The organism is Mesorhizobium sp. WSM1497 (assembly GCF_001672455.2).
Classification (GTDB): Bacteria; Pseudomonadota; Alphaproteobacteria; order Rhizobiales; family Rhizobiaceae; genus Mesorhizobium; species Mesorhizobium ciceri.
Genome location: NZ_CP021070.1, coordinates 4764698 through 4820214, shown reverse-complemented (window position 1 = coordinate 4820214; position 55517 = coordinate 4764698). Strand labels below are relative to the sequence as shown.

General features: G+C 62.3%; 59 protein-coding genes, 2 tRNA genes and 1 pseudogene (2 of these 62 running past the window's edge). 35 read left to right on the top strand and 27 right to left on the bottom strand.

All coding sequences use genetic code 11. The annotated features are described in order from the left end of the window. The 5 genes from A9K65_RS23585 to A9K65_RS36530 form a co-directional block, all read left to right on the top strand. Positions 1–674, top strand: partial view of a formylmethanofuran dehydrogenase subunit A gene (locus tag A9K65_RS23585; protein ID WP_064995350.1) — the final stretch only. Its footprint begins 958 nt before the window's first position; 674 of the gene's 1632 nt are visible here — the last part of the coding sequence; its start codon lies beyond the left edge, outside the window; its stop codon occupies positions 672–674. Continuing rightward, a complete protein-coding gene (gene fhcD / locus A9K65_RS23580; RefSeq protein WP_063172014.1) occupies positions 662–1570 on the top strand; it encodes a formylmethanofuran--tetrahydromethanopterin N-formyltransferase in 909 nt (302 codons plus the stop codon). The genes A9K65_RS23585 and fhcD overlap by 13 nt, the downstream gene beginning before the upstream one ends. Then, positions 1567–2376, top strand: a complete 810-nt coding sequence (locus A9K65_RS23575) for a formylmethanofuran dehydrogenase subunit C (protein ID WP_064995349.1) — start codon at positions 1567–1569, stop codon at positions 2374–2376. The genes fhcD and A9K65_RS23575 overlap by 4 nt, the downstream gene beginning before the upstream one ends. Before the next feature lie 100 nt (positions 2377–2476). Then, on the top strand, positions 2477–3307 hold the full coding sequence (fghA, locus tag A9K65_RS23570; RefSeq protein WP_064995348.1) for an S-formylglutathione hydrolase: 831 nt from the start codon (positions 2477–2479) through the stop codon (positions 3305–3307). 172 nt (positions 3308–3479) lie between these two features. Next, positions 3480–3605: a hypothetical protein gene (locus tag A9K65_RS36530; protein WP_263498927.1), complete on the top strand. Its 126-nt coding sequence runs from the start codon at positions 3480–3482 to the stop codon at positions 3603–3605. 44 nt (positions 3606–3649) lie between these two features. Here A9K65_RS36530 and A9K65_RS23560 read toward each other — a convergent pair whose 3' ends face one another. The 8 genes from A9K65_RS23560 to A9K65_RS23525 all read right to left on the bottom strand — a co-directional run bounded on the left by A9K65_RS23560 (position 3650) and on the right by A9K65_RS23525 (position 11924). Then, a complete protein-coding gene (locus tag A9K65_RS23560; protein WP_024504399.1) occupies positions 3650–3856 on the bottom strand; it encodes a type II toxin-antitoxin system HicB family antitoxin in 207 nt (68 codons plus the stop codon). A 4-nt stretch (positions 3857–3860) separates the two neighbouring features. Further along, a complete protein-coding gene (locus A9K65_RS23555) occupies positions 3861–4064 on the bottom strand; it encodes a type II toxin-antitoxin system HicA family toxin (RefSeq protein ID WP_064995347.1) in 204 nt (67 codons plus the stop codon). 6 nt (positions 4065–4070) lie between these two features. After that, positions 4071–7853 (bottom strand): vitamin B12-dependent ribonucleotide reductase, encoded by a 3783-nt coding sequence (locus A9K65_RS23550; RefSeq protein ID WP_064995346.1) that lies wholly within the window; start codon positions 7851–7853, stop codon positions 4071–4073. A 631-nt stretch (positions 7854–8484) separates the two neighbouring features. Further along, positions 8485–8796, bottom strand: a complete 312-nt coding sequence (locus A9K65_RS23545; protein WP_013532019.1) for a PilZ domain-containing protein — start codon at positions 8794–8796, stop codon at positions 8485–8487. 135 nt (positions 8797–8931) lie between these two features. Next, positions 8932–9420 (bottom strand): NUDIX hydrolase, encoded by a 489-nt coding sequence (locus tag A9K65_RS23540; RefSeq protein WP_013532018.1) that lies wholly within the window; start codon positions 9418–9420, stop codon positions 8932–8934. A 213-nt stretch (positions 9421–9633) separates the two neighbouring features. Further along, the gene (gpt, locus tag A9K65_RS23535) at positions 9634–10134 is read right to left on the bottom strand and encodes a xanthine phosphoribosyltransferase (RefSeq protein WP_013532017.1); all 501 of its coding nucleotides are present in this window, start codon (positions 10132–10134) and stop codon (positions 9634–9636) included. 131 nt (positions 10135–10265) lie between these two features. Continuing rightward, complete coding sequence (locus tag A9K65_RS23530; RefSeq protein ID WP_064995345.1) at positions 10266–11099, bottom strand: universal stress protein; 834 nt, start codon at positions 11097–11099, stop codon at positions 10266–10268. An 81-nt stretch (positions 11100–11180) separates the two neighbouring features. Continuing rightward, positions 11181–11924, bottom strand: coding sequence for a competence/damage-inducible protein A (locus A9K65_RS23525; protein ID WP_064995344.1), 744 nt, complete (start codon positions 11922–11924; stop codon positions 11181–11183). A 122-nt stretch (positions 11925–12046) separates the two neighbouring features. Here A9K65_RS23525 and A9K65_RS23520 point away from each other — a divergent pair, with 122 nt between their 5' ends. Both A9K65_RS23520 and A9K65_RS23515 read left to right on the top strand, forming a co-directional pair. Next, positions 12047–12271, top strand: a complete 225-nt coding sequence (locus tag A9K65_RS23520; protein WP_157678554.1) for a hypothetical protein — start codon at positions 12047–12049, stop codon at positions 12269–12271. Between the two features lie 53 nt (positions 12272–12324). Further along, positions 12325–12606, top strand: a complete 282-nt coding sequence (locus A9K65_RS23515; protein WP_084016230.1) for a hypothetical protein — start codon at positions 12325–12327, stop codon at positions 12604–12606. A 159-nt stretch (positions 12607–12765) separates the two neighbouring features. Here the strand turns inward: A9K65_RS23515 and A9K65_RS23510 are convergent, their stop codons facing one another. From A9K65_RS23510 to A9K65_RS23500, 3 genes are all read right to left on the bottom strand, one after another. Continuing rightward, the gene (locus tag A9K65_RS23510; protein WP_013532013.1) at positions 12766–13005 is read right to left on the bottom strand and encodes a DUF2188 domain-containing protein; all 240 of its coding nucleotides are present in this window, start codon (positions 13003–13005) and stop codon (positions 12766–12768) included. A gap of 30 nt (positions 13006–13035) precedes the next feature. Continuing rightward, a complete protein-coding gene (locus A9K65_RS23505; protein WP_013532012.1) occupies positions 13036–13314 on the bottom strand; it encodes a DUF982 domain-containing protein in 279 nt (92 codons plus the stop codon). A gap of 112 nt (positions 13315–13426) precedes the next feature. Further along, positions 13427–14530: an NADH:flavin oxidoreductase/NADH oxidase gene (locus tag A9K65_RS23500; RefSeq protein ID WP_027162595.1), complete on the bottom strand. Its 1104-nt coding sequence runs from the start codon at positions 14528–14530 to the stop codon at positions 13427–13429. A 225-nt stretch (positions 14531–14755) separates the two neighbouring features. Between A9K65_RS23500 and A9K65_RS23490 the strand changes: the two genes are divergently transcribed. Beyond that, positions 14756–15334 carry an NUDIX domain-containing protein gene (locus A9K65_RS23490; RefSeq protein ID WP_013532010.1) on the top strand — a complete coding sequence of 193 codons (579 nt, stop codon included), beginning with the start codon at positions 14756–14758 and terminating at the stop codon, positions 15332–15334. A 60-nt stretch (positions 15335–15394) separates the two neighbouring features. On the opposite strand, the gene A9K65_RS23485 is transcribed toward A9K65_RS23490, so the two are convergent. Beyond that, positions 15395–15479 (bottom strand) — tRNA-Leu (locus A9K65_RS23485). 375 nt (positions 15480–15854) lie between these two features. Between A9K65_RS23485 and tig the strand changes: the two genes are divergently transcribed. Both tig and A9K65_RS23475 read left to right on the top strand, forming a co-directional pair. Continuing rightward, positions 15855–17321, top strand: a complete 1467-nt coding sequence (tig, locus tag A9K65_RS23480; RefSeq protein ID WP_027162594.1) for a trigger factor — start codon at positions 15855–15857, stop codon at positions 17319–17321. Between the two features lie 160 nt (positions 17322–17481). Further along, a complete protein-coding gene (locus tag A9K65_RS23475) occupies positions 17482–18006 on the top strand; it encodes a hypothetical protein (RefSeq protein ID WP_013532008.1) in 525 nt (174 codons plus the stop codon). Between the two features lie 119 nt (positions 18007–18125). Here A9K65_RS23475 and A9K65_RS23470 read toward each other — a convergent pair whose 3' ends face one another. Beyond that, positions 18126–18902: a glutamine amidotransferase gene (locus A9K65_RS23470; RefSeq protein WP_013532007.1), complete on the bottom strand. Its 777-nt coding sequence runs from the start codon at positions 18900–18902 to the stop codon at positions 18126–18128. Positions 18903–19012: 110 nt separating this feature from the next. Continuing rightward, a complete protein-coding gene (gene radC, locus A9K65_RS23465; RefSeq protein ID WP_027162593.1) occupies positions 19013–19774 on the bottom strand; it encodes a DNA repair protein RadC in 762 nt (253 codons plus the stop codon). 249 nt (positions 19775–20023) lie between these two features. Between radC and A9K65_RS23460 the strand changes: the two genes are divergently transcribed. The 3 genes from A9K65_RS23460 to A9K65_RS23450 are packed head-to-tail and all read left to right on the top strand — an operon-like array spanning position 20024 to position 23007. Next, the gene (locus A9K65_RS23460; RefSeq protein WP_013532005.1) at positions 20024–20881 is read left to right on the top strand and encodes a MipA/OmpV family protein; all 858 of its coding nucleotides are present in this window, start codon (positions 20024–20026) and stop codon (positions 20879–20881) included. A gap of 42 nt (positions 20882–20923) precedes the next feature. After that, positions 20924–21685, top strand: coding sequence for a response regulator transcription factor (locus tag A9K65_RS23455; protein ID WP_063167867.1), 762 nt, complete (start codon positions 20924–20926; stop codon positions 21683–21685). Then, entirely contained in the window at positions 21682–23007 is a 1326-nt protein-coding gene (locus A9K65_RS23450) for a HAMP domain-containing sensor histidine kinase (RefSeq protein ID WP_064995342.1), read from the top strand. Before A9K65_RS23455 ends, A9K65_RS23450 begins: the two co-directional genes overlap by 4 nt. A 27-nt stretch (positions 23008–23034) precedes the next feature. Here the strand turns inward: A9K65_RS23450 and map are convergent, their stop codons facing one another. Further along, positions 23035–23862 carry a type I methionyl aminopeptidase gene (gene map / locus A9K65_RS23445; protein WP_013532002.1) on the bottom strand — a complete coding sequence of 276 codons (828 nt, stop codon included), beginning with the start codon at positions 23860–23862 and terminating at the stop codon, positions 23035–23037. A 241-nt stretch (positions 23863–24103) separates the two neighbouring features. Between map and A9K65_RS23440 the strand changes: the two genes are divergently transcribed. From A9K65_RS23440 to A9K65_RS23420, 5 genes are all read left to right on the top strand, one after another. Then, a complete protein-coding gene (locus A9K65_RS23440; RefSeq protein ID WP_013532001.1) occupies positions 24104–24400 on the top strand; it encodes a DUF982 domain-containing protein in 297 nt (98 codons plus the stop codon). A 217-nt stretch (positions 24401–24617) separates the two neighbouring features. Then, positions 24618–24881, top strand: coding sequence for a DUF6074 family protein (locus A9K65_RS23435; RefSeq protein ID WP_024505702.1), 264 nt, complete (start codon positions 24618–24620; stop codon positions 24879–24881). Positions 24882–25202: 321 nt separating this feature from the next. Then, complete coding sequence (locus tag A9K65_RS23430; protein ID WP_064995341.1) at positions 25203–26429, top strand: pilus assembly protein TadG-related protein; 1227 nt, start codon at positions 25203–25205, stop codon at positions 26427–26429. A gap of 19 nt (positions 26430–26448) precedes the next feature. Next, on the top strand, positions 26449–26874 hold the full coding sequence (locus tag A9K65_RS23425) for a TadE/TadG family type IV pilus assembly protein (protein ID WP_064995340.1): 426 nt from the start codon (positions 26449–26451) through the stop codon (positions 26872–26874). Then, on the top strand, positions 26864–27271 hold the full coding sequence (locus A9K65_RS23420) for a TadE/TadG family type IV pilus assembly protein (RefSeq protein WP_013531997.1): 408 nt from the start codon (positions 26864–26866) through the stop codon (positions 27269–27271). The genes A9K65_RS23425 and A9K65_RS23420 overlap by 11 nt, the downstream gene beginning before the upstream one ends. Before the next feature lie 809 nt (positions 27272–28080). On the opposite strand, the gene A9K65_RS23410 is transcribed toward A9K65_RS23420, so the two are convergent. The 3 genes from A9K65_RS23410 to phaC all read right to left on the bottom strand — a co-directional run bounded on the left by A9K65_RS23410 (position 28081) and on the right by phaC (position 31758). Next, positions 28081–28155 (bottom strand) — tRNA-Glu (locus tag A9K65_RS23410). 301 nt (positions 28156–28456) lie between these two features. Then, positions 28457–29707 (bottom strand): YcbK family protein, encoded by a 1251-nt coding sequence (locus A9K65_RS23405; RefSeq protein WP_024505706.1) that lies wholly within the window; start codon positions 29705–29707, stop codon positions 28457–28459. A gap of 215 nt (positions 29708–29922) precedes the next feature. After that, on the bottom strand, positions 29923–31758 hold the full coding sequence (phaC, locus tag A9K65_RS23400; protein ID WP_013531993.1) for a class I poly(R)-hydroxyalkanoic acid synthase: 1836 nt from the start codon (positions 31756–31758) through the stop codon (positions 29923–29925). Between the two features lie 97 nt (positions 31759–31855). Here phaC and A9K65_RS23395 point away from each other — a divergent pair, with 97 nt between their 5' ends. From A9K65_RS23395 to recJ, 8 genes are all read left to right on the top strand, one after another. Beyond that, a complete protein-coding gene (locus tag A9K65_RS23395; RefSeq protein ID WP_027162587.1) occupies positions 31856–32248 on the top strand; it encodes a hypothetical protein in 393 nt (130 codons plus the stop codon). Positions 32249–32292: 44 nt separating this feature from the next. Continuing rightward, on the top strand, positions 32293–33510 hold the full coding sequence (locus A9K65_RS23390) for an LL-diaminopimelate aminotransferase (RefSeq protein WP_013531991.1): 1218 nt from the start codon (positions 32293–32295) through the stop codon (positions 33508–33510). Positions 33511–33557: 47 nt separating this feature from the next. Continuing rightward, positions 33558–34871, top strand: a complete 1314-nt coding sequence (locus tag A9K65_RS23385; protein WP_013531990.1) for a homoserine dehydrogenase — start codon at positions 33558–33560, stop codon at positions 34869–34871. Positions 34872–35004: 133 nt separating this feature from the next. Next, a complete protein-coding gene (locus tag A9K65_RS23380) occupies positions 35005–35361 on the top strand; it encodes a hypothetical protein (RefSeq protein ID WP_064995483.1) in 357 nt (118 codons plus the stop codon). A gap of 71 nt (positions 35362–35432) precedes the next feature. Continuing rightward, complete coding sequence (locus A9K65_RS23375) at positions 35433–35600, top strand: Thivi_2564 family membrane protein (RefSeq protein WP_013531988.1); 168 nt, start codon at positions 35433–35435, stop codon at positions 35598–35600. A 204-nt stretch (positions 35601–35804) separates the two neighbouring features. After that, the gene (gene glpX / locus A9K65_RS23370; protein ID WP_013531987.1) at positions 35805–36788 is read left to right on the top strand and encodes a class II fructose-bisphosphatase; all 984 of its coding nucleotides are present in this window, start codon (positions 35805–35807) and stop codon (positions 36786–36788) included. Between the two features lie 73 nt (positions 36789–36861). Continuing rightward, positions 36862–37095: a DUF6434 domain-containing protein gene (locus A9K65_RS23365; RefSeq protein ID WP_063167872.1), complete on the top strand. Its 234-nt coding sequence runs from the start codon at positions 36862–36864 to the stop codon at positions 37093–37095. 178 nt (positions 37096–37273) lie between these two features. Further along, complete coding sequence (gene recJ, locus A9K65_RS23360) at positions 37274–39058, top strand: single-stranded-DNA-specific exonuclease RecJ (RefSeq protein WP_064995482.1); 1785 nt, start codon at positions 37274–37276, stop codon at positions 39056–39058. Between the two features lie 7 nt (positions 39059–39065). On the opposite strand, the gene A9K65_RS23355 is transcribed toward recJ, so the two are convergent. The 3 genes from A9K65_RS23355 to folE all read right to left on the bottom strand — a co-directional run bounded on the left by A9K65_RS23355 (position 39066) and on the right by folE (position 41254). Beyond that, a complete protein-coding gene (locus tag A9K65_RS23355; RefSeq protein WP_174299064.1) occupies positions 39066–40040 on the bottom strand; it encodes a patatin family protein in 975 nt (324 codons plus the stop codon). 81 nt (positions 40041–40121) lie between these two features. Further along, positions 40122–40583, bottom strand: a complete 462-nt coding sequence (gene hisI / locus A9K65_RS23350; protein ID WP_013531983.1) for a phosphoribosyl-AMP cyclohydrolase — start codon at positions 40581–40583, stop codon at positions 40122–40124. A 35-nt stretch (positions 40584–40618) separates the two neighbouring features. Continuing rightward, a complete protein-coding gene (folE, locus tag A9K65_RS23345) occupies positions 40619–41254 on the bottom strand; it encodes a GTP cyclohydrolase I FolE (RefSeq protein WP_013531982.1) in 636 nt (211 codons plus the stop codon). 240 nt (positions 41255–41494) lie between these two features. Here folE and A9K65_RS23340 point away from each other — a divergent pair, with 240 nt between their 5' ends. After that, positions 41495–41941, top strand: a complete 447-nt coding sequence (locus tag A9K65_RS23340) for an iron-sulfur cluster assembly scaffold protein (protein ID WP_063167874.1) — start codon at positions 41495–41497, stop codon at positions 41939–41941. Positions 41942–42044: 103 nt separating this feature from the next. Here A9K65_RS23340 and A9K65_RS23335 read toward each other — a convergent pair whose 3' ends face one another. Continuing rightward, the gene (locus A9K65_RS23335) at positions 42045–42962 is read right to left on the bottom strand and encodes a LysR substrate-binding domain-containing protein (protein ID WP_064995339.1); all 918 of its coding nucleotides are present in this window, start codon (positions 42960–42962) and stop codon (positions 42045–42047) included. A 332-nt stretch (positions 42963–43294) separates the two neighbouring features. Between A9K65_RS23335 and yidD the strand changes: the two genes are divergently transcribed. From yidD to A9K65_RS23310, 4 genes are all read left to right on the top strand, one after another. Continuing rightward, positions 43295–43672, top strand: a complete 378-nt coding sequence (yidD, locus tag A9K65_RS23325; RefSeq protein WP_198327654.1) for a membrane protein insertion efficiency factor YidD — start codon at positions 43295–43297, stop codon at positions 43670–43672. A 135-nt stretch (positions 43673–43807) separates the two neighbouring features. After that, positions 43808–44635: a class D beta-lactamase gene (gene blaOXA, locus A9K65_RS23320; RefSeq protein ID WP_064995338.1), complete on the top strand. Its 828-nt coding sequence runs from the start codon at positions 43808–43810 to the stop codon at positions 44633–44635. Between the two features lie 176 nt (positions 44636–44811). After that, complete coding sequence (thrS, locus tag A9K65_RS23315) at positions 44812–46788, top strand: threonine--tRNA ligase (RefSeq protein WP_063172025.1); 1977 nt, start codon at positions 44812–44814, stop codon at positions 46786–46788. 84 nt (positions 46789–46872) lie between these two features. Further along, positions 46873–47811, top strand: coding sequence for a GNAT family N-acetyltransferase (locus tag A9K65_RS23310; RefSeq protein WP_064995337.1), 939 nt, complete (start codon positions 46873–46875; stop codon positions 47809–47811). 15 nt (positions 47812–47826) lie between these two features. Here A9K65_RS23310 and A9K65_RS23305 read toward each other — a convergent pair whose 3' ends face one another. Next, positions 47827–48789 carry a hypothetical protein gene (locus A9K65_RS23305; protein WP_064995336.1) on the bottom strand — a complete coding sequence of 321 codons (963 nt, stop codon included), beginning with the start codon at positions 48787–48789 and terminating at the stop codon, positions 47827–47829. A 157-nt stretch (positions 48790–48946) separates the two neighbouring features. Here A9K65_RS23305 and A9K65_RS23300 point away from each other — a divergent pair, with 157 nt between their 5' ends. Then, positions 48947–49531, top strand: coding sequence for a nitroreductase (locus tag A9K65_RS23300; protein WP_024505355.1), 585 nt, complete (start codon positions 48947–48949; stop codon positions 49529–49531). Continuing rightward, on the top strand, positions 49532–50140 hold the full coding sequence (locus A9K65_RS23295) for a flavin reductase family protein (protein ID WP_064995335.1): 609 nt from the start codon (positions 49532–49534) through the stop codon (positions 50138–50140). 18 nt (positions 50141–50158) lie between these two features. Here A9K65_RS23295 and A9K65_RS23290 read toward each other — a convergent pair whose 3' ends face one another. Continuing rightward, entirely contained in the window at positions 50159–50875 is a 717-nt protein-coding gene (locus A9K65_RS23290; RefSeq protein ID WP_024505353.1) for a TetR/AcrR family transcriptional regulator, read from the bottom strand. A 396-nt stretch (positions 50876–51271) separates the two neighbouring features. On the opposite strand from A9K65_RS23290, the pseudogene A9K65_RS23285 reads away from it, so the two are divergent. Continuing rightward, positions 51272–51942: pseudogene (locus A9K65_RS23285) on the top strand (isoprenylcysteine carboxylmethyltransferase family protein). Between the two features lie 7 nt (positions 51943–51949). Here A9K65_RS23285 and A9K65_RS23280 read toward each other — a convergent pair. Together A9K65_RS23280 and A9K65_RS23275 are read right to left on the bottom strand one after the other, a co-directional pair. Further along, the gene (locus A9K65_RS23280; RefSeq protein ID WP_064995334.1) at positions 51950–52831 is read right to left on the bottom strand and encodes a CoA ester lyase; all 882 of its coding nucleotides are present in this window, start codon (positions 52829–52831) and stop codon (positions 51950–51952) included. A 2-nt stretch (positions 52832–52833) separates the two neighbouring features. Further along, a complete protein-coding gene (locus tag A9K65_RS23275; RefSeq protein ID WP_064995333.1) occupies positions 52834–53286 on the bottom strand; it encodes a MaoC family dehydratase in 453 nt (150 codons plus the stop codon). A gap of 151 nt (positions 53287–53437) precedes the next feature. Here A9K65_RS23275 and A9K65_RS23270 point away from each other — a divergent pair, with 151 nt between their 5' ends. Beyond that, a complete protein-coding gene (locus A9K65_RS23270) occupies positions 53438–54562 on the top strand; it encodes a DUF2336 domain-containing protein (protein ID WP_064995332.1) in 1125 nt (374 codons plus the stop codon). On the opposite strand, the gene A9K65_RS23265 is transcribed toward A9K65_RS23270, so the two are convergent. Then, a protein-coding gene (locus A9K65_RS23265) for an FUSC family protein (protein ID WP_064995331.1) crosses the window boundary here: on the bottom strand, positions 54559–55517 show its end. 1108 nt of this gene lie beyond the right edge of the window; 959 of the gene's 2067 nt are visible here — the last part of the coding sequence; the start codon falls outside the window, past its right edge — the gene reads right to left on this strand; the stop codon is at positions 54559–54561. The genes A9K65_RS23270 and A9K65_RS23265 overlap by 4 nt on opposite strands.

The following is a 55517-nucleotide window of genomic DNA, read 5'->3' as shown; positions in this document are numbered from 1 at the left end:
CACACCCGAAAAAGACCGTCATTCATGACGGTGACGGCAATGGCGGCGGCATCGTGCCCTACAGCTATGGCAAGGACTTCTACGGCACGATGCAGTGGGCGATCGGGCTCGAGCTTTTTCTCCTGATCGACGATCCCTGGCGTGTGTTCTTCACCACCGATCATCCCAACGGTGCACCTTTTACCGCCTATCCGGCGCTGTTCGAACTGCTGATGAGCCGGGAAGCGCGCACCGAAATGGCCGCCGGACTTTCCCTACCCGCCCTGGCGCTCTCTACCCTGGCCGCAATCGACCGCGAATACACGTTCGAGGAAATCGCCATCATGACGCGCGCGGCGCCGGCCAAGCTGCTCGGCTTGACGGATCGAGGCCATCTCGGCGCCGGCGCAACAGCCGACGTCGCTGTCTATCGCAGGGACCGCAGTATCGCCAAAATGCTCGGAGAGGCGGCGTATGTTTTCAAGGATGGCGATCTCGTCGTGCAAGACGGGGAAATCATCCATTACCGCTGGGGCAAGGCATTGAGGCTCAAGCCGCCTGTCGACAAGGCAATGGTGCGACGGCTCGAGGACTATCACCAGCAGCGCTACGGCCTGTCGCTGGACTGGTTTAATTTCCCGGATTCCGCGATTGCGCGCGAACAGCCATTCGGCGAGGTGCCATGCCGAACATGAGCATCAATGGCGTAACGATCGACGATACCTTCGCGGAAGCCTTCGGCATGCGCGCAACCGCCATCGTCATCACCGCGCCGAGCCGGAAATGGGCTCGCCAGGCGGCGATCACAATGACCGGCTTCGCCACCTCGGTGATCGGTTGCGGCTGCGAAGCGGCAATCGATCTCGACCTGCCGCCATCGGCCACACCGGATGGCCGGCCGGGCTGCCGCGTCATGATTTTCGCGATGGGAACGGACGAATTGCAGAAACAACTGCTCAATCGTGTCGGCCAGTGCGTTTTGACCTCGCCGGGTTCCGCCTGCTTTGCCGGGCTGCAGGGCAGCGCCGAGCTCAAGCTCGGTTCGGCACTGCGTTATTTCGGCGACGGCTGGCAAATCTCCAAGAAGATCGGCGACAGGCATTTCTGGCGTATTCCCGTCATGGATGGCGAGTTCCTGTGCGAAGCAACGACCGGACTGACGAAGGAAGCTGTCGGTGGCGGCAATTTCTTTGTCATGGCGCAAAGCAGCGCCAACGCTTTGGCCGCTGCCGAGGCCGCCGTCGGTGCGATCGGGATGGTGCCTGGCGCCATCGTGCCGTTTCCGGGCGGCATTGCCCGTTCGGGTTCCAAGATTGGTGGCAAATACAAAGGCATGATCGCCTCGGCCAACGAAGCTTACGCGCCGACACTGCGCGGCGTCGTCGCGAGTGAACTCGGTCCCGACATCAACGCCGTCCTGGAAATCGTCATCGATGGTGAGACCAATGATGCAGTTGCCGCCGCGATGAAGGCCGGCATTAAGGCTGTCATAGAGCTCGGCCCGAAAAGAGGCGCGGTTCGGATCAGCGCCGGCAATTACGGCGGCAAGCTCGGAAAATTCATCTACTCGCTGAAGGATATGCTGCCATGAAGGCGCTGACCTTCACCCTGGTTGCCGAGCCGCCGGAGCGCCTTGACCTGTCGCCGCTGACGCCGGAGCGGCTGGCCGGGATCGACAGGCGCGACGTTGAAAGAATCCAGATCGGCATGACGAAGCACGGCTCGAAGGTGGGCGACATTTTTCGCGTCGCCGGCAGCGATCCGACAAACATCGTGTTCGAGGGCGGAAGCACGCGCCTCGACCTTGTGGCGCAAGGCATGCGGGGTGGGTCGGTTCGCCTCGTTGGCAATGCCGGCGCCCAGGCCGGGCGCGCTATGCGCGGTGGCAAGCTCACGATCGAAGGCAATGCGGGTCCACACGCCGGCTCCGGCATGCGCGGCGGCAGGCTTGAGATAACAGGCAATGCCGGCGACGACCTCGGTGCGCCGCTCGTCGGGGAACTGGCCGGCATGAACGGCGGTGTTTTGATCGTCAGGGGCAAAGCGGGCGCCTTCGCCGCGGACCGCATGCGGCGCGGCCTGATCGCGGTGCTGAAAGGCTCCGGTGACCATGCAGGCAGCCGTATGATCGCCGGCACCCTGGTGGTGGCCGGTGGCACCGGTGAGATGCCCGGCTATCTGATGCGTCGCGGTTCGATCCTTCTCGATCGCGCGCCGGCACGCATGTCGCCGAGCTTCGTCGAATGCGGCGCACCCGAAAGCGTCTTCGCCGCCATCATCGATCGTTATCTGATTGCCGAGGGCATTTTGAAACGGCCGCTTCTGGGGAGCGCACCGCGCAAATATGGCGGGGATAACGCAGTGCTTGGAATGGGCGAGGTTCTTTTTCCGCGCTGAGATCCGTCGACACAGGAACCATACGATGGCAGGACGCAAGTGCTTGCCGCTGGGGTAGTGGTGGGGCCGACCGTCATTCGACCTGCAACGTGGAGAACACATGAAAATCATCTCTCAAGCGAAAGCCCATGGCGGCGTGCAGGGCGTCTATTCCCATTTGTCGACGAGTTGCCGTTGCGACATGACTTTTGCCGTTTTCATACCTCCGCAGGCGCGGGAGGCGCCTTGTCCCGTTGTGTGGTATCTCTCAGGCCTGACGTGTACCCACGCCAATGTAATGGACAAGGGCGAGTACAGGCGCATGGCCGCCGAGCTCGGCCTGATCGTCGTTTGTCCCGACACCAGCCCGCGCGGGGCCGACATTCCGGATGAAAAAGACAACTGGCAGTTCGGCTCCGGCGCCGGCTTCTATCTCGATGCGACGCAAGAGCCTTATGCGAAGAACTATCGTATGTATTCCTATGTCGCCGAGGAGTTGCCGGCCCTCATCGCGGCTGAATTTCCAGCCGATATGGCGCGCCAGGCAATCTTTGGCCATTCGATGGGCGGGCATGGCGCGCTGACGATTGCCTTGAAGAATCCGCAACGTTTCAAGAGCTGCTCGGCGTTCGCCCCGATCGCCCAGCCAAGCACCGCCGGCTGGTCGAAACCGGCCTTTGAGAAGTATCTCGGCAAGGATAAGGCCTCGTGGCGAAGCTGCGACGCGACGTCGCTCATCGACGACGGATACCGTTTCCCCGAATTTTTGGTGGATCAGGGAACGTCGGATGGATTTCTTGACGACGGGCTGAGGCCTTGGCTGCTTGAGGCGGCCTGCGCCAAAGCAGGTATTCCGCTAAAGCTGCGGATGCAGGATGGATACGATCACTCGTATCTTTTCATCTCCAGCTTCATGGACGACCATCTGAGATGGCATGCTGAGAGGCTTTGATCTGGGCAGGCCGAAGGCATGGCCAGATGCAAACAAGTTATTGCGACGCCTTACACCGAGAGCGTCGCGCTTGCCGCCGTCAAACGCTACACATCCCTGGATTGCGAAAATACTGAAAGCACTGGCCAGCCCCGATGAGGTTCCCGACCCACCCTGCGGCTGCTGGGGCGAAATGCCTGATGGCATCCAGTATTTCGAAGTGCCCTTGGGCGAGGGTCGGAAGCTGCTGTTCGTCCGCATCGGCCAGGACGAGCCGCTGTTTGACAAGCAGACGCTAAGGGTGTTGCCGGCGAGTTAGACGCCCGGACCAGAGCCTGATCCGGATCGAGTGGAGGCCTGCCTCTATGCCTCTACGTATTCCGCGAGGCTGACACCCTTGGGCACATCCAGCCCATCGGCTCGCAAACCTTCGATGTGAAAGCGTATTGCATCGCGAATCTCGGTTTCCACTTCAGGCACAGTGGCACCTGTCGCGATGCAGCCGGGTAGGTCCGGCACATAGGCAGAAAAATTATTTCCTGCTTTTTCAATCACCACCGCGTAACGCATGTCATCACTCCTTCAAACCTGACTGCTTGAGGATGCTGTTCAGTGTTCCTGGCGCAACCTCTTCAGACGGCTTGCCAGCCACGGTGACGCGGCCGGCTTTGACTTCATGCTTATATTGGCGATGGCTGCCCTTGGTTGCAACCAGATACCAGCCATCGGCCTCCAGCAGGCGAATGATCTCGCGAACTGTAAGCCGAGGAGGTGGCACTAGATCTCAGCTGCACCCGCTCGTCGAGCCGCACGTGTCGCACTTCTCGCAGGTCCCATTCCGCACCATCGTGAAATTCTGGCACTCGGAGCAGGAATTGCCGGTGTAGCCCTGGAGCAGCGATTTGGCGCGGCGGTCGTTGGCGAGTTTTTTTGCTTCGGCCGCCTCGACGGCCGCCGCGTCGGTGAACAATCCCGCCGTGGCGTCGGAGGCAGCACCCGCCGCTTCCTCGAAGGCGATGTCCTCGGCCAGTTCCTTCGCCCGCTCCTCATAGTCGCGCTTGTAGGCGACCGCTTCGTCGCTGGCGGGTTTCAGCGCCAGCACGTTGGAGCCGGAGAAGGCGGTCGGTGCCGAGCGGGCAGGGGCGCCCGATGGGGCCGCAAAGCCTTTCGGATCGTTGCCGCTGACGCGCGACACCAGCTTCACCGGCGAGGCGCCACGGGTCAGGCCCTTGGAGACCGCATCGGTCTTGCCTTCGCTGATGCCACGGCCAAGTGCGGTGTTGGAAAAGTCCGACTGGTCGACATGAGCGAGATCGTTGCGGCCGAGGTAGGAGATCGCCAGCTCGCGGAACACGTAGTCGAGGATCGACGTCGCGCTCTTGATGGCGTCATTGCCCTGCACCATGCCGGCCGGCTCGAACTTGGTGAAGGTGAAGGCGTGCACATATTCGTCGAGCGGCACGCCATATTGCAGGCCCAACGAAATGGCGATGGCGAAGTTGTTGAGAAGGCCACGCAAAGTCGCGCCTTCCTTGTTCATGTCGATGAAGATCTCGCCGAGACGGCCATCGTCATATTCGCCGGTGCGCAGGAAGATGGTGTTGCCACCGATCTTGGCTTTCTGCGTGTAACCCTTGCGGCGGCCGGGCAGCTTTTCCTGCTCGCGCGACACGCGCTCGATGATGCGCTCGACGATCCGCTCGGTGATCTGTGCGGCACGCGCTGCCGCAGGTGCGGCGAGCAGCTGCTCGACGGCTTCATCCTCATCGTCCTCGCCATCGGCGAGCAGCGAGGAGTTGAGCGGCTGCGACAGCTTCGAGCCATCGCGATAGAGCGCGTTGGCCTTCAGCGCCAGCTTCCACGACAGCATGTAGGCGCCCTTGGCGTCTTCCACCGTCGCATCGTTGGGCATGTTGATGGTCTTGGAGATGGCGCCGGAGATGAAGGGCTGTGCAGCCGCCATCATCTGGATGTGGCTGTTGATCGAAAGCGAGCGCTTGCCGATCTTGCCGCACGGGCTGGCGCAGTCGAACACGGCCAGGTGTTCGGGCTTGAGGAACGGCGCGCCTTCCAGTGTCATGGCACCGCAGACATGGATGTTGGCGGCCTCGATGTCCTTGCGGGAGAAGCCGAGCGCCGGCAGGATCTCGAACGAGAAGTCGTTGAGCTGCTCGTCGGTGAAGCCGAACGTCTCCTTCACCCAGTCGGCGCCGAGCGTCCACTGGTTGAAGACGAACTTGATGTCGAAGGCCGACTTCAAGGCTGCGTTGAGCGCCGCGATCTTGTCGTCGGTGAAACCCTTGGCCTTGAGCGCGCCGGGGTTGATGGCCGGCGCCTGGTTGAGGTTGCCGTGGCCGACCGCATAGGCCTCCATCTCGGCGATCTGGGCTTCGGAATAGCCGAGCGTGCGCAGCGCTTCCGGCACGGCGCGGTTGATGATCTTGAAATAGCCGCCGCCGGCCAGCTTCTTGAACTTCACCAGCGCGAAGTCGGGCTCGATGCCGGTGGTGTCGCAATCCATGACCAGGCCGATCGTGCCGGTCGGCGCGATGACGGTCGCCTGCGCGTTGCGGTAGCCATGCTCCTCGCCGAGTTCGATGGCGCGGTCCCAGGCGGCCTTGGCGTGGGTTGCAAGGTCCTGCTGCTTCAGGTCGGAAGCGACGAGCGGCACCGGGTTGACGGCCAGCTTCTCGTAGCCCTGCTTCTCGCCATAGGCGGCACGGCGATGGTTGCGCATGACGCGCAGCATGTTCTGGGCATTGCGGTCGTAGTCGGCGAAGGCACCGAGTTCGCCGGCCATCTCGGCCGAGGTGGCATAGGCCATGCCGGTCATGATCGCGGTGAGTGCGGCGCAGATCGCGCGGCCTTCATCGGAGTCGTAGGGAATGCCCGACGTCATCAGCAGGCCGCCGATATTGGCATAGCCGAGGCCGAGCGTGCGGTATTCGTAGGACTGCTTGGCGATCTCCTTCGACGGGAACTGCGCCATCATGACCGAGATTTCGAGCACGATGGTCCACAGCCGCACCGTGTGCTCGTAGGCTGCGATGTCGATCGTGCCGTCGGCGTTGCGGTAGGGCAGCAGATTGATCGAGGCGAGATTGCAGGCCGTGTCGTCGAGGAACATGTATTCGGAGCACGGGTTGGACGCCCGGATCGCACCGGCCGAAGCGCAGGTGTGCCAGTCGTTCATCGTCGTGTTGAAATGCAGGCCCGGATCGGCCGACGCCCAGGCGGCGTAACCGATCTTTTCCCAGAGATCCCTGGCCTTCAGCGTCTTCAGCACCTTGCCGTCCTTGCGGGCGGTCAGGTGCCAGTCGGCATCGTCCTCGACGGCGCGCAGGAAATTATCCTTCAGCGACACCGAATTGTTGGAATTCTGGCCCGAAACCGTGAGGTAGGCGTCCGAATCCCAGTCTGTGTCGTAGGTCTTGAACGACATCGAGCTATAGCCCTGCTTGGCGAACTGGATGACGCGGTAGATGTAGTTCTCCGGCACGGCCGACTTCTTGGCCGCCTTAATCTCGCGCTTCAGCGCGGAGTTGATCGACGGATCGAAGCAGTCGTCGCCATTGCCTTCGCAGTTGACGCAGGCCTTCATGATCGCTTCGAGATGCTTCTTGACGATCTTCGAGCCGGTCACCAGCGAGGCGACCTTCTGCTCTTCATTGACCTTCCAGTCGATGAATTCCTCGATATCGGGATGGTCGGCGTCGACGATGACCATTTTGGCGGCGCGGCGCGTCGTGCCGCCCGACTTGATGGCGCCCGCCGCGCGGTCGCCGATCTTGAGGAAGCTCATCAGGCCCGACGAGCGGCCGCCACCGGACAGTTTTTCGCCTTCGCCGCGCAGCAGCGAGAAGTTGGAGCCGGTACCGGAGCCGTATTTGAACAGGCGCGCTTCACGCACCCACAGATCCATGATGCCGCCCTCGTTGACGAGGTCGTCCTGTACGCCCTGGATGAAGCAGGCATGCGGCTGCGGATGCTCGTAGGAGGATTTCGACTTGGTCAGCTTGCCGGTGAAGGGGTCGACATAGAAGTGGCCCTGGCTCGGCCCGTCGATGCCATAGGCCCAGTGCAGGCCGGTGTTGAACCATTGCGGCGAGTTCGGCGCGACGCGCTGGGTGGCCAGCATGTAGGCAAGCTCGTCACGGAAGGCGCGTGCGTCTTCTTCCGACGCCTTGAAGTAGCCGCCCTTCCAGCCCCAATAGGTCCAGGTGCCGGCAAGGCGGTCGAAGACCTGGCGGGCGTCGATCTCGGAACCGTAGCGCTCGGCTTCCGGCAGCTTGGCGAGTTCCGCCTCATCGGCGACGGAGCGCCACAGGAAGGAGGGGACGTCGTTCTCTTCGATCTTCTTCAGGCGCGCCGGAACACCGGCCTTGCGGAAATATTTCTGTGCCAGGATATCGGCTGCGACCTGGGAGAACTGCGCCGGCACGTCGATATTGTCCAAGCGGAACACCACCGAGCCATCCGGATTCTTGATCTCCGAAAGCGCCTTGCGGAATTCGATCTCCGCATAGGCGGACTGTCCTGGCTTGGTGAAACGACGCTCGATGCGCATTGGTCCGGTCCCTTTTGTCTATATGTAGCGCTTTTCCCCAGGGATTTCTGCCCCCGATGCGAAACGCGCATGTCCGCCGTCTGCCGGCGTTCGAAAACGGCCGGCTCTCCATTTCGCAGCCTCCGCCGGCCCTGCTGGTCAAACTCCTTGCGAAGTGCCTGTCCAACGTGCCGACGAACCCACGGGTCCCTCAAAACTGATTTTTTTCCGATTCCCTCGGTCGAGGGAAATTCACACTATCTAGCGTCGAACCTACCTGCAAACACTAAATATAGTATTAACAGACAATTTATTCAAGCCCGACAATTGCCCCTATCGACCCCAACCGCCCCACAGTTCCAACGCTTCCGCCGGCCTCGTAACCAGGCGGAAATGCGAGCAAAACGCACATAATCCGGGAAAAAGACCGGGCTCAGAACTTTCCGGTCGCACTCTCAACAGGAGCGCATGGCCTATAAAAGGCGACTCGTTTTGCGCCGTCAAGGATTCGTTTGCGTAGCTTTTGTGACCCCAACATCTTGTGTGTCACATATGTGGATAACGGGGATAGAATGCGGTGCGGCGATCGCAATTTTGCCGTCACCAGGCAATCCGGACGCGGCAACGATCCAAAGCGTCGTGCCTGAATGGATCAGCCGTAGTGCAGCCTGGGTTTTGGCTCGGTGCCGGTGAACTGCACCCCGATACGGTCATTGCGACGCCAGCGGACCTCACACCGATAGGCAATGCCGTCGAGCGGCACATAGAGAAGGAAGCGATCGGGAACCCGGGCTTCCAGCGGTATCTTCAGTTCGGCTCCGCCTTCGTGTTGATTGCGCAGCGTGCAGCCGACTTCCGAATTCGAAATTCCGGTGATGATCGACCCGCCCTTGAGCACGCGCGGACGATGCTCGCGCTCAGGCTCGTCGGACTCGTTTGGAATTGGATTTGCGGGATTCGCCATCGATCAAAAAAATACCAGAGCTGCCGAATCCTACCTTTGATTCCTTAGCAAAGCATTCATGCCGATGCGCGGCAACGCGTGTCCAGCCTTTGCAAGCCAGTCCCCTTTTTGCAAAGAGCGCGGTGTGGCCGCCCGTCAGGAGAAGCTGTGCGGGTCGGCGCAGAAATAGGCGATGATCTGGCAAAGGTCGGGTTCGTTGACCATGCGCACCGCTTCGCTTGCACGGACCCATTTGCGGGTGCGTGAGCGTTTTTCCTTCCAGCGGTCCGCGACTTTGTCGACATGCAGCGGAAACACCAGGACCTCGCACGGGACTTCTTCGCCGGAAGCCAGCGCCTTGGCGTAGAAGTAACGGCCGGCTTCAAGATGAGAGACACGGCCGCGCAGCCCGGCCTCCTCGCCGGCTTCGCGCGCCGCGGCCTCGCAGAGCGGCTCCCTGGCCTCTGGCCAACCCTTGGGCAAAACCCAACGGCCGGTATCGCGGCTGGTGATCAGCATGATTTCGACGCCGTCTCCCGTGTCGCGCCAGGGCAGGGCGGCAACCTGCAGGCGGCACGGCGCGGTGCCGAAGAGCCGTCGGACCCTTTCGGCCAGATGATTGTGTGTCGTTGGCCTCGTCAACATCGAAGAAGCTAGCCCCAGCCTCCGGAATCGTTTGCCGTCTCATGAATCTTACGGCTAATTGTCGGCAATAAAAGTAAAAAATTTCATTCGCCTGGCCAATTTCCGCCAATAGACGTCGATTTCGCGAAATATCCGGCTCTGCCGGACGTGTTTGCGAAAGCAAATCCATCCCCGGTGCAAGCTGCTGGTCTGTAACAGGCAGGTAGTTGCGAATCAGCCGGCGTGGTCGTCGGCGATCGGCTTCTGGTAGGTGAAGCCCATATCCCACGGGAAATAGATCCAGGTGTCCTGGCTGACTTCGGTGACGAAAGTATCGACCAGCGGCCTGCCTTTCGGCTTGGCATAGACGGTGGCGAAATGCGCCCTGGGCATCATCGCGCGCACGATGCCCGCCGTCTTGCCGGTGTCGGTCAGGTCGTCGATGATCAGCACGCCGGCGCCGTCTTCGGCGAGCAGGGCAGGGGTGATCTCCTTGAGGACCTGCAGCTGCCCCTGGCTGGTATAATCGTGATAGGAGGCGACACAGACGGTTTCGATGACGCGGATGCCAAGTTCACGCGAGATGATCGCCGCCGGCACCAACCCGCCTCGCGTGATGCAGACGATCGCTTTCCATTGCCCTTTGTTGGCGCCGGCAAGCCGCCAGGCGAGTGCGCGAGCGTCGCGATGGAACTGGTCCCAGGAGACCGGAAAGGCTTTTTCGGGAAGGGACATGTCGCGCACTCCACAGCACGCGGGGATCGCGCGCAAGAAAACAGGGGAATGCGCGCGGAATTAGCTGGAAAGCCCCCATCTTGGCAAGAGCAGGGGCCTTGGCAAGGCAAGGGCCAGCGATCGCCGTGGGCTTACCGCGACAGGAAGGCTGCCACCGGCGCGGTGCGCAGAACGCTGCGCGTCACGCCGCCGAACAGAAGCTGGCGCAGCCATGAATGGCTGTAGGCGCCGAGCACCAGCAGATCGGCGCCGGTCTCCGCGATCCTGGTCTGGATGATGTCATCGACCGAACTGCCGCCCGACTGCTGCACCGAGACGCTGACGGTGGCGCCGTGGCGCGACAGCGCCGCCGCGATTTCGGCGCCGGCGGCCTCCGGGCTGTCGTCGAGCGTTTCAGGACGGTCGATAACCAATATGTCGGTCTTCTCGGCTTCGATGATGAAGGGCAGCGCGTCGAAGGCGGCGCGCGCCGCTTCCTTGCTGCCGTTCCAGGCGAGCAAGACGCGTTTGAAGGTGGTGATCAGCGGACCCTCGTGCGGCACCACCAGCACCGGCCGGCCGGCATCGTAGACCAGCGTGTCAACGTCCGCGCTGGAATCGCCGCCCGTTTCGCGCTGCGCTGCTATGATCAGGTCGGCGGCCCGCACGCTCGAAATCCCGGTCAGCGCACTGTCACCCGAAAAGCTCTCCAGGCTTCGCCATTCGAAGGAAAGACCGGAATCCTCGATATGCCTGAGAAACAGCGTCCTTAATTTCTCGGCCCGTTCCCGGTTCATGTCTGCCGAAACCTGCAGGAATTCGGTGTCGGGAAAGCCTGTGGCAGAGGTGTAGGGCACGGGAAGCGTTTCGGCGTGGATGCCGACCAGATGGCTCTGGAACCGGGTGGCGAGCGGAATGGCGCAGTCGAGCACGCGCTCGGCGTCCTGCTCGTTCTGCAGAATGGCGACGATGGTTTTGAATCGCATGACAATCCCTCAGTTCACGAGCTGGCGAACTCGTGCCGGGGAAACGTTGCAGCGTCGTGCTTTGTTCCGGTCTGGACCAGATCAGCCGGGATTGCTGGCGAAGCCGGCGACCATCGCCTCGACATCGGCGCGGGCAGCGTCCAGCGCCTCCTGGTTGCGGGCACGCACGACCAGTTCGGTCCAGAACTTGCCATCGCCATATTTCGGATAGGAGCCGATGATCGTATCGGGATGCGCTTTCTGGATATCACCCAGCGGCCCCCCGATGAGGCCTTCGCCGAACGGGCAGGGCACGGTCGCCGACAGCATCTTCGTGCCGGCCTTCAGCGTCGGCACGACATTGTCGAGCATGGCCTGGAAAATCGACGGCACGCCAGCCATGACGTGGACGTTGCCGATGCGGAAGCCAGGCGCGACCGACACCGGATTGTCGATGAGATCGGCGCCGCGCGGCATCCGTGCCATGCGCTTGCGGGCCTCGGTATATTCGATGCCGCGCGCGGCATAGCTTGCTTCCAGCATGGCATAGGCCCGGGCATCGTATTCGCAAGGCACGCCAAAGGCCTTGGAGATGGAATCGGCCGTGATGTCGTCATGCGTCGGCCCGATGCCGCCGGTGGTGAACACATAAGTGTAGCGCGCGCGCACGGCGTTCACCGCCGCGATGATCTCGTCTTCCTCGTCCGGGACGATGCGCACTTCCTTCAGGTCGATGCCGATCGCCGTCATGATGTCGGCGAGATGGCCGATGTTCTTGTCCTTGGTGCGGCCGGACAGAATCTCATCGCCGATGACGAGCATGGCGGCGGTCACGATTTCAGGCATGGGAAGCTCCGGCAAGCGAGTGGCCCGGGAAGGCGAGTGGTCTGAGATAGCGCGGCGCGGCGGTGGCCGCAATGTCATCTCCGCGGCGCCGGCTTCCCTGCCCGACTGCATGACCGCCGGAGGTGGATGGCTCGGTTGAGTCCAACGCATTCCCCACCATGTTCTGCGATAACGTGGCGGTCGAGCAAGATCTCGGCCGCATCGAGGGGCCCAACGGCAAGGGGCACATGCCGCAATTCGTGGCCGCGGAGCGAACCGCCGCATCCATCGAGCGCATCGCCGGCCGGGCTTTGCTGATCGGGGCCTCACCTCAGCTTCACGACAATTTCAAGGAACCATTCGGCTGACAACCGGGTTTTATGAGTGTCGCACCAAGGCGGCTAAGATACGGAGTGATTCAATGGTTACAAAAATTCTCGCAGCATCCGTCCTGACGATCGGTCTCGCAACATCGGCGATGGCCCAGTCACTGGACGACAGGTATTCCAACAATCGTGACTGGTGGCTGTTCGGTAACAACGACCAGACAACTGTCGACCCCTATACCACGGGAAGCATCAGTGACGGCTCCGGGTTGAACACCCAAGGCAACACCGGCGCAATAGGCCCATGTGCCCACAACACACCAGGCCCGGACGCTAACGCAGGGCAAAACGTCAACGATCAGTATTGCGGCAAATAGCCAGAACGTGATTTCCGAAAAGCGCACGCCGATTTTCTGGAAATCCATGTTCGAGGGCTAGTCCGCAAGGACAGCCGCTGGCCGCTGGCGCGTCCTCTCTCCGGACGGCGCTGCGGTCGGCGCTCTGTCGGACCGCTCCACATCAACCGCGATACCGAATCAATCCGAGACTTCTGTCTGCGGCCGGTCGCGGCCGTCGGCCAGTTCCTCATGCCATTTTCCCTCGGCGTCCTCATACTGGATGCCGTCCGTCGCTCCGGCGACCTGCTGCTCGGCCGAGGCGATTTCGGCGGCGCGCAACGCGTCCTGATGCGTCGGAAACGTCTCGGAAAAGGTCGCTCCGACCTTGTAGGCCCAGCCGCCGTCATGTTCGACGATCTTGTAAGTCAGCTTCGCCATGAAAAACCTCCGGTTGAAAGGTCCGTCTGCTCAATGCAGTCGGTCGTCGGGCAGTCTGTCGTCGGGCACCAGCACTTCCGATTCCTTGGCGGCTTCAATCAGCGCCCGGCGCGCATCTGCTGTCGAACGATAACCTTCCAGCACTTTGAGGCAAGTGTCGAGGGCATCACGATGGCGCGGGCCGCGATTGAGCGGCCACACCGTCATCAGGCACTCCGCGGCTTCCTGGGCGCTGCGGATGTGGCGATATTTGCCGACGTGGCCAAGTTCGACGACGACCGGCACTTCAAAAGGTTTGTTGTCCATCATGGCCGCAACGCAAAGCAGCCAATTTGGTTGCAACCATGGCCGTCAGCCTGCGCCCAAACGTCTCAGAGGCTGTTTGAAGGCTCTACAGCGCCGTGTCGGGAGCGCGAACCGTTCAGCCCGCCGCCTTCATCCAATGCTGCATCGTGGTCACCGAACGGGCAAGTTGTGGCGCCGGGTGGATTGTCTCGCTGAATGTCGCCGCCGCACGCCACCCCCAGCGCGGATCAGCCAGGAAGGCCCGCGCCAGCGCCACCATGTCGGCGCGGCCCTCGGTGACGATCGCTTCGGCCTGTTTGGGGTCGTCGATCAGGCCGACGGCGCGGGTCGGAATATCAGCGCCCTTGCGCACCGCCTCCGCCAGATGCACCTGATAGCCGGGGCCGGTGGGCAATTTCTGCAACGGCGAATTGCCGCCGCTCGAACAGCAGAGATAGGCAACGCCCTCGTCCTTCAGCGCTTTGGCCACTTCGATCGCGTCCGCCACGTCGAAGCCGCCGTCGACCCAATCCTTCACGGACAGCCTTGCGCCGAGCATCAGCTTTGGCACCGCCTTGCGCACCGCCTTGGTGATTTCGACGGCAAAACGCATGCGGTTTTCCAGCGAGCCACCCCAGCGGTCCGTGCGCTGGTTGGACAAGGGCGACAGGAACTGGAAGATCAAATAGCCATGCGCGGCGTGCAGTTCGAGGAAATCGAAGCCGGCGCGTTCGGCTCGCCTTGCCGCCTCGGCGAAGCGCTCGATCAGCTGTAGGATCTCCTCGTCCTCCAGAGCGTGCGGCACGTTCCAGCCGGTGTCGTAGGGGATGGCCGAGGCGGAGACGGTCTGCCAGGGATCCTCGTTTGGCTGCAGTGGTCCGCCGCCCTCCCACGGCTTGCGGTTCGAAGCCTTGCGGCCGGCATGGGCGAGTTGGGAGCCGAATTTCGTGCCGGGTGCGGCGACGCGTCGTGCAGCGTCCAGCGCGCGGCGGGCGGCCGCTTCATTGTCTTCGGAGTAAAGGCCGAGGCAGCCATGGGTGATACGCCCGCGCCGCTCGACATCGGTCATCTCGACCGTGACCATGCCGGCGCCGGACATTGCGAGGTTCATCCAGTGATGGAGATGCCAGTCGCTGGCCGAGCCGTCCTCGGCGGAATACTGGCACATCGGCGCGACGGCGATGCGGTTGGGGAAGGTGAGGCCGTCGAGAGTGATCGACTGGAAAAGCGACGCTGTCATGAGAAACTCCGGGAGGGTTCGCAGCTATTTAGGCGACCGATGGCGCCTGCGCCAGACACGAGGCGGTGAAAGGGCTTCTGGACCAATCACGGGCGGGATTGCCGAAATGCCGGTTCGCGGCTACGCCTCGGCCAGGCATGTCTCCCAAAAGTGGCTCCGGTTTTGGGAGAACGACAGGCATAAACAGGAGCATGAAGTGCGACGCGCTTTAGCATGGAGACCGGGATGGAAGATCGTATTCGCGTCCGTTCGGAGGAAATCCTCTCCGACGACTGGGCCATCCTGAAGAAGACCGTCCTCGACTACCGCCGGCGCGACGGTCAGTGGGAGACGCAAATCCGCCAGACCTATGATCGCGGCGATGGTGCGGTGATCCTGCCTTACGACCCCTTGCGTTCGACCGTGCTTCTGGTGCGCCAGTTCCGCTATCCCGCTTACGTCACCGGCCACCGCGAGCCGCTGATCGAGGCCTGTGCCGGCCTGTTGGACGAAAACGATCCGGAGACCGCCATCCGCAAGGAAGCCGAGGAAGAGCTGGGTTATCGCTTGAAGGATATCGAGCGGCTGTTTTCGCCCTATATGAGCCCCGGCAGCGTCACCGAACGGCTCTGGTTTTTCATCGCCCGCTATTCACCCGCCGACCGCATCTCGGCCGGCGGCGGCGCGCAAGAAGAGGGCGAGGACATCGAGGTTCTGGAAATGCCGCTCGACGAGGCGCTGGCCGGCATCGCCGATGGCCGTATCGTCGACGCCAAGACCATCATCCTGATCCAGCATCTGAAGCTCAATCCGATGCCTGCCTGAACGGCGCCGGTCCTCCTTCGCCAGGGCTTTCGGGTGGCCCGCCACCCGAAGCTCGAAGGGTGGTGCGGATGAAGGGACTCGAACCCCCACGCCTTTCGGCACTGGAACCTAAATCCAGGGCGTCTACCAGTTCCGCCACATCCGCATGGACCGGCAATCCCATGTGGCCATCATTCTGTCAATGTCAGAGACAAGATGTGGCCCAGCGACAAGATGTGGGGCAGGCCCCGAATGCTGGTTATTCGCTGGGATGCGAAGACTGTTGAAAATTGGCCTCGCCTGTGACAAAAGGCGTGTCAAATGTGACGGGACGCGACGATCCGCTTCTGCAGAATGTGATAAGAAGTAGGAAAAACAAGAACTTATTCACATTTTGGAACGCAGTTTGGGAGAGTTTGAGCCGGGTTTTCGGTCAAATCGCCAGGTTCCGTACCAAAAGCCATTCCCGGCAAGAATATACCGGCAGGCTGTGAACGGCAGAGGCCGTGGCAGTCTCTTTGGTGAAAACAAAGGTTTTACGATGCAGGTCACCGAAACGCTCAACTCCGGTCTCAAGCGAGAGATCAAGATCACCGTGCCGGCCGGTGACATGGAAGCCAAGCTGATGGCGCGGCTTTCGGATGCCCGCAACAAGGTCCGCATCAACGGCTTCCGTCCAGGCAAGGTGCCGGTGCAGCACCTGCGCAAGGTCTACGGCAAGTCGTTCATGGCCGAAGTGGTCAACGAAATCCTCAACGATTCGACCCGTTCGATCATTACCGGGCGTGGTGAAAAGGCTGCCATGCAGCCTGAAGTCATCATGACCGAGGACGAGAAGGAAGCCGAGAAGATCCTGGCCGGCGGCGCCGACTTCGAATTCCGCCTCAACTACGAGATCATCCCGGCGATCGAGATCAAGGACTTTTCCGACATCAAGGTGACGCGCCAGGTGTTCGACGTGCCTGATGCCGAGATCGACGAGCAGGTCCAGCGCGTTGCCGAATCGGCGCGCAGCTACGAGCCGAAGACCGGCAAGGCCGCCAATGGCGACCGTGTCACCATCGACTATGTCGGCAAGATCGACGGCGAGGCCTTCAATGGCGGCGCCGGCACCGATCAGCCGCTGGTGCTAGGCTCGAAGGAATTCATCCCCGGCTTCGAGGATCAGCTTGTCGGCGCCAAGGCCGGTGACGAAAAGCAGGTCACCGTGACTTTCCCGGAAAACTACCAGGCGGCGCATCTGGCCGGCAAGGAAGCGACCTTCGATGTCACCGTCAAGGAAGTGTCCCAGCCCGGCGCGCTGGAAATCAACGACGAGACCGCCAAGAACCTCGGCCTGGAGTCGCTGGAGCGCCTGCGCGACGTCGTGCGCGGCCAGATCGAGAACCAGTTCGGCGCCATGACGCGCCAGAAGGTCAAGCGCCAGCTGCTCGACCAGCTCGACGCGGCTTATTCGTTCGAGGCGCCGTCGAAGCTCGTCGACGCCGAGTTCAACAACATCTGGGCGCAGGTCAATCGTGATCTGGAAGCAGCCGGACGCACCTTCGCCGACGAAGAGACGACGGAAGAAGAGGCGCGCGCCGAGTATCTGCGGCTTGCCGAGCGCCGCGTGCGCCTCGGGCTGGTGCTGGCTGAAATCGGCGAGAAGGCCGGCGTGACCGTATCGGACGAAGAGCTGCAGCGCGGCCTGTTCGAGCAGGTGCGGCGCTATCCAGGAAACCAGCAGCAGGAAGTCTTCGAGTTCTACCGCAACAACCCGGAAGCGTTGAACACGCTGCGGGCGCCGATGTTCGAGGAAAAGGTGGTCGACCATCTGCTCGGTCAGATTTCGGTCACCGACGTCAAGGTCAGCAAGGAAGAGCTGATGGCCGATGACGAAGAGGACGAGACCGCCGTGAAGGCGAAGCCGGCGAAGAAAGCCGCCGTCAAGAAGGCCGACGCCAAGACGGCCGACGACGCGGAAGAGCCCAAGAAGAAGGCCGCGCCGAAGAAGAAGGCCGCCGAATAACACCAGCGCTCCGCTGAAACAGGAAGGCCGCCCTTGAGGCGGCCTTTTTCGTTGCCAAACTGCAACAGCCGCCATGCTTCGCGAGCGACGGCCTGTGGCGACCAAGCTTTGATCATTATCTGCGCTTCTATTGCAAGCCGCTTGGTTGTTGGAGGGCGTGTTGAGACTGTTCGTCGAATTGGGACACGCTTCGGCAATCGCGCTGATCCTTATCTCGGTCTGCGGCATTGCCCAGGCCGGCACGGTGCCTGACAACTGGCGCTTCGGCACGAGTGAAGACGGCCTCGTGACGGCCTCGCTCTACGCCACCAACAAGCTGATCACCGGCGGCGGTGCCTTGAGCTACAGCCCGATCCTGACGATTGCCTGCCGGGCAAACGGCGAGCCGCATTGGACTGAATGGCTGCAACTGAACGACGCTGTTTCGGCCAGCCGCAAGATCACCATGTCGATTACGGTCGATCAGGAGAGCAAGTTCGACGAAAGCTGGTCGGTCGGGCCGCGCGGCCGGATGCTGGTGCGCGATGGCGCCGATGGGATCAGGCGCCTTGTCGCCGCGAACCGGCTCCAGCTTTCGTGGCGGTTCGGGCTGCTGGCGGGGCGCGGCGAGGCCGATTTCGACCTCGCCGGGTTCGGCGAAGCGGTCAGCCAGGTTGCCGGAAACTGCAACACCGATCCGCCGTGAACGACCGTGAGGCGAAGGCGGTAACGGCCGAGCTCGCCGTTCCCGGTGATGCTGATCGGCTTCAAACCTTTGTTCTCATACATGTCGTTGCCTCAAAAACGCACTTTGGGGCGACATCATCAAACGGCGTTGCTGACCCAGCGGAGCACGTTGGTCCAAAGCCGCGCATAGCCGGGCCATTCGACAAAACTGTTCGGCAGCCAGTGCGGTCCGATGTCCGACGTCCAGACCAGCGTGCGCCCTTCGCCGTGACGCCCGGTGACCAGCAGGGGATGGCCGCCCTGGTCCTGCGGCAGCCGCGCCAGAACCTCGACATCGTCGCGATCGCGGGCGACGACCTCGTTGGCACCGAGCAGCAGCGGCCATTCGCCCTCAATGCCGGCAAAAAGCGGATGGTCTCTTGAGCCAGTGATCTCGGGACGAAAGCCCTCCGGAATTTCGAGACGGTCATCATTGGGAAGGCAGGTCACCGGCAGCGCCTCCTCGACCGCCGTGCGATGCCAGCGCGCCTTGCCGTCAATGCCTTGGAAGCTGAAGTAACCGCCGATCATGATCAGGCCGCCGCCGGCCAGCGTCCAGTCGCGCAGGAGCTTGAGCCGGTTCGGCACTGTCTTGCCGTGCAGCCAGACATCGGGATGAAGCAGCAGCGAGTTTGCGCCAATGTCGGACAGGATGATCGTCCTGTATTGCGACAGCCCTTCCATGGTGAAAGGCAGCTTCTCGACGGCCTCATGAGCGGGCATGTAGTCGAGATCGAATTCGCTGTCCTTCAAGGCGTCGACCAGGGGCGTTGCCCCGAGATGGAAGGTGACGCTGCCGAACTGGTCGAACCCCTTGTAGTGGGTCGCCGAACTCACCCAGCTTTCGCCGACAAGAAGGACTTTTGTTTTCGCCATGATCATACTCTCCTGATTCCGCCAGTCGCTTGTTCTAGCCGGCTTCGCCCGCCCCGATCTCTGGGATCGCGTGGTCGAGGTCGGCCGGCGTTGGCGCCGGCCCTGCCATCTCAGATCAGCAGCAGGCCCTTCATGCTGGCATATCCCTTCCGCCCGATGATGATGTGGTCGTGCACCGCGATGCCCAGCCGCTTGCCCGCGTCGATGATCTCCTTCGTCATCTCGATGTCGGCGCGCGATGGCGTCGGGTCGCCTGACGGGTGATTGTGGACCAGGATAATGGCAGTCGCCGAGAGTTCGAGCGCCCGCTTGATCACTTCTCGCGGGTACACAGGCGTGTGGTCGACAGTGCCCGTCTGCTGCACCTCGTCGGCGATCAGCGCGTTCTTCTTGTCGAGGAACAGGATGCGGAACTGCTCGCGCGCCTCGAAGGCCATTGCTGAGCGGCAATAATCGAGGAGCTGCTGCCAGGACGAGAGGATCTCGCGGCCGTGGACCTCGCCGCGGGCCATGCGCTGCGCCGTTGCGGCGACGATTTTCAGGTCGAGTGCCACCGCAGGGCCGATGCCCTTGACCTCCTGCAGCAGGCCCACCGGGGCGCCAATCACTTCGGCCAGCGTGCCGAAGCGTGCCAGCAGCGCCTTGGCTGCCGGTTTGGTGTCGGCACGAGGGATCAGGCGAAAGAGCAGAAGTTCCAGAAGTTCGTACTCGGGCAGGGCATCCGGACCCGCCAGGGCAAAGCGCTCGCGCAAGCGGTCGCGATGGCCGAGGTAATGCGGCTTTTCGTCGAGCGTCGCCTTGGCTTTCGCAGCAGGCCGCATCGGCGCTTCGGAGAAGAAACTCCGCTCGTCATCGTCGCTTGTGTTCCCCATACCCCGCCCACATTGCTCCGGCACAGACATTAGAGCTGTTCTGGCCTGGATTGAAACAGTTCCGTTCTCCGATCGCGAGACGATCCACGGCAGATCGTGGCAGCCCGCTGTCAGCCTATGGCCTCCCTATACGGCAAGATGAAACCACGATTGCGCAACAAAACTTAACATCACTTAACGCATGCGGCCACTTTCACCTGACATGGTGACGCCACCGGAGGCTCTTTGCCTCGCTATACTGGAGCACGCATGTTCGCCAAAATTGACTCTGGACTATTTGCCGGCCGGGCATCTCTTGCGGTCATGGCAATCCTGCTTTCAGCCCATTCGGACGGCGCGCTGGCGGCAGACGCCATTGCGGTGAATTCCGATGATTTTACCCTGCCGCCCGAGCCTTCCCGTTTCGGGCGCTTCGAACAGAAACTGTCCGACTGGCACGTCGTGCTCGGCGGCGGCGCCATCATCGTCCCCAAATACGAGGGCAGCAATGAATTCAAGATCATGCCGGTGCCTTTCGTCACGGCGACATTCCTCGACACGGTGACGATCGATCCGACTGGTGCCAACATCGCCGTTTATGAACAAGGACCGTTCGCCTTCAGCGCGCGGCTTGGCTATGAGATGGGCCGCAAGGAAGACGACTCCGACCATCTGCGCGGCTTGGGGGATGTCGACATGGGCGCGACGGTCGGCGTGAAGGCAGCGGCGAAGTTCGGTCCGGCCGAAATATTCGCGCAGCTGGACAAGACCATCGGCGGCAGCGATGGCCTGGAGGGCAGGGTGGGGATCGAGGTGACCCGGCCTCTGTCTCAATCGTTGATGATCGGCGCCAGCGCGTCCGCCGTGTTCGCCGACGAAAATTACATGCAGGCCTATTTTGGCGTCACGCCCGAGCAATCGGCTCGCTCGGGGCTGGCGCGCTATGATGCCGGCGCCGGTTTGAAGCGCGCCGATTTTTCGATTTCCGCCACATATATGCTCGACGAGAACTGGATGGTGCGCGGCGAAGCGGGGGTCGGCGTTCTCTTGGGTGACGCTGCCGACAGCCCCGTCGTCGTCGAAAAGATCCAGCCTTCAGGGATGCTTCTCGTCGGATATCGGTTCTGACGCCTACCCAGGGCACCAAATGCAAGCTGGACAAGCTCCGGAATGGCACAGCAACGGCACCAAAGCGATTTGAGCGCCGAATCCAGGTCGGCAAGGCAAGGTTCGCGCATCCTCATTGTCGAAGACGATCTGGAGATCGCACGCATGCTGGGCGACACGCTCACCGACAACGGCATGACTGTGGAAATTGCCGAGAGCGGCGTCCAGATGAATGCCGCGCTTCGCACCCAGAAATTCGATCTCATCGTGCTCGATGTCATGTTGCCGGGCGAAAACGGTCTCAACATCTGCCGCCGCCTTCGTGCCGCAACCAACATTCCGATCCTGATGCTGACCGCGCTCGGCGAGGAAATCGACCGCATCTTCGGGCTGGAAATCGGCGCGGACGACTATGTGACGAAACCGTTCAGCGCGCGTGAACTGACGGCCAGGATACGGGCGCTGCTGCGCCGTACAGCCTATGATCCCGACGAGCGGGACTGGTCGAAGGTACTTCGTTTCAACGGCTGGCGCCTTGATCCCATACGCCGGCAATTGCATGACCCCAACAATGCGCGGGTGACGACCACGACGCATGAATTCGACCTGTTGCTTGCGTTTTGTCGCAATGCAGGCCGGGTTCTCTCTCGTGAGGAACTTCTGGGCGTAACCCATGCCGGGCTCGCGGGGCCGATCGAGCGTAGCGTCGATGTCCATATCAGTCGAATCCGCAGGAAGATCGAAAAGGATGCGCGCGATCCGGTGCTTTTGAGGACCGTTCGGTTGGGTGGCTACATCTTCACCGCGACGGTGGAGGAAGCATGAGGGATTTCATCCGCCGTTTCTTGCCACAGTCCGTGCGTGGGCAGTTTGTGGCAATCATTTTCATCGCGGTGATCGTGATCATGTTCGTCGGTTCGGTCGTCGAGAGTTTCATAGAGAACGCCGATCTTCCCGCCGCGGAAGATAACGCCGGGCGTGCGGCCGTTGTTGCTGCCTTGTTGCAAGAAACGCCGGCGCAGGCGCGTGGCGCAATTCTGGCGACAGCAAAGCGGGCCGGCTTTGATTTCGAGATATTGCCCAAGGACCGGATACGCGGCATTCCCCAGTCCTATCTGCAATGGCGAAGTGTCGAATGGCTTTTGCGTATCGACAGGGGGACGGTTGAGGGACGCTGGATAAGGATCGGCGGCCGATACGCGTTTGTCATCGACCTCGACCAGCAGGACGTCCTGGCCCATTTCGGCATGCCCGATTCCTGGCTGACATCGGGCCTCGTCCGTGCCTCGTTCTACAGGTTCATGGCTTTCGTTGCCTTGCCCGTGCTGATCTGGCTGTTTGCGGTTTGGGCCGTGACGCATCCGTTGAAGCGCATCTCGGCGGCAGTCGGTTCGGCCGAGATTGAGAATGGCGACCAGCTCTTCGTCGAACACGGCTCCATTGAAATGGTCGGGTTGGCGCGCGCCCTGAACAGGATGAGGACGCGTATCCGCACGATGATCGAAAACCGCACGCGCATGTTGCGCAGCGTCAGTCATGATCTGCGCACGCCTTTGACGCGGCTGCGGCTTCGCGCCGAGCGCATGGATGATGGCCCAATCCGAACCGCAATCCTGTCCGATGTCCAGCACATCGAAATCTTGATCGATGAGACCCTTACCTACCTGCGCAACGATGTTTCGACGGAGAAGCTGCAGCGCGCCGATATTGCCAGCGTTCTGCAAACCGTCTGCGCCGAATTCTCCGATGTCGGATTTCCTGTCTCATATTCCGGGCCGGACCGGCTTCTGGGCTGGTGCAAGCCCAATGCATTGGCGCGTGCGATCGCCAACCTTTGCGACAACGGGGTCAAATTCGCTGGCAATGTCACGGTCGCCTTGACGGCGACCGGCACGGCGGCGCGCATCACGGTAGGGGACGACGGGCCGGGTATTCCGATGACGGCACGTGCCCGTGTTTTCGAACCATTCTTCAAGGAAGATGCGTCGCGCGGCATTGCGTCGAAGCATGGCTTCGGTCTGGGCCTCTCGATCGTCGCCGACATCGTCCAGGGGCACGGCGGCAGGATCGAATTGGAGGACAACCAGCCCAGCGGACTGGTCGTTACCATCGACCTGCCGAATGCCGCGGATGTGCAGTCGGCATAGACGGCCTCCCGCCGGGTAAGGTGCGCTCTAAGCCGGCAGGCCGGGGCGATCGAGCTTTTTGGGCGACAGCGTGAAAATCTCGCACCCTGTGTCGGTCACGCCGATCGTGTGCTCGTACTGCGCCGACAGTGAACGGTCGCGCGTTACCGCGGTCCAGCCATCCGACAGAACCTTCACGTGCGGCCTGCCCAGATTGATCATCGGCTCGATGGTGAAGATCATGCCTGGCCGCATCTCGACGCCTTCATTGGCGCTGCCGTAATGCAGGATGTTCGGCGCGTCATGGAACAACTGGCCGACGCCGTGGCCGCAGAAGTCGCGCACCACCGAGCAGCGCTCGCCTTCGGCAAAGGTCTGGATGGCGGCGCCGATGGCGCCGGTGCGGGCGCCCGGCCTGACCGCTGCAATGCCGCGCATCAGGCATTCATGCGTGACTTCGAGCAGCCGCTCGGCGGCGCGCTTGATCGTGCCGACCGGATACATGCGCGAAGAATCGCCGTGCCAGCCGTCGAGGATGTAGGTGACGTCGATGTTGACGATGTCGCCATCCTTGAGCGGCTTGTTGTCGGGAATGCCATGGCAGACGACATGGTTGATCGAGGTGCAGGATGATTTCGTGTAGCCGCGATAGTTGAGCGTCGCCGGCAGCGCGCCGTGGTCCATGCCGAATTCGAAGACGAAGCGGTCTATTGCTTCGGTGGTGACGCCGGGCTGGACCATCGGCACCAGCTCGTCGAGGCAGCGCGCGGTGAGATCGCATGCCTTGCGCATGCCGGCAAAGCCGTCCTCGCCATAGAGGCGGATCTGGCCGGTATTTCTGAGCGGGGCCGTGGCAGCGTCGAGATAGGTGACCATTTTGTCCGTGTAGCGGGTAGGGCCCTGCAGGAGCCGACGTGAAGATCTCCCCAGATTTGGCACTTGAGGGCAAAAGGTTCAAGGAAGAACTGCCCGATGCACCCGCACAGTTCGAGATATTCGCCTTGCATGGGCGGTTCAGCGACCCAAGTGACGACACATTTCTGGGCCAAAAGCCGGTCAAAGCAACTTTTGACGACGAACGGCGTTGCTGCGGTGGCGCCAGTTCGGGAGACAGGAAATGGACAGACTGCAATTCGAGGTGCCGGTGCGCATAGCGCCCGCGCCCGGCCTGCCGGTCGAGGAGATCTACGGCGTCGAACAGGCGCTCGATTTTCTCCAGGACTGGCCTGCGCGCCGTCAGGGCCCGATCTACCAGAAAGCCTTCAACGCCTGCTTTGGGGCCACGGTAGACGTGGTCAAGACCGAGGATGCTTGCCGGGCGTTCATGGCGTTTTGCCGGGCCAGCGGACTGATGGCCAGGGACATGATGACGCCGCGCAAGCGCGGCGGTGAGGCGAGGGCGCTCCAGGCCTGAGGGCCGTCGCCGTTCGCCTGCCCCGGTTCCTACGTCAACGATCGCGTTTGAACGCACACGGCGATGTCGTGAGCGCAGGGCTGCGCCCTTTTCGTCCCGACGACCGCTCCACGCTGCACCCACGTCAGCGCCGTTAAGCTTCCGTTTCCACCTTCCCGGCTACGCCATTGCTTGTTGGCAATGGTTGATTCGTTGCGTCAGTCTCATGGTTCGGAAGATGTCCCCAGAAAAAATCCGTGCATTCCCGATCGACCGTCAGGTATTCTTGGTCAGAGAGGTTGCCGCCAAGCTCGGCAACCTGCATGGCGAGCCCGCCACCTCGTTCTGGAGGGCCAAGGCGTCGGAGTTGCTCGATCTCGTCGTCGGATCGGGCAGGGACAGAACGGCAGCCGGCGACGAAGTGCGCAGGTTCTTCCTGGCCGTGCAAAGAGAGATGTCGGCCGGGGTGGTTGCGGAGCCGATGCCGATTCTTTCCGCTTGAAGAAATCCTGCACAGCTTTGGCTTCCCACTGCATTCTCCAATAGTGCGAGCAGCAATATATCGGTGTTTGCTGCCTTCGACGGCAAGTTCGCTGATCGGGTGCGAACCCATGGCCGCCTATCGCAGGCGGATGCTCTAGGACATCGATGCTCTCTCTCGCCGCCTCCCGCTGGCCCTAGCCCTTCTCGCTTGCCAGGAAGTGCGCTCGCGCGTTGATCAGCCAGCGAAGCACTTCTTTTTTGAAGCCAATGGACCACTGCTCAAAAATGCACCGAACTTTTTAGCCATTCGTTCATTTATGCGTGCTTTCTAATTTAAACCATGGCCTTGAATAGCTTCACCCGTGTTCGGCTTGTAATGGACGCCATGCGCCGGAGCACGGGCGCAAATGTCGCCACCATTTTTGCCCTCACCTTGCCGGTAGTTGTCGGCGCTGCGGGCTTCGGCGTCGAGACCTCCTATTGGTACTACAACAGCCTGAGATTGCAGGCGACGGCCGATGCAGCCGCCTATGCCGGAGCGCTCGAACAGATTTCGGGTTCCGACAAGCCGACGATCGTCGCGGCCGCGACCCAGTCCGCGGCGTCGAACGGGCTGGGCTCGGGCACGATCGTCGTCAATACGCCGCCCGCGTCCGGACCGAATACGGCGAAGAAAGCGGTCGAGGTGATCGTCGGCCAGAAGCTCGACCGGATGTTCACCTTGATCTTCACACAGGACAAGGTTCCCGAACAGGCGAGGGCGGTGGCCGTCATTACCGATGCCTCGAGTGCTTGCATGCTCGCGCTCGATCCGTCCGCGTCGCAGGCGGTGCTGTTTTCCGGCAGCACCAGCGTTAAGCTCACCGGCTGCTCGGTCATGTCCAATTCCATCGCCTCCGACGCCATCAAGCTTCAGGGCGCGGCCGGTCTGCAGGCCGATTGCCTGATATCGGCGGGCGGTGTCTCTCTCAGCAATCCCGTCACGACCGTCTGCGCGGCCCCGATCACCCAGGCACTGCCTGCCGGCGATCCCTTTGTCGATCTGCCGGCCCCGGTGGCCGCGACCCCTTGCCTGAACGACAACAAGGCGACGCTCGGTCCAGGCACCTATTGCAGCGGCATGAACCTGAAGGGCAACGTCACGCTTTCGCCCGGCGTTTATGTCGTCCAGGGCAATCTCAAGATAAACGCCAACGCGGCCATCACCGGCGCCGGGGTGACCATCTTCATGTCGGGCAGCTCGACCGTCAGCATGAACGGCAATGCGTCCGTGAAGCTCAGCGCGGCGACTTCGGGCACCTACTCAGGCGTTCTGTTCTACGGCGACAGGACCGGCATGAGTGCATCCAGCACATTCAACGGCACAGCGGACTCGCTTTTGACCGGGGCCATCTATTTCCCCAAGCAGCAAGTGAGCTATCTTGGCAACTTCTCGGGCAATGGCGGCTGCACCAGGGTCGTCGCAGATACGATTCAATGGTCCGGTAACTCAACCATCAATCAGGATTGCTCGAGCCTCGGAGTGCCCAACATTCCAGCCGCGCGGTCCGTGGCACTGTCCGAGTAGCTCCGTGGGGCGCCGGTCGATGCCGATCCTTGGCGATGATTCGGGCGTTGCGGCGGTCGAGTTCGCGATGGTGCTGCCCATTCTGTGCCTGGTGCTGCTTGGTATTCTGGACGGCTGGTCCTACATAACGAGTTCACTGTCGATGCGCGCCGGTGTGAAGACGGCCGCGAACCTGGTCATGAGCGGATCGACCGATGATGCGGCGACCCAGGCCCTTGCCATTGCGAGCTGGGAAAATCGGCCGGAAGACGGCCAGGTCACTCTAAGCCACATCCGTATGTGCGGGACGACCGTGGTCGACGCTTCCACCATGTGCAGTGGGCCCAAGGTGCCGTCGATCTATGTCCAGATACAGGCATCGGGCACCTGGGTGCCGCCAATTGCCTTCGGCGCCTTTGCCGCTCCCACCGTCATCGGTCACCAGGAGATGATCCGTGTCCGCTAGGGTAAGCGCGTTGCGGCGGGATCGATCGGGCGGGGCCGGGCTGGAGTTCGCGCTGATCGCCCCCTTCCTTGTCATGCTGCTGTTCGGAATATTCGCCTTTGGCTGGTCGATGCACTCGGTCTCCAGTGTTCGCTATACGCTGGAGACGTCAGCGCGCTCGCTGCAGCTTAAGAACACGCTGACCCAAGCCGACATTCAATCGATCGCCACGCAGAAATTGCAGGCCTTGGGGTTCAAGGACGTGAACGTCACGATCGCCATCGACCCGGTGAGCGGCGGCTTCCGCATGGCGCATCTGACCGCCGCCTATGCCTTCGTCATCGATTTCCCCTACTTCAGTTCCTTCCCGATCAACTACGCGACAACCGTTACCGTGCCGCTGCTTGGCAGCGGCTAGGCTGTGGCCTGATAGCCTCGCGCGCCGGGGCTCTGCTAATGCACCGGTTTGGCGGTCGTGGCGCAAGCTTGGCACTCGGCCTGCTTTTTATGGCACGGGGCTAGCTAATATATTCGTTAGTGCTAATATTAAGATTACGTTACGTCATGTTCGACCATCTGTCGGGTGCAATGTGGGGGTTCCAATGAGAGTGGCTGTATTGTGCGCGGCTGTTGTTTTCGCTGCGACCGGTGTCGCTGTTGCCAAGGAAAAGAAGGCGGCGGTCAGTGACGCTGCCGCCTTGTGTTCCACGAAACCGTCGGCCAAGAAGCCCGTTGCAAATCTGGACTGCGGTTTCACCGGAACCGCCAAATCGGAAGATAGCGGGGCAAAGGCAGAGCCGCGTCTCGGATACGACTCCAATCCGTGGATCATAACAGGCTTTTGACTTCCCACTGTCGATGCCGGTTGAAGCGCTGAAGAGGGTCGTCTTGAGCGGCGCGCGACCCGTTCTCAGGTAGGCTCCCGCACGCAAACCAGGCAAATAAATACGGACTTGCCACTCGGGGCTTCGCCCCGTTGTCGCAATGCCGTGAAAGCCCAACTCGACCGTGCCATAAAAAGCCCGCCACGGGGGCGACCTGCGGCGGGCTCTTGGAGCGGCTACATCCCTGAGGAATCGACCACTTTGTAGCAGGATTATGACCCGTGTGGCCGCGTTGGCCTATGGTGTGATCGCGGAAGACTGCGCGTCAGTTGAAGAGAGCAGCAGAGAGCCAAGCGAAATTGCCGACATTGGGAGGGAGGTTTGCGCCAAACGCAAATTTTTCTGGTACGCCCAAGGGGAATCGAACCCCTGTTACCGCCGTGAAAGGGCGGTGTCCTAACCGCTAGACGATGGGCGCGCTCAGACGAAGCGGCTTATACTGGCGTTGTGCGCAACCGGCAACCCGTCAGGTGCCACCTTGGACAACTTTTTTCCAGGCCTGCCAAATCAACGGTTTGCCGAGGGTTGGCAGGCTTGACGATTAGCGGCGACACCCATCGTTTCGTCATCCACGGGCGGAGCAAGGAGCGCTCCGTCGCGAAGACCCGAGGATGACGAAGTTGGGGACGCTTCGGCCTATCTCGAATGTTCAGGAGGCTGGAACGATATTGCCGGAACGGCCTTGGCGGCTGACAGGCGTAGGCCGTCAAATAGCGCTGCTAGCCGTCACCGCCGCTGCGCCGGCGGCAGCGCCAGTTCCAGTCGCGCTCGGGACCGACGTCGACGTGAACCGATTCTGTGTGGCAGTATGTGCCGACACCGCCGCGACCGGGCATGCTTCTGATGTAGCTCGCCAGTTCCCATTTCGAAACGCCGGGAACCTGGATGTCGGCGGCGGCGCAATACATGTGCAGCGAATTCTTGGCGCCGTTGGCGCGCCGGTTGCGGGCCGGGTCGCGATAGCCTGACGTCACCGTCATCTTGCGGCCGTAGTGGCCTTCGATCGTCTTCAGCACGCGCACCAGCGACGGCTTCAGGCAGGCCACATCGACGCTTTCGTTCTGCTTGAGCAGCCCGTTGGGCGCCAGCCGGGCCATGCCGGCGGCGGACGCAACCTGATAGGAGCCGCCCACTGGCCCCTCATCCTCGTTGAGGTCGACGTCGCTTTCGTCATCGAGGCCGGACTTGCGCTTGATCTCGAACAGGGCCGTCTGGCGCACGCCGGGCAGGGCATCGCTGCCGGTGATGTGACCGCTATCGCCACCGAGCGAAGCCAGCTGTACCGGCTTGGCCGTGGAATTGGCCGAGGCAAGCGTGATGATCGGCTTTGCCGCTGCTGGCGTCGCTTTTGCCTGCGCCGGGGGCTGCTCGCCCGTCCGGGCGTTGCTGATGAGGGGGGCTGGTGTCGCCGAGGCTGGCGTTGCGCCAAACATCGAGGCGAGGAAGCCTTTCTTCTTTGGTGCTTCGGCCTGCGGCATCTCGCCAGCCGTCACATAGACCGGGTTGTTCATGGCCGGAGCGGCAGCGGGCTTCGGCGCCGCCACGTCGCCGTCGGCCGCGGCGATCTGCTGGGCGACCGCATCGGTCTGCTGCGCGGTCTGTGCCTGCTGCGTCAGCGACTGCGGCGTGTTTCCAACGATGGTTTCGGCGCCCGCCGGCATGGTCAGCGGAAAGGCAGCTCCCGGTTTGGACACAGGCACATAGGCGACCTTTTCAGGAAGCGCCGTGTCGCTTGCCGTCATCACGGTCGTCTGCTCCGTCGTGACATCAGACGAATCGGAGGCGGCGATCGCCTTGCCGCTGGAGGCCGCGTTTACATCCGATGCGGTGGCATTGTAGCCGGGCATTCCGACCGACATTGCCGGGTCGCCAGCCGAAGTGCAGGAGGCCAGAAGCAAGGAGCAGAGCGCTGCCACAATGGCGCGGCGTTCTCCCTTTGCGAGGCTCCATCCTGCTGATTTCAAAGTCAAATTCCCCCTCGATGTCCGGTCGGCATATCTTGGCGCGGCATGCATGCGTCGCTGCCAAGGTGACCTTTGTCTCCGATCCGGAAACGAGACCTGTGTCAAATCCGCAAGCCTGGAAGTATTTTTGCAGTGATTGCCGAATTACGGCCGCTTGATGGTTGACGACACCATTTCGCCCGCTTTTGGCGGCCCGTCAACTCACCACACATTACAGTCCGTTACACACGGACCTTCACATAGGTGCCCGGAGCATCACCCAAGGTTTTCATATGCTTGCCCGGTTTGCGGGCAGGCACACGGGTGTTGTCCTTGGCCTCTATCCAGCCTTGCCAGTGCGGCCACCAGGATCCTGGATGGTCGGTGGCATTGGCTATCCACTGGCTGAAGTCGCCCGTCGGCGTACCCCCGGTCCAATACTGGTATTTGTTGGATGCCGGCGGATTGACAACCCCGGCGATATGGCCCGACCCCGCCATCACATACTCGACCGTGCCGCCGAAATATTTGGAGCCGAGGAACACCGAAAGCGCCGGCGCGATGTGATCTTCCTTGGAGGCAAGGTTGTAGACCGGGATGGTGATGTCGCCGAGCGAGACCGTGCGGCCCGCCAGTTCCATCGTGCCTTGCGAAAGGTTGTTCTCAAGATAGCAGTTGCGCAGGTAGAAAGAGTGGTTGGCTGCGGCCATGCGGGTGGAATCGGCATTCCAGTAGAGCAGGTCGAAGGGCAGGGGATCCTTGCCGCGCATGTAGTTGTTGACGACATAGGGCCAGATCAGGTCGCCTGAGCGCAGCATGTTGAAGGCGGTCGCCATCTTGGTGCCGTCGAGATAGCCCTTTTCGCTCATCGACTTTTCCACTGCCGCGACCTGTTCTTCGTCGACGAACACCTTCAGGTCGCCGGCATAGGTGAAGTCGACCTGCGTGGTGAAGAAGGTCGCCGACTTGATGCGGTCGTCGCCCTCTTGCGCCATCAGCGCCAGTGCCGCCGCCAGGAGCGTGCCGCCGACGCAATAGCCGATCGCGTTGACGTCGCGTTCGCCGGTGGCCTTCTCGACCGTGTCGAGGCCGTATTGCAGACCCTCGCGGATATAGGCTTCCCAGCTCTTGGTGCCGTGGCGCTCGTCCGGATTGACCCAGGAGATGACGAACACGGTGTGGCCCTGTTCAACCGCCCAGCGAATGAAGGATTTCTGCGGGTTCAGATCGAGGATGTAGAATTTATTGATCCATGGCGGGCAGATCAGCAGGGGCCGCTTGAGCACCGTCTCGGTCGCCGGTTCGTACTGGATGATTTCGGCGACGTCGCTGCGGCCGACCACCTTGCCGGGAGTGGTGGCGATGTTCCTGCCGATCTCGAAGGGCGAGTAGTCGGCCTGCCGCAGCTTCAGGTCGCCCTTGCCGGCGGCGATGTCCTCGGCCAGCATCTTCATGCCGCGCACCAGGTTTTCGCCGTTCGAGGCGACGGTTTCGCGGAACAGTTCCGGATTGGTCAGGATGAAATTCGACGGCGAGATGGCGTTGGACACCTGCTTGACGTAAAAGCCGGCCTTGTGGCGGGTGTGCTCGTCAAGACCTTCGGCGTGCTCAACCAGATCGGCCGCCCAGCGCGAGGTGACGAGATAGGCCTGCTTGAGGAAATCGAAGAAGGCGTTGCGGCCCCATTCCGGGTCGAGGAAGCGCTTGTCGCCGCGCTCCGGCTTGACCGCGTCTTCGGTGTCTTGCGCGGCGTTGCTGGTGCGCTGAATGGCGTTGGCCCAGACCGTCATATAGCCGGAGAACAGCCGCGTCTGCGCTTCCAGCGCGCGCTGCGGATCGGCAAGCCAGTATTCGCTGAGCTTGGAAAAGGTCTTCACCATATCGACGACGGGCTCGGCCACATGGTCGCGCACGTCGCCTTTTTCACGCGGCTCGGCCCAGGCGGAAGCGGCCTTGCCGGCCTGCTCGATCATGCGCGCCATGTTCAGGGCGAAGCGTTCCGGGTCCTTCACCAGATATTGCTCGACGGTCGAAGGCTGGTCATCTTCCGCTTTGCCCGAATCGGGTGTTTTGGACATGGTTGGCGGGGTTCCTCCCGAGGCCTTTTCTTGACATATTAACATGGGACATCCGACCGGGCCAATCTCGCTCTACCTCGGCTGCCAAGGAAACAATATGACGATTAATATTGGCGAGACTGTTTTTTTCGGTGCCGGACGTTTTTGCCGCATCGGCGCGGCGATCGTCCTCATCGGCATTGCCGGGTGCTCGAGCACCAACACGAATGGCCCGACGCCTGTCGCTGTGGGTGCGGGACCGAAGGATACCGGCACCTTCCCGAACCTGAACATCAAGCCGCAAGTGGCGGCGCCGCAGTTCACCGAAGCCGAGAAGAACGCCAAGCTCGCGCAATTGAAGGCGGATGAGAATGCGCAGGCGGCAAAGGGCGGCGGCCCCAAGGTCGCCAACCAGGCGGCGCTGACGGATCTGGCCAAGAAGCATGGCGACGAAACGCTGAAGCAGATCGAAGCCAAATGCGACCCCGCCCTCGACCCTACCTGCAAATAAGTATATAGCGCGCGCCCAACACCCCTTCGCTGTCTGGAACTGCCATGGAAGAATTTCACAAGGTTCGCCGGCTTCCGCCTTACGTGTTCGAGCAGGTCAACCGGCTCAAGGCCAGCGCCCGATCGCGTGGCGCCGACATCATCGACCTCGGCATGGGCAATCCGGACCTGCCGACGCCCAAGGCTATCGTCGACAAATTGTGCGAGGTCGTGCGCGACCCGCGCACGCATCGCTATTCCTCGTCGCGCGGCATTCCGGGCCTGCGCCGCGCCCAGGCCGCCTACTATGGCAGGCGCTTCGGCGTGAAGCTCAACCCCGACACGCAAGTGGTGGCCACGCTTGGCTCGAAGGAAGGCTTTGCCAACATGGCGCAGGCGATCACCGCGCCCGGCGACGTGATCCTGTGCCCGAACCCGACCTATCCGATCCATGCCTTCGGCTTTATCATGTCGGGCGGCGTCATCCGCTCGCTGCAGGTGGAGCCGGACGACGGTTTCATCCCGGCGCTCGAGCGCGGTGTCAAGCATTCGATCCCGAAGCCGCTGGCGCTGATCCTCAACTATCCGTCGAACCCGACAGCGCTGGTCGCCTCGCTCGATTTCTACAAGGATGTGGTCGCCTTCGCCAAGAAGAACGACATCATCATCCTGTCCGACCTTGCCTATTCGGAGATCTATTTCGACGGCAATCCGCCGCCTTCGGTGCTGCAGGTGCCTGGCGCGATCGACGTTTGCGTCGAATTCACCTCCATGTCGAAGACCTTCTCCATGCCCGGTTGGCGCATGGGCTTTGCCGTCGGCAACGAGCGGCTGATCTCGGCGCTGACGCGGGTGAAGTCCTACCTCGATTACGGCGCCTTCACGCCGATCCAGGTGGCGGCGGCACACGCGCTCAACGGCGACGGCGCCGACATCGCCGAGGTGCGCGACATCTACCACAAGCGCCGCGACGTGATGGTCGACGCCTTCGGCCGCGCCGGCTGGACCATTCCGGCACCGGCGGCATCGATGTTCGCCTGGGCGCCGATCCCGGAGCCGTTCAAGCATCTCGGCTCGCTCGAATTCTCCAAGCTGCTCATCGAACATGCCGACGTGGCCGTGGCGCCCGGTGTCGGCTTCGGCGAGCATGGCGACGAATTCGTGCGCGTTGCTCTGGTCGAGAACGAGCACAGGATCCGGCAGGCGGCGCGCAACATCAAGCGCTTCCTGTCAACCAGCGCCAAGCAGCCCAACAATGTCGTGCCGCTCTCCGCTCACCGGTAAGCTTGCCGCACGCAAATTCGATCTGACTTTGAGGGACGTCGCCGGACATGGCTGAAGCATTGCGTGTTGGAATTGCCGGCCTCGGCACGGTCGGTGCATCGGTGGCGCGCGTGCTGCGCGACAAAGCGGTGGAACTGACCCGCCAGTGCGGCCGTGACGTGATCGTCACCGCCGTCTCGGCGCGCGACCACAAGCGCGATCGGGGCGTCGATCTGAGCTCTGCAAAGTGGTTCGACGATCCGGTCAAGATGGCCCAGACCGCAGAAATCGACGTGTTCGTCGAACTGATCGGCGGCGACGAGGGCCCGGCGCGCTCATCGGTGAAGACGGCACTCGAAGCCGGCCGTCACGTCGTCACCGCCAACAAGGCGCTGCTGGCCAAGCATGGCGTGGCGCTGGCCGAGATCGCCGAGAAGAAGGGCGTGCTTCTGAACTACGAGGCGGCGGTGGCGGGCGGCATTCCCGTCATCAAGACGATGCGTGAGGCGATGGCCGGCAATTCGGTCACCCGCGTGTTCGGCATCCTCAACGGCACCTGTAACTACATCCTGACCCGCATGGAGGCCGAGGGCATCTCGTTCGATGCTTGCCTGAAGGACGCGCAGCGGCTGGGCTATGCCGAGGCCGATCCGACCTTCGATATCGAGGGCCACGACACGGCGCACAAACTGTCGATCCTGACCAGCCTTGCCTTTGGCACCAGGATCGCCGCCAACGACATCTACATGGAAGGCATTTCCAACATCACCCAGGCCGACATCCGCGCGGCCGCCGATCTTGGCTACCGGATCAAGCTGCTGGGTGTCGCCCAGCGCACCGAGAGCGGCATCGAGCAGCGCGTGCATCCTACCATGGTGCCGACCGCATCGGTCATCGCGCAGGTGCATGGCGTCACCAATGCGGTGGCGATCGAGACCGACATTCTGGGTGAGCTGCTGCTGTCCGGCCCCGGGGCGGGCGGCAACGCCACCGCATCGGCCGTCATTGGCGACATCGCCGACATCGCCAAGAGCCGGCCAGGCTTCCAGCATGGTCCGGTCTTCGGCCGGCCGGCCAAGGAGCTGAAACCCTACAAGAAGGCGCAGATGCGCAGCCATGCCGGCGGTTATTTCATCCGGCTGACCGTGCACGACCGCATCGGCGTGTTCGCGGCAATCGCCAAGCGCATGGCCGATAATGACATCTCGCTGGAATCGATCGTCCAGCATGCAGTCAACGGCGAGGCGGCGGCACAGAAGACGGTGATCCTTGTCACCCACGAGACGACGGAGGCCGCCGTGCGCAAGGCGGTAGACGGCATCACCAAGGACGGACATCTGACCGACAAACCGCAGGTCATCCGCATCGAACGGGCAGGGTAGCTTTGTCCGACACTCGCGCGGGACAAGAATTCCGCAGGCATTGAAGTCCGGTCTGGAGGCAGGCAGCCGCCACAGACCGGAACGAATTCGCGTCGACGCCGTTCTCTTGGTCACCAACCAGAGGAACCGCTTCATGGCTGACACCAACAAATCCGACACCCCCGATATCGACGACGTCCAGAAGACGCTGGAAAAGCAGATTGCCGAACTGCGCAAAGAGATCACCAAGATCAACAAGAGCATTTCGGCGCGGGGCGCGGAGATGCTCGATGACGCCAGCGAACAGGCGTCCGAGTTGTACGACACCGCGGCGAACCGCGCTTCGCGTACGGCGCAACAACTGCGCAGCCAAGCCCAGGCTGTTTCAGAAGTCGCGCGCGAGAATCCTGGTACGACGACAGCTTTGGTCGGCGTGATCGGCCTGCTCGGCTTTCTGGCCGGCTTCGCCATTGCTCAATCGACGAACGATACCTCCCGCCGCTGGTATTGACCGCAGCGCAATAGGGCCGGGCTTCCGGCCTTTTCTATTGTTTTCAGCAAATCACTTTTAAGGAGGACACCATGGCTTCATCAGCGTTGATCGGCATCCTGATCACATTCCTCGTCATCATCCTCGTTCTCTATCTGGTTCAACGCCTGCCGCTCGATGGCCGGATGAGACAGATAGTTCAGGTCATCGTCATCATCATCGGCATCATTTCGCTGCTCAAATACCTCGCGGTTTTTTAGGCCGCGAAGGCCGCCATTCTCACCGTTTTAAGACTGGCCCGGCGCGTGGCGATCGGGCCGGTCGTGTTTCAAGACGTAGTTTAATCGATTGATATTGTTGGATATTCGATAATATTCGTGGCAGGTCTTGCCGTTGTCATGCTCGTTTGACAAAACAGGCCCGCCTCCGGCGGGAGGCCGCATTGCCAACGAGGAAATCACCAGATGAATGTGGCCCAGAACATCGTCGCCGGCCTTGACCGGATACTCACCATGGAACTGGTGCGCGTCACCGAACGGGCCGCCGTCGCGGCCGCCAGGCTGCGTGGGCGCGGCGACGAAAAGGCGGCCGACCAGGTCGCCGTGGATGCCATGCGCCAGGAACTCAACCGGCTTTCCATCAGGGGCACGGTGGTGATCGGCGAGGGCGAGCGCGATGAAGCGCCGATGCTCTATATCGGCGAAGAAGTCGGCTCCGGCAAAGGTCCGGCGGTCGATATCGCGCTCGATCCGCTCGAAGGCACGACGATCTGCGCCAAGAACCTGCCCAATGCGCTCGCCGTCATCGCCATCGCCGAAAAGGGCAGCCTGCTATTTGCGCCCGATGTCTACATGGACAAGATCGCCATCGGTCCGGGCTATGCGGACGGCGTCATCGATATCGATGCCTCACCGGCCGAAAACATCGCCAGCCTCGCCCGCGCCAAGGGCGTGGCTATTTCGGACATCACCACCTGTATCCTCGACCGGCCACGTCATGCCAAGCTGATCGATGCCGTGCGCGCCACGGGTGCCGCGATCCGGCTGATCGGCGACGGCGATGTCGCCGGCGTCATCCACACCACGGATCCGGAAGAAACCGGCATCGATATCTATCTCGGCACTGGCGGAGCACCCGAGGGCGTGCTGGCCGCCGCCGCGCTGCGCTGCACCGGCGGCCAGATGCAGGGCAGGCTGATCCTCGACACACCGGAAAAGGTTGCTCGCGCGGCAAAGATGGGTATTTCCAATCCGAAACGGGTCTATCGGACGGAGGACATGGCGCGCGGCGATGTGCTGTTTGCGGCCACCGGTGTCACCGACGGCAACATGCTGGCTGGCGTCAAGTTCGGCCACAATTACATCACCACCCACACGATCGTGCTGCGCTCGTCGTCGCGGACGGTGCGCGAGATCAAGGCACGCCATCAGGACCTGGATAAGTTCTGACGCTTGCTTGCGAAGCCACCTTGCAATTGTTAGCCATTCGGGCGCACCCGATATTGGCTGCAAGGATTTGACGATGAAACCGTTCGACTGGCACGCGGATCCGATCTCGCGCGCCACCGCCATCACGCAGTCTTATCGCAACACCCAGAATGTGCGTCGCTTTCTCATCCGGGAATGCAGCTACGCATTCAGCTTCGACCGGCCTTTCATGGCCTGGCTCAAGGACGGTGTGGAAACGACGATGGGCGATGCGGCCGACGAATGGCTTCGGCGCCAGGCTGAAAAGCGGAAAGCGCAGTTTTCTTGATACTTCCCGGACGGCGCACACCGTGAATCGCTTGGCTTTGCCTGCCTTTGGCCTATAGAGCGTCGCATGAACGTGACACGCTTTAAATCGTTGCCAATACAGGTCGTCGCCCCAAAACCGCTGCGCACTTTTGGGCGACATGCACTATCGTGCGGCCAACGATGAGTTGGCAAAGCGTATGACCGGCGAAAAGCGCCTCTTCCTCGATGTCAGCCAGTCGGTGTCAGGGGTTTCCTGGGAGCACCGGCTGACCGAGCGGCAGGACATGATCGCGCTCGCCATCGCGCAAGGCTACGGGGTACCCGATATCGTAGCACGGGTGCTTGCCGGCCGCGGCGTCACCGCCGAGCAGACCGAGCGGTTTCTCGATCCGACGATCCGCGATCTTCTGCCGGATCCGGCATCGCTGACCGACATGGACAGGGCGGCGGCCCGGATCGCCGCCGCGGTGATGGCCAGGGAAAAGGTGGCGATCTTCGGCGACTATGATGTCGATGGCGCCGCCTCGTCGGCCTTGCTGAAGCGGTTCCTCACGCATTTCTCGGTGCCGTCGGAAATCTACATCCCGGATCGTATTTTCGAGGGCTATGGCCCCAACCCCGACGCCATGCGCGAACTTGTTTCGCGTGGCGCGACACTGATCGTCACCGTCGATTGCGGCACCAACAGCGCCGCTTCCATCGATGCCGCCAATGAGGCCGGGGCCGATGTCGTGGTGCTCGACCACCACCAGGTCGGCGGTGCCTTGCCGGCGGCAATCGCTGTCGTCAATCCCAATCGCGACGACGACCTTTCCGGGCAAGGCCATCTCTGTGCCGCCGGCGTGGTCTTCCTCGCCCTTGTGCAGACGGCCAGGATCCTGCGTAGCCGCATGGCCGATGCTACGCCGCCGGACCTGCTTTCGCTGCTCGATATCGTGGCATTGGCCACCGTTTGTGACGTGGTGCCGCTGACCGGCGTCAACCGTGCCTTCGTGGTCAAGGGGCTGCAGATGGCGCGCCAGCAGAAGAACGAAGGGCTCGCGGCACTGGCACGGGTGTCGCGCATCGGCGAGCCGATCAGCACCTTCCATCTGGCCTATCTGATCGGCCCGCGCATCAATGCCGGCGGACGCATCGGCGATGCCGCACTTGGCAGCCGGTTGCTTGCGACCGACGACCCGGTCGAGGCGCGCACCATTGCCGAGACGCTCGACCGGCTCAACCAGGAACGGCAGCTGATGGAGCAGGAGATGCTCGCGGCGGCGCGCGCCGAGGCCGATGCAGAGCTCGCCGGCGGTAGTGGCCCGGCGATCGTCGTCACCGCCAGCAACAGCTGGCATCCGGGCATCGTCGGTTTGCTCGCCTCACGGCTGAAGGATCATGCCCGCCGGCCGGCCTTCGCCATCGCCTTCAACGCCAACGGCATCGGCACCGGCTCGGGCCGCTCGGTCTCGGGTTTCGACCTCGGCCGGCTGGTGCGCGAGGCGGCCATTGCCGGTCTGATCGTCAAGGGTGGCGGGCATGGCATGGCGGCGGGCATCACCGTCGAGCGGGCGAGGCTTGGTGAGCTCAGGGCGTTTTTCGAAGAGCGGGCGGCAGCCGACGTGTTTCGCCTGCAGGGCGAGGAAAGCCTGGCCATAGACGGTGCGCTTGCCGCTGAAGGCGCGACACTCAGCCTACTCGACGCGCTGGAACAAGCCGGACCTTTCGGTGCCGGGCACGTGGCCCCTGTTTTCGCGTTGCCGCGCCACCGGTTGGCCGATGCGCGGCCGGTCGGCACCAATCACATCCGCGTCGAGCTGCAATCGGAAAGCGGCGGCCGGATCCAGGCGATCGCCTTTCGCGCCGTCGATACCGCGCTTGGCGAATTCCTGTTCAAGAACCGGGGCAAGACAATCCACGTCGCCGGTTCGCTCTCAGGGAATTACTGGAACGGCAACCGCACCGTTCAGTTTCGTATCACCGATGCGGCTCGTGCGTAGGTTTTGATCAGGCGAGAACTGTCTGCAGCCGGGTCAGTTCGCCGATCTGCGCCATCGTCGCCTGATAGCCGAGATTGATCGCCTCGTCGGCGCGGTGGAACTCGGTCAGGCCGATATGGCTGAGCTTCGGCTGCAGCGACATGTCTGGCGGATCGCCGGCAAGTCTTGCGCGCGAAATGCGGTCCTGGATGATGTTGAAGGCCTCGACCATGACGCCGGTGATGCCGAGCCGGGTCTGATGCGACTGGTGTTCGGGATCGCCATGTCCGGCCCTCGGCGCGTCCTTTTCGACGACCAGTTCGCCAGCGCTGTGCTTGATGACGGCGGCACGGCCGAACAGGTCATAGTGAAGGTTGACCGCCACGACGAGCGGCTGCTCGTAGGCGCGGCAGACCGAAACCGGTACGGGGTTGACCAGAGCGCCGTCGACCAGCACGCGGCCGTTGCAATTCACCGGCTCGAACACGCCGGGAAGCGCATAAGAGGCGCGCATGGCGGTGATCAATGAGCCGCTCGACAGCCAGATTTCGTGGCCCGTGCGGATTTCGGAAGTGACCGCGACGAACGGCTTGGCAAGGTCCTCGAAACGAATGCCGGCCATGTGCTCGCGCAGCCTTGCATCGAGTTTCATGCCGCCGAACAGGCCGCTGCCGCGTAAATTGAGATCGAGCAGGCCGAAAATGCGGCGCTTGGTCAGGCTGCGGGCGAATTCTTCGAGCTCGTCCAGTTTGCCGGCGAGATAGCAGCCGCCGACCAGCGCGCCGATCGAGGTGCCGGCGATCATCGATACTTCGATGCCGGCTTCATCCAGCGCGCGCAGCACGCCGATATGCGCCCAGCCGCGGGCGCACCCGCCACCCAAGGCGAGCGAAATGCCTGTTTTCTTTTGGGAGTTCGTTTCGGACGCGCCGCCTGACGAGGACAGGCCGTTGGCCTCCCTGACATCTGGTCTGTTACGCAATGACGCCCACTCGAGCATCATAATCTCCCTTGTCCCACGGCTACTATACGAGCGGGGCGTATCGAAATGATGAATCTGTGTCGTTGGTGTCAGGCAGAAGGTTCAAGCTGTTGGTTTCCGATACGTGTTTTCCGCATCGAACAGCGGCTTGCTGCCGTCGATGGCAAGCGTCCCTTTGCCGTCGACCAGCCCCACCGTCCGATAAAAGCATGAACGCCGGCCAGTGTGACAGGTTGCGTCGTGGCCCAACACTTTGACGCGCAACCATATGGCATCCTGGTCACAATCCGTGAGCATCTCGACGACATGCTGAAAATTGCCTGATGTTTCGCCCTTTTTCCAAAGCGCGCTGCGCGAGCGCGACCAGTAGTGGGCGATGCCGGTCTCAAGCGTCAGCGCCAGTGCTTGCGCGTTCATATGCGCAACCATCAACAGCATGCCGTCCGCGGCGTCTGTCACGACGACCGTGACCAGCCCGGCTGCATCGAAGCGCGGCGAAAACACCGCGCCTTCCTCGAGAGCCTTCTTGTCCGACGGAGCTTTTGGAAATTCCAGTGCCGACATCGCCGGTCCTTATTTTGATGGCCGGCGAGGGCCGATCAGACCCCGCCGCCGCGCACCATGGTGACGAAACGGACCTGCTCTTCGGGCGTGTCCTTGAAAACGCCGGTGAAGGTCGAGGTCAGCGTGGTTGATCCCTGCTTGCGGATGCCGCGCATGGCCATGCACATGTGCTCGGCCTCGATCATGACGGCGACGCCGCGCGGATTGAGCACGTCCTGGATGACGCCGGCGATCTGCGCCGTCAGCGCCTCCTGGGTTTGCAGGCGGTGGGCGAAGATATCGACGACACGCGCGATCTTGGACAGGCCGACGACCTTGCCGTCCGGAAGATACCCGACATGCGCCTTGCCGATGATCGGCACCATGTGGTGCTCGCAATGCGAATGGAATGTTATGTCCTTGACGATGACCAGGTCATCGTAGCCGGCGACCTCCTCGAAGGTGCGGCCGAGCTCGTCGGCCGGGCACATGTCGTAACCACCGAACATTTCGCGAAAGGCCTTTGCCACCCGCTTCGGCGTGTCGACCAACCCTTCGCGGTCCGGATTGTCGCCGGTCCAGCGCAAAAGCGTGCGCACGGCGGCTTCGACTTCGGCTTCGCTTGGCCGGTCGGTGACCGGCTTTTCCATATAGGCTGACTGTGGCATGAGCTTCTTGATGACGGCATCCATAAAGGCGTCTCCCGTAGTCCCTCTCGGCGGAGGAACGAGTTGAACGGACCACGACCTTTCGGTGTCGGAAACTCGCCCCGTTTCCAGCCCCGTAAGCGGCGTGAACTTCCCGGCAATGACATTGGCTTTCGTCGTTCTTGTCGATACCGGACTGCCAGCATTATATAAGGTCATAGCGAGCGAAAGGAAGACACGACAGCGGCAATCGCTGTTCGCTTGGCGGCGACGGATTGGAAAATTATGATAAACGACGTCTACAACGCGAAAATTCTCGGTTTTGCCGGAAACATCGCCCGCATCGGCCGTCTCGATCATCCTGACGCGACCGCCAAGGCGCACTCCAAGCTATGCGGTTCGACCGTCACCGTCGACCTCAAGATGCAGGACGGCGTCGTCACGGACTTTGCCCATGACGTGAAGGCCTGCGCGCTCGGCCAGGCGTCGTCATCGATCATGGCGCAGCATGTCGTCGGCGCGAGTGCCGAGGAATTGCGCGCGGTGCGCGACTCCATGCTGAAGATGCTCAAGGAAAATGGCGCCCCGCCGGACGGCCGCTTTGCGGATCTCAGATATTTGGAGCCGGTGCGCGACTACAAGGCGCGGCACGCTTCGACCATGCTGACTTTCGATGCCGTGGTCGACGCGATCGGCCAGATCGAGAAGAAGCGCGCCGAAGAAGCGGCCTGACCTTGGGATTTGGCCGTCCACGGTGCGCAGGCTTCGCGCAGGCGCCCAAATCTTTGCTGCCACTGCTTGGCATTTGGCTGGACAGGAACCGGGCCAGAAGGGTTTAAACCTGCGCTTCCAGCGCCCGCCTGCTTTCGGCAAATTCGCTTCTGAGCCAGTCGGCGAACGCGGCGACCGGCTCCGAGAGGTCGTGCAGGTTTCTGGCCACCAGCCAATAGGCGCCGGATGCGACGTCGATGTCGAACGGCTTGACCAGCGCGCCGGATGCGATTTCCCCGCCGATCTGCAACAGATCGCCCAATGCCACGCCATGTCCGAGCAAGGCGGCCTGCTTTGAAAGCGACGCATCCGCCAGCATCGGCCCGCGCGCGGGCACGGCGTCGGCGGGCACGCCGGCCGCTTCGAACCAGCGCACCCAGCCCTGGCGGTTCTCCTCGTGCAAAAGCGTGTAGCGGCCAAGATCGATTGGCTTCCTGAGGGCAGGGCCAGAAGCAAGCAGCGCCGGCGACAGGACCGGCGAATCGACCGTCCAGGCAAGCCGCTCGGCCTGGCTGCGCGGCCACGAGTCGGCATGCGCGCTGAAGCGCAAGGCAAGCTCCGGCTGATCGCTGCGGAACTCGATCAGCCTTGGATCGACTTCGAGGGAGACGTCGATGTCGGGCCGCAATTGGCGAAACCGGTTGAGCCGGGGAACCAGCCACACGGAGGCAAGCGACGGCTCGACACTGACGCGGACCACGGACTGTGCCGGTGTCGCCACCAGATCGCCAAGCAAGGTATCGATGGCGTCGAAACTTCTGACAAGCTGATCCAGCAGACGCCGGCCGGTGTCGGTCAGTTCGACTCGTCGATGGTGACGTTCGAACAAGGGTCGATGCAGGAAGATTTCGAGCTCGCGGATCTGCCGGCTGATCGCCGCCTGCGAGACGAAAAGCTCCTCGGCGGCCCGGCTGAAGCTCAGATGCCGGCCCGCCGCCTCGAAGCTCCTCAATGCCGTCAGCGGCAGGCGCCCACGCTTCATTTCGCATAACCCAGGATTATCCGAAGTGGAAATTATACTCGTTTGAAGGCGAAGGCCAGCGGCGGTCTAATCCATGTCAAAGGAGACCGACCATGATCCAGTTGCTGAGCATTTTTGGCGATGTCATGCGGATCGCGACGTTTCAATGGCGTGACGAAAAGCAGCATTCAAAGCGCCGCGAGGGGCCGGCCAGTCGTGGCCGCTGGGCGCCGTCGGCTGACGGGCAGCCGTTTCGCCGTTCCGTCCGTGATGGCGGGGGCGCGCAAGGAGCGGGGATTGCGTTCTCCGGCGGAAGTCCACATCTATCGCCTGGGAAACGCGATACGGAGACTATGGTGCGCGACCAGCATGGGCATGCGCATATAGACGGGTCGCAAAAACGCGGCCGCAACTGGCCCGGCCCCTGGCGCAAGACGCCAGGCCGTCTCCTCGGCACGTCGCTCGTGCGCCTCTATCAGCTGACGCTGTCGGGCTTTGTCGGCAATTCCTGCCGGCATCTGCCGACCTGTTCGGAATATGCGCATGAGGCGATCGCCCGCCATGGCCTGTGGGCCGGCGGCTGGATGGGATTTTTCCGCGTGCTGCGCTGCGGGCCATTCGGCACGCATGGCATAGACCTGGTGCCGGAGGCGCTTGCGGATCGCTATCTCTGGTTCATGCCCTGGCGGTACTGGCGGATCGGCAGCAAGCGCGACAAAGCGCAGGAATGATGGCCGGGGAGAATAGCAGGTTTACGATCCGGTAGGGTTAACAACAGCCTGCACAAAGACTGCGCATTTGAGACAAAATCGAGACAAGAGACCCCGCTAAGCCGCTCGCGAACCCCCTTCTGGAGCGAGCAGAAAATGCGCAATTTCGACCGTCTTCCCTTCATCTTTGCCGGGATCCTGTTCCTGCTCGCCTGGCTGCTGGGATTTCCGCTGCGCGCGCAATCGGCGCCGCTGGGGGATTTGCAGTGCACGGTGATCGCCGATGCGGCGAGCGGCAAGACGCTTTACCAGGACGGAGTGTGCGGCCAGCGGTTCAGCCCGGCCTCGACGTTCAAGGTGGCGCTGTCGCTGATCGGCTATGACAGCGGGATCCTGAGCGACGAGCATACGCCGGCGTGGGACTACAAGCCGGAGTTCAAGGCGGTGAAGCGGGACCAGAAGACCGTCGATCCGGTGATCTGGGAACGGGATTCGATCGTCTGGTTCTCCCGTGAAATCACCAGTCGGCTCGGGCCGGAAAAATTGGCTGGCTATGTCTCCAAATTCGGCTACGGCAATGCCGATGTTTCCGGCAATCCCGGCAAGAATGATGGTTTGACTCAATCCTGGATAAACTCCTCGCTCAAGATCACGCCGGTCGAGCAGGTCGATTTCCTGCGCAAGCTGCTGGCCCGCAAGCTGCCTGTCTCGGCCAGGGCCTACGACATGACATCAGCCATCATCCCGACCTTCCAGGCCGGAGGCTGGACGGTGCAGGGCAAGACCGGAAGCACCAGGCTGCGCAACGATGCCGACAAGGTTCAGGATAAGCGCTCGCTTGGGTGGTTCGTCGGCTGGGCGAACAAGGATGGCCGCCAGATCGTCTTTGCGCGCCTTGTCGTCAACACCGATCGGACCGATATGCCCAAAGGCCTCAAGACCCGAGCCGCGTTCCTGAAGGACCTGCCGCTGCTCATCAAATGAAGTCTGACATTTGAGCCGGGCTTTACGGCGGCGGAATCTGTCCATAAAAGACAGCCGCTGCCGGACGCATCCGGCCTACTCTTTGCATGTCGTAACCCCAAAACCGCCCACACACTTTTGGGAGACATGCATTTCAACCACCCGCGCTCGTTTGCGGGACTGGATAGGAGATATACATGCTGAATTCCGTTTCCCTGACATTTCCCGATGGCTCCGTCCGCGAATACGACGCGGCGATGACCGGTGCCGGCCTCGCCGAATCGATCTCGAAGTCGCTGGCCAAGAAGGCGGTCGCCTATGCGATCGACGGCACCGTCCGCGATCTCAGCGATCCGCTTGGCAAATCCGGCAAGGTCGAGATCGTCACCCGCGACGACCCGCGCGCACTCGAACTGATCCGTCACGACGCCGCACATGTGTTGGCGGAAGCCGTGCAGGAATTGTGGCCGGGAACGCAGGTGACCATCGGGCCGGTGATCGAGAACGGGTTTTACTACGACTTCGCCCGCAACGAGCCGTTCACGCCTGACGATTTTCCCGTGATCGAGAAGAAGATGCGCGAGATCATTTCGCGCAACAAGCCGTTCACCAAGGAAGTCTGGTCGCGCGACAAGGCGAAGAAAGTGTTTGCCGACAAGGGCGAACGCTACAAGCTGGAGCTGATCGACGCCATTCCCGAGGATCAGGATCTCAAGATCTACGCGCAGGGCGACTGGTTCGATCTTTGCCGTGGCCCGCACATGGCCTCGACGGGGCAGATCGGCAACGCCTTCAAACTGATGAAGGTGGCCGGCGCCTATTGGCGCGGCGATTCGAACAATCCGATGCTGACCCGCATCTACGGCACGGCCTGGGCTGATCAGGCGCAGCTCGAAGCCTATCAGACGATGCTGGAGGAGGCCGAGAAGCGCGACCACAGGAAGATCGGCCGCGAGATGGACCTGTTCCATTTCCAGGAAGAGGGGCCTGGCGTCGTCTTCTGGCACGCCAAGGGCTGGAAGATGTTCCAGAACCTGGTCAACTACATGCGCCGTCGCCTCGACGAGCAGGGCTATCAGGAGGTCAACGCGCCGCAGGTTCTCGACAAAAGCCTGTGGGAGACGTCAGGCCATTGGGGATGGTATCGCGACGCCATGTTCAAGGTGACGGTGGCCGGCGACGATACCGATGACGACCGGGTTTTCGCTCTGAAGCCGATGAACTGCCCGGGCCATGTGCAGATTTTCAAGCATGGGTTGAAGTCTTATCGCGATCTGCCTGTCAAACTTGCGGAATTCGGCAACGTCCACCGTTACGAACCATCCGGCGCGCTGCACGGGCTGATGCGCGTGCGCGGTTTTACGCAAGACGATGCGCACATCTTCTGCACCGAGGAGCAATTGGCGGCGGAATGCCTGCGCATCAACGATCTGATCCTGTCGACCTATGCTGATTTCGGTTTCGACGAAATCAGCGTCAAGCTCTCGACGCGGCCGGACAAACGCGTCGGTACCGACGAGGCGTGGGATCACGCCGAGGCGATCATGGGCGGCGTGCTGGAGACGATCAGGACACGGTCCGGCAATCGCATCAAGACCTCGATCAATCCGGGTGAGGGCGCCTTCTACGGGCCGAAATTCGAATATGTGCTGAAGGATGCCATCGGCCGCGAATGGCAGTGCGGCACGACGCAGGTCGATTTCAACCTGCCGGAGCGGTTTGGCGCCTTCTACATCGGCTCGGATTCCGAGAAGAAGCAGCCTGTCATGGTTCACCGCGCCATCTGCGGCTCGATGGAGCGCTTCCTCGGCATCCTGATCGAGAACTATTCCGGCCATTTCCCGCTGTGGTTCGCGCCGCTGCAGGTGGTGGTGGCGACGATCACGTCGGATGCCGACGACTATGCGACCGAGGTGGTGGCAAAGCTGAAGGCCGCTGGGCTGTTGGCGGAAGCGGATCTGCGCAACGAGAAGATCAACTACAAGGTCCGCGAGCACAGCCTGGCCAAGGTTCCGGTCATCCTCGTCTGCGGCAAGCGCGAAGCGGAAGAGCAGACGGTCAACATGCGCCGACTGGGCTCGCGCGACCAGGAATCGCTTGGCCTTGACCAGGCGATCGCGCAACTGACCGAGGAAGCCGTCACACCCGACCGCCGGCGCAAACGCGCGGCCTGATTGGCATAGTTTCGACCAAATGGCGGTGGAGCGATCCACCGCCATTTTCATATCCCTGTCACGCCGACCTTGTAACGAGCCCCTATGCTCAAGTTGAAATTGCGCGAACGACCCTTTCCCGAGCTTTCCTATGCCAATCCGCGCCAGCCGGCGCTGACGCGCTGGTTCATACATTCGGTCGAAGGCTTGTCGGGCCGCGACCGCTACACAGCACTTTATGATTTCTGGCGCCGCCAGATCGTGCCGACCGGCGAACGCGTGTTCAGCCGCATGCTCGACCTGATCGACGTGGGGGTGCGGACCGCTGATCAGTGGCCACCCGCGCAATTGCCAGAGACGCCGCTGGTGATCGTCGCCAATCATCCGTTCGGCATCGGTGACGGTATCGCCGTGCTGTCGCTGGCCGAGCAGCTCGGCCGTCCGTTCCGGGTGATGATCCACAAGGATCTGCTCAAGATCCGCGAGATGGAGCCTTATTCGCTGCCGATCGACTTTTCGGAGACCAAGGATGCGCTGAAGAACAACATGGCCGTGCGCCATGAAGCGGTGCGACTGTTGAAAGAGGGCGTCACCATCGTGGTATTTCCGGCCGGCGGTGTCGCCACCGCGCCAAAGGGTTTTGGCCGGGCGCGCGATCTGCCGTGGAAGATGTTTCCGGCCCGCCTCGTCCAGGACGCCAGGGCGTCGGTCATCCCGATGCATTTTTCCGGGCAGAACGGCAGGCTGTTCCATCTTGTCAGCGGGCCGATGAACATGGCCGAGCGCGACGGCCGGGTGGCCAAGTTCGTCGGCAAGGCCTCGCTGACGCTGCGCACATCGCTGCTCATCCACGAATTCGCGCGGCTGTCGGGCAAGGCGATCGACGTGCGCGTCGGCGATGTGCTGAGCTGGAGCGAACTGGAGCCGTTGCGCGATCGCAAGGCCTTGCTCGACCGCCTCTATCGCGGCGTGTTCGACCTGGCGCCAGCTTTGCCACGCCGCCGGATCCCGTTCCTGCCGGCGCGGACCGAGCTGGCGGCTTGATCCTTAAAACGAAGGTTAATCCGCGCCTTCTTCAGGATCCATCGCCGCGGCCTCGGTGGCCAGAACCTCGATTTCCTGGTTCTGCCCGGCCACGACCGTAAAATCCTTCTGGTAGATGCGGTCGCGGTTCTTGGCGATGATGGTGTAGTCGCCCTCGGCCAGCACCATCGAGGCGAAAGCGCCGACGGTTTCCTTGATCGGATCGCCGGACTCGTTGAGCAGTGACCAGGACGTGTCGGCGATCGCCTCGCCACCGGTTTCGCGCACCAGCTTCATCGTGATCTCGGCGGCGTGATGCTCGACGGTGGCTTCGGTCAGCTTGCCGGCCTCGACGCGGATGTCGGAGCGAATGACTGCATTGACCGCGCCATAGGTCGAGACGACATGGTAGATGCCGGCGTTGAGCCGCACGACGCTGTTGGGCTCGACATCGGGAATGATCAGCGCGCGGTCGCCATTGGCCTCGGCAGTGCCCTCGTAGATCGAAAAGCGCAGCTTCTTCGGTGGAATGCGCACGCCGCCGGACAGCACGGCGTCGAGCTTGAGGCCGCCGGCATCGAGCACGAGGCTTTCGCGCTTGGCGTCCTTGCCGACAGTGATGCGTTTGGTGGCGCCGGCCCGGCCGTAGGAGGCGTGAACCAGATAGCTGCCGGGTTCGAGCTGGAAGACGGCGGTGCCGCCATGCGAGGAGGCGACCATCGGCAATTTGCCGTTGACGGCTTCCGGCTTGAAGACCCGCCAGACGATGCCGCGCGTGATGTCGGAACCCTTGTCGGTCAACTGGGCAGAGAGTGTGATGGCACCGCCGCCGCTCAGTGCCAGTGACGTCTCGCCTTTCGGCGTCGCGTAGCTCGAAATTCCCGGAAGCTTCAGGTCGCTGACTCCGTCGACATTCTGCGCCATGGCGAACGAAACCGGCGCCATGAACAGCAGGGCGCCGAGCCAGACCAGGAAAAGACGGATAGTCCCCTCAAACATGCCTTGCGTTGAAGCCCATGGCGGTGGCAATTTCAAGGCTTAAGAGTCCGACCGATACGACTCTTCCGTCCGGCGTATCCCGCGCCAATGCCCGAGCCGCCCGAATCCCCGATGGTGCGCTTCAGCTCAAAACAGAATGTCCAGGAGACTTGCGCCCATGGCGTCGCCGATCATCGACTTCCTGCTGACCCGAAACTCCGCACCGATTCCAGATCTGAAGGAGCCGGCGCCGAGCGATGCGGAGATCGCGACAATGATCACTGCTGCCTCCCGGGTGCCCGATCATGGCCGGTTGGAGCCCTGGCGCTTCATCCTCTACCGTGGCGACGCCCGCGTCGAGATCGGCAGGCAACTGGCAGCACTTGCCGAGCAGCGGGAGGGCCCATTGACGGAGGGCCGCCGCAATCAGGAACTGGCGCGGTTCTCGCGCGCACCGCTGGTGATCGGCGTCGTATCTGTCCCCAGGGAGAATCCAAAAATCCCGCAATGGGAAATGTTCCTGTCGGGCGGCATGGCGGCGATGAACCTGATGATATCAGCCAACGCGCTGGGCTTTGGCACCAACATGATCAGCAACTGGTATTCGGATGTGCCGGAGGGCAGGGCACTGCTGGGGCTGGCGCCGCAGGAGCGGGTCATCGGCTTCATCCATATCGGCTCCTATGCCGGCCCGGCGCCGGAGCGGCCCCGGCCCGATCCGGCAAAGCTGTACAGTGACTATTCGGGGCCGTGGGTCGGCTGAATGTTCTACGAGCCGTCAAAGGGCCACGGCCTGCCGCACGACCCTTCGAAGGCGATCGTGGCGCCGCGTCCGATCGGCTGGATTTCGACACTGAACAGGGCTGGTGAGATCAACCTCGCGCCATATTCCTTCTTCAATGCCGTTTCGACGCGGCCTTTCATCGTCTGGTTCTCCTCCGAAGGCGAGAAGGACAGCGCCTCCTTCGCCCAGGAAACCGGCGAGTTCGTCGCCAATCTGGTCAGCCGCGATCTCGCGGAGAAGATGAACCGCACGTCGGTCAATGCTCCGCGCGGCGTCAATGAGTTCGTCTATGCCGATCTTGCCATGGCGCCGTCGCGGCTGGTCGCCCCGCCGCGCGTGGCGGCAGCGCCGGCCGCGCTCGAATGCCGGGTGACTCAAGTTTTTCGGCCAAAGGCCCTGGACGGGTCGCCGACAAGTGCCGTCATCGTCGCCGGTGAAGTGGTCGGCGTGCATATCGACGACGCCTTCCTGACGGACGGCCTGTTCGACATCACCAAGGCCGGCAATGTCGCTCGTCTCGGCTATATGGACTATGCCAGCGTCGACGAGGTGTTTTCGATGCGCCGGCCACGCTGGGACAAGGACTAGATACCAAGGCTCGGCCAGTTACCGCGCCTTGCCGGCACTCGTTCGCCGCCTGGCGGTCATGACGGTGCGCACATAGCCGGGCTCGCCGATCCGAATGCTTCCATCGGGCAGGCCCAGTATGCGGTCGAGGGCGATTTCGTAGAGCCTGACGCGTTTCTCCAGGACTTCGATCGCGGCCTCCATGTCGGCGTCGCTGCCGCCGGCAATGGCCTTGGCCACGACATCACGCGTGGCCATGCCGAATTGCATGACGATGTCGGCGACACCTTCCGGATCGAAGGTCCTGAAAGTGCCGTCTTCGATTCCTTGCCTGATGACCTTGACCAGCAGCGGTGAAAACGACGCGCTGGCGGCCAGATTGATACGGTGGAAAAGCACCAGATTCTCAGGCCGGAACATCGTCTCGAAAAGAGCCCAAGCTTCCGGCGCGGTTTCGATCTTGGCCCGCCGCGACTGGCTGAGCAGGCCATTCAGGCGGCCAAGCGGGTCGAGGCCGGGATCGTGGAGTATGTCCTGGACCCCAGCCAGTGCCTGTCTTGCAAAGCGATCGGCCAATGCCTCCAGGAGAGCCTCCTTGGAGGGGAAGTAATGATAGAAAGCACCCTTCGAGATGCCGGCGGACGCAATCACGTCATTGAGGCTCGCTTTGTCATAGCCCTGGGTCAGGAACAGGGCCTGGGCATGGTCCAGAAGTTCTTCTCGCCTGAGTTCTGGATGCTTGATGACACGGGGCATGACGAACTTTCTGCACGTGATGGCTGCTCCCGTCCAGTCCCGACGTCGGCAGCCAGGGCAACGAATTTCGGGTTAACGGGTCCCTTCGGAGCCTCCGCTTGCGCGTTGGCTGACGGAGCATCAAACGAAAAACCCGCCTGTGCGGCGGGCCACTGGCGCAAATCAGCACCATGGGCAAAAATGTACCATAGCTGAGATCACCGAGTCAAGAAAAAATTCCTATCACGGAGGCTGCCCGGCAAAAGCGGCCAACACAACCGACTGCTGCAAGCCTTTTGTTAAGCTGGAGTTCGGAGCCTCGGGTCGAAGGTTCGCTTGAACTATAGACCAGTGGTCTGTATGGTAGACCAATGGTCTAAAATACCAATCATCAGCGGATATCAAGGCAGGTCGATCATGATCGCGAAATTGGTTCTTCAGACATTCGTCTGGTTCGGCGTCATGGGCGCCTTGCTCTTCCTGTCGGCCGGCACGCTGCATTGGCCGGGGGCCTGGGTCTATCTGGTGGGGATGGTGGGCCTCAGTCTCACCTTGGGCGTGGCGCTGGCGAGGCGCGATCCCGGTCTGATGAATGAGCGGCTGAGCTCTCCCATCCAGAAGAATCAGGTCGCGGCCGACAAGGTGCTGCTGTCCATACTTCTGCTCGCCATCTTTGGTTCTCAGATATTCATGGGATTCGACGTTCGTTTCGGCTGGTCGGCGGTTCCCGTCTGGGTGCAGGTGGTCGGCGCACTGGTCCTGCTGCTCGGAATCTGGATCTGCTATCTGACGATGCTGGAGAACAGTTTTGCGGCGCCCGTGGTCAAGATCCAGGACGAACGCGGACAACGTGTGATCTCCACCGGGCCTTACAGCTACGTCCGCCATCCGATGTATGCCGGCGCCATCCTCTTCTTCGCCGGCACGGCACTTCTGCTTGGTTCCTGGTGGGGGCTGGCGTCGGTGCTCGTGCTCGTCGTTCTCTTGGCCATCCGCACCTTCATCGAAGAGAAAACGCTTCGCGCCGGTCTGCGCGGCTATGACGACTACCCCGGGTCCGTTACCGCCTGATTCCATTGGTTTGGTAGCAGGCGCTCAGGCGGAAACACCTGCCGCCTTTGCCCGCGCCAGAAGCCGCTCGGCCAGCCGCAGGTGCGGGCGGTCGAACATCTTGCCGTCGATAGCGACGACGCCGGGGCTTCCCGCTGCCGCGAACGCAGCAACGATTGCCGCCGATTGTCTCACCGCCTCGGCCGACGGCGTGAAGGCTGCGTTGATGACCGGCACCTGATCGGGGTGGATCGCCATCTTGCCGGTGAAGCCATCGCGTTCGGCCTCGGCGCACTCCGCGGCGAAGCCCGCCATGTCGCGAAAATTCGGGAAGACGGTGTCGATCGCCGCGACCTCCGCCGCACCGGCGGCGAGTATGGTCATGGTGCGAGCGTGACGGAACACGTCCGTGTAGCGGCCACGCTCGTCGCGAGCCGAGCGCGCACCGAGCGCCGCCGACAGGTCTTCCGCGCCCCAGGTGAGCCCGGCAAGCCGCGCGCTGGTCCCGGCATAGGTTGCCGCCGCCAGCACGCCTGCCGGCGTTTCGGTGATGATCGGCAGGATCTTGATCGCGCCGTCGGCCAGGCCGTTTTCGGCCTCGCGCACCCTGAGTTTTGCCGATAGGTGCTGCACATCCTGGCCGCCGTTCGACTTGGGCAGCATGATGCCGTCGGGTTTCGCCGGAACCAGCGCCGCCAGATCGTTATCCGTCAGCCCGGTCGCGAGGTCATTGACCCTGACATAGATGGCGGAAGTCGTTTGTGCCCTGCGTTCCAGGATGAAGCGCGCCGCTACGCCGCGCGCCAGCGCCTTGTTGTGCGGCGCCACGGAATCCTCGAGGTCGACGATGACCACGTCGGCGCCGGCACCAAAACCCCTTTCCAGCTTCCTCTCGGAGTCACCGGGGACGAACAGCAGCGAGCGCATGATCAGGCCGCCTTCTTCAGCATCATCGCTTGCCTGGTGCATTTGGCGACGAGATCGCCATGCTGGTTGTAGGCGCGATGCTCGAATTCGACGATGCCGCGATCGGGCTTCGACCTGGACTCGCGCACCGAGATGACTGTCGTTTCGACGCGAACGGTATCGCCATGGAAGACCGGATGCGGAAACACGGCTTCCTTCATGCCGAGATTGGCCACCGTGGTGCCGACGGTGATGTCATTGACCGAAATGCCGATCATCAGCCCGAGCGTGAACAGCGAATTGACCAGCGGCTTGCCCCATTCGCTCTTGGCGGCGAAATCGAAGTCGATGTGCAGCGGCTGCGGGTTCAGCGTCATCACCGAAAACAGCATGTTGTCGCTTTCGGTAACGGTCTTGCGCAGCGTGTGCTGGAAGACATGGCCGACGACGAACTCTTCGAGATAAAGTCCGGCCATTTCTTTCTCCTCAGGTGCTTGACGGTTGATAGGCGCTGCAAATCAGCCTCGCAAGCCAGTTAATGAACATGGTGAACGGTTCGTAAACCAATTCTGCCTACGGTCGTCAGTGGGGTCGGAACCTTCCGGCAAGGGGCGTAAGCAGGCGGGCATGGTTGTTGTTTCGCATTTCCTGAAATGGATCTACACGGCCAAGGTGTCGGAGCGCGCCGCGGCGGCGAGCGCTCTGGCCCGAGCCTACATCAATTCCGAATTGCCCTTCGAGGACCGCTGCGCCGCAGAGGCGGCGCTGACACTGTTGCTCGACGATGCCTCGTCAAAGGTGCGGCTGGCGATGGCCGAGGCGCTGTCGATGAGCCAACACGCGCCAATGCAGATCATCAGCGCGCTGGCCTCCGACCAGCCGGAAGTCGCCGGCGTGGTGCTGGCGCGCTCGCCGCTGCTCACCGACGCCGACCTGATCAACCGCGTGGCTTCGAGTCCGAAGGCGACGCAAAAACTGATCGCAGACCGGCCGCTCGTCTCGATGGCGCTGTCAGCGGCCATCGCCGAGATCGGCGAGGCGGACGCCTGCGCCGTGCTGCTCGCCAACAGCGGCGCCGACATCGCCTCGCTCAGCTTCCGCCGCATGGCCGAACGGCATGGGCACCTGCCGCTGGTGCGCGAGGCGCTGATATCGGATGTCAGGCTGCCGGCCGACTGCCGGCATATGCTGCTCGTCAAGCTTGGCGAAATGCTGAAAACGTCGCCACTGGTGATGGCGATGATGGGCGCGGCGCGAGCCGACCGCGTCATGCGCGACGCCTGCGTCAAGGCTTCGGTGACGCTGATCGAAGGCACGCGCACGGAAGAACATGCGGCCCTGATCGAGCATCTCAGGCTGCGTGGCGACCTCACCGCGAGCTTCGTCATCCGCACCATCGCGCATGGCAAGGTCGATTTCTTCGGCTCGGCACTGGTTGCGCTCAGCCAGCAGTCCGAACAACGTGTGAGGGCGCTGCTGGCCGGCGGGCACGACGTGGCCTTGCAGGCATTGTTCCGCAGCGCCGGGCTCGCCGGCGCCACGCACGCCATCATCCTGCGTGCGCTGAAGATCTGGCGCGAGGTCGCCAACGGCAAGCGCGTCGCCGGTGTGCAGGAGGTCAGCTGGCTGATGCTCAAGGAAGCGGGCGGTCAATCCGCCGAGGGTGATCTCGCCGCCTTGGTCAAATCGATCCATCTCGACGCGCTGCGCGAGAACGCGCGCGGCCACGCGCTGGCGATAGCGGCCGCCTAGCCTTTATCCCTGGCGAAAAAATCCGGAAAATCCTCCATCGCGGCGGCGATGATGCGCAGCGATGCCGCGATCTGCAGCAATTCCCCGGTACCGTTTCGCTGCGCAATGCTCGCCGAATATTGCCGGGCGACGGTGACGGTTGATGTCTGCGGATCGCCGGGGGCGCGGAAGAGCAGTTCGCGCGCCAGCCCTCTCAGGAAGTTGGCGATCGAAAGCGCGGTCTCGGATGGGATGGCATGGCTTTGGCTCGCATCGCGCAGCCGAAGGACCTCCAGGCCGACGGTGACGGCGGCGACGCCGCCGCCCAGAACCGCATCGCCTTTCTGACCGGCATTCTGCACCAGCGGCATCAATTGGTTGATGCGGTCGTAGGCGAGGCTCTCGAAGGCCGACCGCCTCGGCACCCGCTCATGCAGGCAAAGCCGCGCCAGATCCTCACGCATGGCGCGCACGATGCGGTTGGCCGCGAGCCAAGGATCGGCCGGCAGCACGACGATGAAGACACCGATCGCCAGCAGGATGCCGACCAGGATCGACGCCGAACCGGCGAAGAAGGGTCCGGGATCGTAGGTCATCGCCTGGTGTGGACTGAGGAAGGCGAGAAAGTTGATGGCGAAAGCCGTCGCCACGCCGACATAGCGTGGATTGGCCATGGCCAGCGCCGTCGGCACAAGGATGGGCACGACAAACAGCATGAACCAGCCGAAGCCGGGCAAGGCAGGCAATGCGATCTGGCCGACGAGAAAAGCAAAGGGCAGCGCCAGCAGGGTTCCCTTGAAGAAGCCCCAGGCGACCTGCACTGGGTCGGGGCGAGCAGCAAACAGGCTCGACACGACGGCGACGAGAATGACCGTGCCGGCGGCTTCCGACCATTTCGTCGTCAACCAGAAGGCCGCGACCAGCAGCGTCGCAAGGGCAGCGCGCACCGCGTTGCGCGATGCGCCGGCGTAATCGC

Coding starts and splice junctions, on each gene's coding strand:
- fhcD (WP_063172014.1), top strand. CDS start 662: ATGCCGAACATGAGCATCAATGGCGTAACGATCGACGATACCTTCGCG.
- A9K65_RS23575 (WP_064995349.1), top strand. CDS start 1,567: ATGAAGGCGCTGACCTTCACCCTGGTTGCCGAGCCGCCGGAGCGCCTT.
- fghA (WP_064995348.1), top strand. CDS start 2,477: ATGAAAATCATCTCTCAAGCGAAAGCCCATGGCGGCGTGCAGGGCGTC.
- A9K65_RS36530 (WP_263498927.1), top strand. CDS start 3,480: ATGCCTGATGGCATCCAGTATTTCGAAGTGCCCTTGGGCGAGGGTCGG.
- A9K65_RS23560 (WP_024504399.1), bottom strand. CDS start 3,856: ATGCGTTACGCGGTGGTGATTGAAAAAGCAGGAAATAATTTTTCTGCC.
- A9K65_RS23550 (WP_064995346.1), bottom strand. CDS start 7,853: ATGCGCATCGAGCGTCGTTTCACCAAGCCAGGACAGTCCGCCTATGCG.
- A9K65_RS23545 (WP_013532019.1), bottom strand. CDS start 8,796: ATGGCGAATCCCGCAAATCCAATTCCAAACGAGTCCGACGAGCCTGAG.
- A9K65_RS23540 (WP_013532018.1), bottom strand. CDS start 9,420: ATGTTGACGAGGCCAACGACACACAATCATCTGGCCGAAAGGGTCCGA.
- gpt (WP_013532017.1), bottom strand. CDS start 10,134: ATGTCCCTTCCCGAAAAAGCCTTTCCGGTCTCCTGGGACCAGTTCCAT.
- A9K65_RS23530 (WP_064995345.1), bottom strand. CDS start 11,099: ATGCGATTCAAAACCATCGTCGCCATTCTGCAGAACGAGCAGGACGCC.
- A9K65_RS23525 (WP_064995344.1), bottom strand. CDS start 11,924: ATGCCTGAAATCGTGACCGCCGCCATGCTCGTCATCGGCGATGAGATT.
- A9K65_RS23515 (WP_084016230.1), top strand. CDS start 12,325: ATGGTTACAAAAATTCTCGCAGCATCCGTCCTGACGATCGGTCTCGCA.
- A9K65_RS23510 (WP_013532013.1), bottom strand. CDS start 13,005: ATGGCGAAGCTGACTTACAAGATCGTCGAACATGACGGCGGCTGGGCC.
- A9K65_RS23505 (WP_013532012.1), bottom strand. CDS start 13,314: ATGATGGACAACAAACCTTTTGAAGTGCCGGTCGTCGTCGAACTTGGC.
- A9K65_RS23500 (WP_027162595.1), bottom strand. CDS start 14,530: ATGACAGCGTCGCTTTTCCAGTCGATCACTCTCGACGGCCTCACCTTC.
- A9K65_RS23490 (WP_013532010.1), top strand. CDS start 14,756: ATGGAAGATCGTATTCGCGTCCGTTCGGAGGAAATCCTCTCCGACGAC.
- tig (WP_027162594.1), top strand. CDS start 15,855: ATGCAGGTCACCGAAACGCTCAACTCCGGTCTCAAGCGAGAGATCAAG.
- A9K65_RS23470 (WP_013532007.1), bottom strand. CDS start 18,902: ATGGCGAAAACAAAAGTCCTTCTTGTCGGCGAAAGCTGGGTGAGTTCG.
- radC (WP_027162593.1), bottom strand. CDS start 19,774: ATGGGGAACACAAGCGACGATGACGAGCGGAGTTTCTTCTCCGAAGCG.
- A9K65_RS23460 (WP_013532005.1), top strand. CDS start 20,024: ATGTTCGCCAAAATTGACTCTGGACTATTTGCCGGCCGGGCATCTCTT.
- A9K65_RS23455 (WP_063167867.1), top strand. CDS start 20,924: ATGGCACAGCAACGGCACCAAAGCGATTTGAGCGCCGAATCCAGGTCG.
- A9K65_RS23450 (WP_064995342.1), top strand. CDS start 21,682: ATGAGGGATTTCATCCGCCGTTTCTTGCCACAGTCCGTGCGTGGGCAG.
- map (WP_013532002.1), bottom strand. CDS start 23,862: ATGGTCACCTATCTCGACGCTGCCACGGCCCCGCTCAGAAATACCGGC.
- A9K65_RS23440 (WP_013532001.1), top strand. CDS start 24,104: ATGGACAGACTGCAATTCGAGGTGCCGGTGCGCATAGCGCCCGCGCCC.
- A9K65_RS23435 (WP_024505702.1), top strand. CDS start 24,618: ATGTCCCCAGAAAAAATCCGTGCATTCCCGATCGACCGTCAGGTATTC.
- A9K65_RS23430 (WP_064995341.1), top strand. CDS start 25,203: ATGGCCTTGAATAGCTTCACCCGTGTTCGGCTTGTAATGGACGCCATG.
- A9K65_RS23425 (WP_064995340.1), top strand. CDS start 26,449: ATGCCGATCCTTGGCGATGATTCGGGCGTTGCGGCGGTCGAGTTCGCG.
- phaC (WP_013531993.1), bottom strand. CDS start 31,758: ATGTCCAAAACACCCGATTCGGGCAAAGCGGAAGATGACCAGCCTTCG.
- A9K65_RS23395 (WP_027162587.1), top strand. CDS start 31,856: ATGACGATTAATATTGGCGAGACTGTTTTTTTCGGTGCCGGACGTTTT.
- A9K65_RS23390 (WP_013531991.1), top strand. CDS start 32,293: ATGGAAGAATTTCACAAGGTTCGCCGGCTTCCGCCTTACGTGTTCGAG.
- A9K65_RS23385 (WP_013531990.1), top strand. CDS start 33,558: ATGGCTGAAGCATTGCGTGTTGGAATTGCCGGCCTCGGCACGGTCGGT.
- A9K65_RS23380 (WP_064995483.1), top strand. CDS start 35,005: ATGGCTGACACCAACAAATCCGACACCCCCGATATCGACGACGTCCAG.
- A9K65_RS23375 (WP_013531988.1), top strand. CDS start 35,433: ATGGCTTCATCAGCGTTGATCGGCATCCTGATCACATTCCTCGTCATC.
- glpX (WP_013531987.1), top strand. CDS start 35,805: ATGAATGTGGCCCAGAACATCGTCGCCGGCCTTGACCGGATACTCACC.
- A9K65_RS23365 (WP_063167872.1), top strand. CDS start 36,862: ATGAAACCGTTCGACTGGCACGCGGATCCGATCTCGCGCGCCACCGCC.
- recJ (WP_064995482.1), top strand. CDS start 37,274: ATGACCGGCGAAAAGCGCCTCTTCCTCGATGTCAGCCAGTCGGTGTCA.
- A9K65_RS23355 (WP_174299064.1), bottom strand. CDS start 40,040: ATGATGCTCGAGTGGGCGTCATTGCGTAACAGACCAGATGTCAGGGAG.
- hisI (WP_013531983.1), bottom strand. CDS start 40,583: ATGTCGGCACTGGAATTTCCAAAAGCTCCGTCGGACAAGAAGGCTCTC.
- folE (WP_013531982.1), bottom strand. CDS start 41,254: ATGGATGCCGTCATCAAGAAGCTCATGCCACAGTCAGCCTATATGGAA.
- A9K65_RS23340 (WP_063167874.1), top strand. CDS start 41,495: ATGATAAACGACGTCTACAACGCGAAAATTCTCGGTTTTGCCGGAAAC.
- A9K65_RS23335 (WP_064995339.1), bottom strand. CDS start 42,962: ATGAAGCGTGGGCGCCTGCCGCTGACGGCATTGAGGAGCTTCGAGGCG.
- yidD (WP_198327654.1), top strand. CDS start 43,295: ATGGTGCGCGACCAGCATGGGCATGCGCATATAGACGGGTCGCAAAAA.
- blaOXA (WP_064995338.1), top strand. CDS start 43,808: ATGCGCAATTTCGACCGTCTTCCCTTCATCTTTGCCGGGATCCTGTTC.
- thrS (WP_063172025.1), top strand. CDS start 44,812: ATGCTGAATTCCGTTTCCCTGACATTTCCCGATGGCTCCGTCCGCGAA.
- A9K65_RS23310 (WP_064995337.1), top strand. CDS start 46,873: ATGCTCAAGTTGAAATTGCGCGAACGACCCTTTCCCGAGCTTTCCTAT.
- A9K65_RS23305 (WP_064995336.1), bottom strand. CDS start 48,789: ATGTTTGAGGGGACTATCCGTCTTTTCCTGGTCTGGCTCGGCGCCCTG.
- A9K65_RS23300 (WP_024505355.1), top strand. CDS start 48,947: ATGGCGTCGCCGATCATCGACTTCCTGCTGACCCGAAACTCCGCACCG.
- A9K65_RS23295 (WP_064995335.1), top strand. CDS start 49,532: ATGTTCTACGAGCCGTCAAAGGGCCACGGCCTGCCGCACGACCCTTCG.
- A9K65_RS23290 (WP_024505353.1), bottom strand. CDS start 50,875: ATGCCCCGTGTCATCAAGCATCCAGAACTCAGGCGAGAAGAACTTCTG.
- A9K65_RS23280 (WP_064995334.1), bottom strand. CDS start 52,831: ATGCGCTCGCTGCTGTTCGTCCCCGGTGACTCCGAGAGGAAGCTGGAA.
- A9K65_RS23275 (WP_064995333.1), bottom strand. CDS start 53,286: ATGGCCGGACTTTATCTCGAAGAGTTCGTCGTCGGCCATGTCTTCCAG.
- A9K65_RS23270 (WP_064995332.1), top strand. CDS start 53,438: ATGGTTGTTGTTTCGCATTTCCTGAAATGGATCTACACGGCCAAGGTG.